Source organism: Peribacillus glennii (assembly GCF_003429105.1).
Lineage (GTDB): Bacteria > Bacillota > Bacilli > Bacillales > DSM-1321 > Peribacillus > Peribacillus glennii.
In genome coordinates, this window is the sequence record NZ_QVTD01000009.1 from 1 (window position 1) to 55,641 (window position 55,641).

A 55,641-nucleotide genomic window follows, 5' to 3' on the forward strand; every position below is an offset into this window, starting at 1 on the left:
TTGAATACACGCAAAAGCCTTACCTGTTATCCAGTTTTGAAGGAACAACGTTCCTTTATAAGTTTGGTGATGATGGCGAAGAGGCCACACCCGTTCCCATTCCGAACACGGAAGTTAAGCTCTTCAGCGCCGATGGTAGTTGGGGGTTCTCCCCCTGTGAGAGTAGGACGTCGCCAAGCAAACAGAAGACCAGCCGGTTCAGGCTGGTCTTTTTTTTGAATCGGTCTATAAAAAACTTCATGTCAGACATACACTGAACGATTACAAATAACATACATTGTTATAGGCAGTCAGCCCATTCTCTTGAACTATTCAAAAAATTGTATACAACAGGTACCTTTTGGAGAGAATGCAGGTATGGAGGTGGAGATGTTGAATTCAACAGCAGCCAAAAAATCAGTAGGGGAAGCGTGCATAGTCTGTGAAGAGATAAAGTTGGCCGGAATACATCTTTATACAGCATTTATTTGTGAGGAATGCGAGAAAGATATCATTCATACTGATACGAATAGTCCCAAATATAAGTACTATTTAAAACAGCTGAAAAAAGTGAATAATCCTGAGATATATTCGTGAAAATTGTAAAAAAGGGAACCATTGCTTTCTAAAGTTATAACCATTGAGGTTGTACCGAGAGCATGGTTCCTTTTTAAATTGCTTTGCAAGGAATATAATATAGGTCAGGAATTGTATAGAGGTACTATTTAATTGAAGGGCGAATCAAAATGAACCATTCTAGAACACCCATATTAGATGCATTGTTAAAACATAAATCAAATAAACCTTTCCCATATCATGTGCCGGGACATAAGGGCGGGCTGGTCTTTACCGGACAGGGAAGAATGGAGTTCAAGTCAATTCTTTCTTTGGACGTAACAGAATTGGCTGGGCTGGATGATTTGCATGCGCCGGAGGGACCCATCCAAGAAGCACAGATGCTGCTTGCCGATTTATATCAATCCCGTGAAAGTTATTTTCTTGTGAATGGCACGACTGTTGGGAATATCGCCATGATAATGGCGGTTTGTCAGGAAGGGGATACCGTTTTGGTACAGCGGAATTGCCATAAATCAATTTTACATGGCTTAATGCTTGCTAATGCCAAGCCGGTATTCCTTACTCCCAGCTTTGAGGAGGAGTGGGGAGTGGCAGGGGGAGCAGACAGCTCAACGGTCGAGCATGCGTTATCCTTGTATCCAGAGGCTCGTGCAGTTATTCTGACATACCCTAATTACTATGGAATGGGAAAAGGTATTTCTCCAATCATCAACCTTGCCCATGAAAAAGGGATTCCTGTACTCGTTGATGAGGCACATGGTGCACACTTTAAGCTAGGCAGCCCTTTTTTGAATTCTTCTTTGGATGAAGGGGCCGATATTGTAGTCCACTCGGCACACAAGACCCTCCCGGCTATGACTATGGGTTCCTATCTGCATGTGAACAGCCAATTAGTGGACTCTGAAAAAGTGCGGTTTTATTTACAAATGCTCCAGTCAAGCAGCCCCTCCTATCCGATCATGGCTTCGCTGGATCTGGCCAGGGCCTATTTAGCTTCGTTTTCAGATGATGATAAAATTTCGCTTATGGAAGAGATCGGACATTTTCGGGAACAGCTCAGAGGTTTGCCAGGATTAAAGGTCCTGCAATCAGGAGGCCTGGATCCGTTAAAGGTAACGATCAGGGCCGATCACGGGGTATCCGGTTTTGAATTACAGAAAATCCTTGAGAATAAAGGAATATTTACAGAGCTTGCCGACACAAAAAATGTTTTGCTTGTAATGCCATTATTAAAAGCCGGAATGTATTTCCCTTTTTCTGAGACAGTAGAAAAGATAAGAAAAGCCATGCAGGATATACTTCCCAAAGCGACTGCGGAGAATGGAAAGGGAATTTTCGGTTATGGCCCAAGCCACCCAGTTTCCATTCTTGAGCTAAGTTATTCGGAAATGAAAGAGAAGCGGAAAAAACCCGTGCCTCTCAAAGCAAGTTCCGGGCTTATTTCCGCTGAAATGGTCACACCATATCCACCGGGAGTGCCTTTGTTGATGGCTGGAGAGTTAATAACACAGAAAAAGGTGAAGCATCTGGAAGAATTATATGCGAAGGGATCGCGTTTTCATGGGGGAAGCCTCTTGGATTCCGGAAAAATCTTGGCGTTTGAATAATACATTCTGATGTCTCCCTGTATGGTATACTTAAACCGCAAACAGGAGAACGTGGAGGTTTATAACATGAGTCGCGGATTATTTATTACAACGGAAGGGCCTGACGGGGCAGGAAAAACGACAATCATGAAAATGCTGGGAGAGTCCCTTGAGGGTCTTGGGCATAAAGTATTGTTGACCAGGGAACCAGGCGGAATCCCTATTTCTGAACAGATTAGGGAAGTGATTTTAAATACAGAAAACACGGTAATGGATAGCAGGACGGAAGCATTGCTATATGCGGCAGCAAGAAGGCAGCATTTAGTGGAAAAGGTAATTCCCGCTCTTGAAGAAGGGACCACTGTCCTTTGTGACAGGTTCATCGATAGTTCGTTGGCTTACCAGGGATATGCGAGGGGGTTGGGGATCGATGAAGTTTATGGCATTAACCGATTTGCGATTGGTGATGTAATGCCTGACCTTACCTTTTATTTCGATATCGAACCTTTAGAAGGGTTGAAAAGAATCAATGCCGGTGAAAACCGGGAAGTAAACCGGCTCGATTTAGAAGGCTTGCGATTTCATGAAAAAGTAAGAGAAGGGTATCTACAAATTATTGATCGATGGAAAGAAAGATTTTATATCATAGATGCCTCCCAGGAGATTGAAAAGGTATTCAGGGATACGGAAACAAGGCTTCTTGAAAAATTGGGTGCCGTGTAATCCTCGTGAAATCGGTGGATCCCAATGATTTATGTTTCCTGGAACTTTCAGGTTATTTTGCTGATAAATGCCTATTTTGACTCTTTCAAGGGTATTGATAATGGTATATTATAAAAAAAACGCGCTATGCACTAATTTAAAATATGTGGTTTCGGAGGGTGACCTGAGATGAAAATGATTATTGCGGTAGTTCAGGATAAAGATAGCCATCGACTTCTTAACCAATTGGTAGACCATAACTTCAGGGCAACCAAGCTCGCGACAACCGGAGGTTTTTTAAAATCAGGCAATACGACCTTCATGATAGGGACCGAGGATATTCGTGTCGATAAATGCCTTGAGATCATTAAGGAAAACTGCCAGTCCCGTCAGCAGCTAGTTGCTCCTGTATCTCCCATGGGGGGAAATGCCGATTCTTATGTCCCTTACCCGGTGGAAATAGAAGTGGGCGGAGCTACAGTCTTTGTATTGCCGATCGAAAGCTTTGTCCAATTTTAATCAGAAAGCATGGTGCACATAAATGAAAATCAATCAAGACCATCATGTGAAGATGGATAAAGTAAGGCAGGATGCAAGGCTGGTTCAGGCAGACAGCGGCAAGTTCAGGCAGCTTGTACAAAAACAGGACCAGAAAATGCAGTTTGATACCTTAACTAAATTGTTGGGCGACATCCAGGGCGCAGGGGAAAGACTCAGCAAATCCCGCACGTTTAAGGATTTAGCGAAATATAAAACATTGGTAAAACGTTTTGTCCGGGAAGCTGTCGATTTTGGGATGGATTTAAAGCAATCACAAAGCTGGAATGCCTATGGGCAAAGCAGGCCATTAAAAATTGTGGAAACAATCGACGAAAAACTGGTAGAGCTAACGGAACAAATTCTACAGGATGAAAAAAGCTCAATCGATATATTGGACAAAATCGGAGAAGTAAAAGGGCTTCTAATCAATTTATACACATAAGGCAGTGGAATGTGATGTCGAATACATGGCAGGAACTAACAGAAATACAGCCTGAAGCAATGTTGATGCTGAAAAACAGTATTACAAAGGACCGGGTGGCGCATGCTTATCTTCTGGAAGGGGAAAAAGGGACTGGTAAAAAGGCAATGGGAATCGCTTTTGCGAAAAGCCTGTTATGCCAACAGCCGTCGGAAGGATATCTCCCATGTGAACAATGCAGCAATTGCAGGCGGATTAAAAGTGGAAATCACCCGGATGTCCATTTGGTAGAGCCGGAAGGACTTTCTATAAAAAAAGAGCAGATTAAAAATCTACAAGAAGAGTTTACTAAGAAAAGTGTCGAAGCGAACAGGAAGATTTATACCATTGTAGCTGCTGATAGAATGTCGGTTCAGGCGGCAAACAGCTTGCTTAAATTTTTGGAAGAACCACAATCTGAAACGGTCGCCATCCTGATGACTGAACAAATTCAGCGCATGTTACCCACGATATTATCCAGATGCCAAATCATAAAATTAAGGCCTTTATCCCCCCAGAATGTGAAAAAAAAGTTAATGGAGCATGATATAGATAGCCAAACCGCTTCAATTGTCTCTTTTATTACCCAAAACTTGGAAGAGGGATTACGCATAAGTGCCGAGGAATGGTTTGCACAAGCTCAAAAAATAGTGTTAAAATTATATGAAGTGCTACAATCAAATCCAATGAGGGCTCTTGTTTATCTTCAGGAGGAATGGTTTTTGCACTTTAAGGAGAAAGAGCAGCTAGACAGAGGTCTGGACGTATTATTTCTTATCTATAAGGATTTATTATACATTCAGTTGGACAAGCGGAATCTGGTTATTTTTCAAAATAAACTGGGAGAGTTTGAATCGCATGCTCTTCAGATTTCCCAGAAGCGCCTGGCTGACAAAATGGGCCATATTTTAGAAGCGAAGAGGAAGCTGATGTCCAATACAAATCCACAGCTGTTGATGGAACAGCTTGTGCTGAATTTGCAGGAGGGATCATCATTTGTATGATGTTGTAGGAGTCCGCTTTAAAAAAGCGGGTAAAATATACTACTTTGACCCGGGAGAGCTTTTGATTCCAAAAGATGAATTCGTGATAGTCGAAACGGTTCGCGGAGTGGAATTCGGCAAGGTCGTAACAGCCCGGAAACAGGTAGATGATAAGGATGTTGTACTGCCGCTGAAGAAAGTCCTTCGTATTGCAGATACAAAGGACAGGATGATTGTGGAAGAAAACAAATCGGCTGCGCAGGAAGCGTATGACACTTGCTGCCAAAAAGTTGAAGAGCATAAGTTGGATATGAAGCTTGTTGATGTTGAATATACGTTTGATAGAAATAAAGTCGTTTTTTATTTTACTGCTGACGGTCGTGTTGATTTCCGGGACTTAGTCAAGGATCTTGCCGCAATCTTCCGGACACGGATTGAATTGCGGCAGATCGGTGTTCGTGATGAAGCGAAAATGCTGGGAGGAATCGGCCCTTGCGGCAGGATGCTTTGCTGCTCGACTTTTCTGGGCGATTTTGAGCCGGTCTCGATTAAAATGGCCAAAGACCAGAATCTTTCGTTAAATCCAACGAAAATTTCAGGATTATGCGGACGCTTGATGTGCTGCTTGAAATATGAAAATGATGAGTACGAAACTGCAAAGGAATTGCTTCCTGACCTGGGTGAAATGATTGATACACCTGGAGGAAAAGGCAAGGTAGTTGGGCTTAATATTCTAGAACGAGTACTTCAGGTTGAATTAATCGAACAAGAAAGAGTATTAGAGTATACTTTAGATGAAATTCTAAAAGAGGGAGCCGTTTCTATTCAAGCCACAGATTGATAAGGTGGTGGGAGAGCGTTGGATAAGAAAGAAATTTTTGATTCGGTCACTAGCATGGAAACCCAAATCGGCCAGCTTTATACCCAGCTTGGAGAATTGAAACAGCATTTAGCGGAAATTCTGGAAGAGAACCACTCGTTAAAGCTTGAAAATGAGCATTTACGCCGAAGATTGGATCATGTAGAGAATAAAGGCTCTTCAGAAAAAAGTTCTTCCAGGAAGTCAAAAGCCCTGCAGGCTGGCAAAGGCGAGAAGGTGCATGATGTCGGGGAAGGCTACGACAATCTGGCCCGTCTTTATCAGGAAGGTTTTCATATTTGCAACCTTCATTTTGGCAGTCTAAGAAAAGACGGAGATTGCCTGTTCTGTTTATCATTTTTAAATAAAAAATAATTCCAGGGGATGACTCATAAGGGGTCTGGCACTCTCGCCGCAGAGGGGACAGGCAGCCTACTGCCAGAGTCACCCCTTTTTTCTTGTCGTAGATCAGAAGGAGGGTCAAGAGTGACTGAATTAAAAGGAGATGAACGCCTGGACTATTTGCTGGCCGAAAAGCTCCGCATCATCCAAAGCCCATCTGTTTTTTCATTTTCATTAGATGCGGTCCTGCTGTCTAAATTTGTGCATGTTCCAATCCAAAAGGGAAATATCGTTGATTTATGCGCCGGCAACGGGGTAATTCCATTATTATTGAGTACAAGGACAAAAGGGAAGATAACAGGAATCGAAATCCAGGAGCGGCTTTTTGATATGGCGAAGCGGACTGTTGAATATAACCAGCTGGATGGGCAAATTAAGATGGTTCATGGGGATATCAAGGAAGCACCTGGGGAAATTGGTTATAGTAAGTTTGACGTTGTCACATGCAATCCTCCTTATTTTCCAACTCCATCACAGGAAGAAATCAATCAAAATGAACATTACGCAATTGCCAGGCATGAAATTCTGTGCACGATAGAAGATGTGGTCCGTGTAAGCAGCCAGCTTCTGCGGCAGGGCGGAAAAGCAGCTTTCGTACATAGGCCGGGCCGGTTGATGGATATTTTAAGCTTGATGAGACAGTACAGGCTGGAACCGAAGCGGCTGCAATTTGTTTATCCGAAAGCGGGCAAGGAAGCCAATACGATCCTAATAGAGGGCATCAAGGATGGAAGCCCCGACTTAAAGGTGTTGCCTCCGCTTGTCGTTTATAATGATAATCATGAGTATAATCCCAACATCAGAAGGATTCTATATGGGGAAGAGTGAACATTTTTTTTATGTATTGAGATGCAAGGATGGCAGCCTATATGCCGGCTATACCAATAATCTGGAGAAGCGCATCCATCTGCATAATGAAGGAAAAGGAGCTAAATATACACGGGGACGCGGCCCTGTTGAACTCATATATCATGAAACTTTTTCAAACAAGACCGAGGCAATGCAGGCGGAATATAGATTTAAACAGATGGAAAAAAAAGCGAAATTGAAATATATAAAAGGGGCGTGTACATGACATGTGGCAGCAGAAGAGTTTTGAGAATGAGGGAAACAAACCGTTGTTATATTTAGTACCGACGCCCATCGGGAATCTCGAGGACATTAGTTTTCGTGCAGTAAGGATTCTAAAGGAGGCCGATGTTATAGCGGCCGAAGATACGAGGAATACAAGGAAGCTTTGCAACTATTTTGAAATTGAGACCCAGGTGATCAGTTATCATGAGCATAATAAGGAAGCAAGCGGAAGGCATATAATTGAACGTCTTCTATCAGGCCAGACGGTCGCACTTGTAAGTGACGCCGGAATGCCGACCATTTCGGATCCCGGTTATGAGCTTGTAAAGGAAGCGTTGGCGGAAAAAATAGCGGTAGTCCCGCTGCCTGGTGCAAATGCCGCTCTCACTGCATTGATTTCATCAGGTCTTCCTCCCCAGCCCTTTTATTTCTATGGCTTCCTTCCCCGAAGTACAAAGGAAAAGAAGCACGAGTTGGAAACCCTTAAAAAAGTAACTGCTACCTGGATATTATATGAATCCCCTCACAGGTTAAAAGATACATTAAAGACCTTGCTTGAAATATTGGGGGACAGGCAGATTGTCCTTTGCCGGGAACTGACCAAAAAGTTTGAAGAGTTCATTCGAGGGAATTTGCGTGACATACTGGCCTGGGCCTCTGAATCGGATATTCGGGGAGAGTTCTGCGTGATTATAGAAGGGGCGTCACAATCCGAAGAACAGGAACAGGAAATGTGGTGGAACGGCATGGAAGTGACGGAACATGTCAACCATTACATAAAAGAGCACAGTGTAAATTCTAAGGATGCAATCAAACAAGTAGCGAAAGACCGCGGCATGCAAAAGCGGGACGTTTATCAGGCTTATCATGTTGATGATGAAAGTTAGCGGTCTGTTAGAAAATTCGCTGGTTGTTGGGCCTGTTTAAAGGTGAAGACAGAGGAGTAGTTGAGTCGTACAGGATGTGGATTTCACAGGCGCTGCTGCAGGAAGGAAAGTTTTACAACTGTCCTTTTCTGCGAAAGAAAGGCTTCCGTAAAACGGAAGCCTTATGTCATATATAAGTTGATCTGTTTTTTGGTTTATCTCTGCATTTGCACAAGCTTTCAGCTGATGAAAAACATGTTAAAAACGTAGTTTCACCATGATCGAGCCCATAAAATATGTGTCAATAGCTATAAACTAGGGCTTCTATCAAAATTATTTTGCTGCAAGGAAATTGTCCTGAATTTCCTTAAGAAGCTGTTCAGCGCCTTCACGGCTAAGGACCAGTTTCCCGCCGGCCAGAGCGACATTATCGTCAGAAACTTCGCCTGTAACCTGACAAGTCATGTTTGGCTTGTATTTCTTCAGGATGATACGCTCATCATCTACGTAAATTTCCAAGGCATCCTTCTCGGCAATTCCTAATGTGCGGCGCAGTTCAATCGGAATAACCACACGCCCTAATTCATCGACTTTACGGACAATACCAGTAGATTTCATTTTGTGTTTCCCCTCTCAATTCAAATCTAGTACCACGTCTCTTTATTTTTTTCGTCATTATTCGACAAATTTCTCTATAGCTAAATAATACCAGCCATTTCCAAATCCGTCAATAATTTTATTACCTAAATTTTTCAATTCATTTTGTACCATCACTCAATGCCTTATAAACAAGGGGGAAGATGACTTGTTCATTTTTGCGGGACTGAAATTACTGAAGAACTTTTGGCGGGAAGAAGTGACAAGGTAAAAAGATACTATTGATTTTTTCGACATTAGTCGACAATATCCTAAAAATATATGTCTATTGAAAAGAGCAACCATATGCTCTTTTTATTGTGTGTTACATCTATTATAAACTAATTGGGAATCAGTCTCAATTAATTAGTTTACAGATAAATGGCAAAAGAACAGTTATCTATTTCCTTATGGGATATTCCTTCCTGTTGCACATTTTTTGATTTTTAGGTATATTTTGTTGGTAGAAGAGGTTATGATGACATAGTAGATAGCTTGAAATCAACTCGGCATGCCTATAGAACCGGCTAATTTTTTTGCAAATTCCACTTGCAGTATTTTACATTAGCTCTCGTCCAGTGGGCGGGGGCTTTTTCATTTTTATGGATCCACATTTTATCGATATTCAGGTGAAGAGAAAACTGGAGGGAATATGATGAAGGATAAACTAAAGACATTTTATCTCACGACCCCGATTTATTATCCAAGCGGAAATTTACATATTGGACATGCTTATACAACAGTCGCCGGTGATGCGATGGCCCGTTATAAACGGATGAGGGGCTTTGATGTCATGTACCTGACAGGAACGGACGAGCATGGCCAAAAGATCCAGCGGAAGGCGGAAGAAAAGGGCATTACCCCTCAAGAATACGTCGACGGTATCGTTTCGGGCATCAAGGATCTGTGGAAAAAACTTGACATATCTTATGATGACTTTATCAGGACGACAGAAGCCCGGCATAAAGATGTCGTAGAAAAATTATTTCAAAAGCTTCTGGACCAGGGGGATATCTATTTAGGCCAATATGAAGGATGGTATTCCGTCCCGGATGAAACCTATTATACAGAAACCCAGTTGGTAGATCCGATCATGGAAAACGGAAAGATTGTAGGGGGCAAAAGCCCGGACAGCGGTCATCCTGTCGAGCTTGTGAAGGAAGAATCCTATTTCTTCAGAATGAGCAAATATGCTAACAGACTTCTTAAATATTATGAAGAAAACCCAGAGTTCATCCTGCCGGAATCCCGGAAAAATGAAATGATTAACAACTTCATTAAGCCAGGTCTGGAAGACCTTGCTGTTTCAAGGACTACTTTTGACTGGGGAATCAAAGTGCCCGGGGATCCGAAGCATGTGATTTACGTATGGATAGATGCACTTTCTAATTATATTACCGCACTAGGGTATGGAAAAGAGGACGATTCCAAGTATCTAAATTACTGGCCTGCAGATGTCCATATCGTTGGAAAAGAAATTGTCCGCTTCCATACAATTTACTGGCCAATCATGCTGATGGCATTGGATTTGCCGCTTCCCAAAAAGGTTTTTGCCCATGGATGGCTGCTCATGAAGGATGGGAAAATGTCAAAGTCAAAGGGGAATGTAGTTGATCCGGTTACGCTTATCGACCGCTACGGCCTCGATGAACTGCGTTATTACCTGCTTCGCGAGGTTCCTTTCGGCTCGGATGGCGTTTTCACTCCGGAGGGCTTTGTGGAAAGGATAAACTTCGATCTTGCTAATGATCTTGGAAATCTGCTGAATCGTACAGTAGCGATGATTGATAAATATTTTGACGGGGTGATCCCAGACTATAATGGTTCCGAACGCGAATATGAGAAATCGCTTCAGGAAGTGAATCAAACAACTGTGGCCAAGTATGAAGAAGCTATGGAAAAGATGGAGTTCTCGATTGCATTGACGAGCGTTTGGCAGCTGGTGAGCAGGACCAATAAATTTATTGATGAAACCCAGCCATGGGCACTAGCGAAAGATGAAGCGAAGCGCGATGAGCTTGCAAGCAGCATGGTTCATCTGGCAGAGTCATTAAGAAGAATCGCGATATTGCTGCAGCCTTTCCTGACAAAAACACCTGGAAAGATTTTTGAGCAGTTAAACATCACGGATGATACTTTGAAAGCTTGGGACAGCCTTGAGCAATTCGGGCACATTCCTTCCGGCACAAAGGTCGTAAAAGGGAACCCGATTTTCCCAAGATTAGAAATGGAAGAAGAAATTCAATATATTAAAGGACAAATGCAAGGTGGTTCACCAAACCAGGAACATACGATGGAAGAAGCAAGACAGGATGAAACCCCGGAAGTAGACGAAATCACCATCGATGACTTTATGAAAGTGGAATTGCGTGTGGCTCAAGTTCTTGAAGTGGAACCGGTCAAAAAAGCAGATAAACTTCTAAAGCTGCAGCTTGACCTTGGCTATGAAAGAAGGCAAGTGGTTTCCGGAATTGCGCAATATTATAAACCAGAAGAGCTCGTGGGCAAAAAAGTCATTTGTGTAACGAATTTAAAACCAGTCAAGCTCCGCGGAGAATTATCCCAGGGGATGATCCTTGCCGGAAGCTCTGACGGCAAATTGGCGGTCGCTACTGTTGATTCATCATTGCCAAATGGTTCAAAGGTGAAATAAAGAATATGTGAGGAAGGGGGCTAATGCTGGTTGTATAGCCCTCTTTTTCATCTGCTTCATATTCTACAATTAACCCCTCATTGTGATAAATATGTTTCACATGGAACATGTTTCTATTCGAAAATTGTGTTAAGGAAGTTCTTTTTTAGGTTCGGTGTGAAGAGTTTTTTTTAGGAAAATTAAGCAAGATAATGAGGGAGCTCGAGGCAAATTGTTTTTCAAACTTATTTTGTCTTTGTAGAATAAAGGGAAATTTCCCCGAACAGCTTGATATATTCTCTGTAATATATTTGTTACATAATTGTGAAACATGAAAACTTCTATTTTGTAATACATTATTGCTAGAAAGGACGAAAACCATGTTATTTGATACACATGTTCATTTAAACGCGGAACAATTCGAGGATGATGTAGAAGAGGTGATTGAAAGGGCAAAGTCAGCAGGGGTTTCAAATGTCGTAGTGGTGGGCTTTGATCGGCTGACGATTCTCCGGGCCATGGAGCTAGTGGAACAATATGACTTCATGTACGCTAGCGTAGGATGGCATCCGGTAGACGCGATAGACATGACGGAGCAAGATTTAAACTGGATTGAGGAGCTGGCAAGCCATCCGAAGGTAGTCGCAATCGGCGAAATGGGACTTGACTATCATTGGGATAAGTCTCCGAAAGAGATACAGAAGGATGTATTCCGAAAGCAAATCCGGCTGGCAAAGAAAGTAAAGCTGCCGATCATTATTCATAATCGGGAAGCAACTGCGGATATAGTAGAAATCCTTGAAGAGGAAAACGCCGCTGAAGTCGGAGGGATCATGCATTGCTTTAGCGGGAGTGCCGAAACGGCAAAAAAATGCGTGGAAATGAATTTCTACATTTCTCTTGGGGGACCGGTTACTTTTAAAAATGCCAAGAAACCGAAGGAAGTTGCGGCAGAGATCCCTCTCGACCGCCTATTAATCGAAACGGATTGTCCTTATCTTGCCCCTCATCCACACAGGGGAAAGAGAAATGAACCAGCGTATGTGAAACTCGTCGCAGAACAAATTGCAGAAATCAAAAACATAAGTTTGGAAGAAGTAGGAGAGGTAACAACCCGGAATGCAAGAAAATTATTCGGCATCAACTGACAGTAAATGCTGTCGGTTTGCCGCAAAGCTTGTCCGAAGAAATCCTTTTTCTAAAAAGTTCTACAAATCTTCATCGTTTAATAGAATAACGTTGTCGAGAAGTCCCCCTTTTCAATCTGAGAGATTGTATGCATAATAAGAGATACTTTCCGGGGGCGAAAAGTGGATTGATTCACAGCTAAGTTGCAAGGTCTATATAATCACCGAGAGGAAGGAGGAGTTTTTTCATTGTCAATAACTTTGAAAAACCTGAATCCCATGTCTTTTGGGAAAAAGAGACTTACCATTGCCCTAAGCAGCACAGCAGCAGCTGCGGCAGCAATGGGATTGTTGTTCTATCAAGGGACGAAACAAACGGTAGAGCTTGAATTAGATGGACAAAAGCAGGTAGTCAGGACGCATGCTACTACCATCGATGATATTTTTAAAGATTTAAAGATTCGCGTCAAATCTGAAGATTATCTGTATCCCTCGGGTAACAGCAAGGTGAAAGATAATCTTAAAGTGGTTTGGGAACCCTCGCGTGAAATCGGAATTGTGGAAAATGGGAAAGAAAAGAAAGTTATTTCTACAGCTGATAATGTCGGGGAACTTCTGAAGGAACAGAAGCTAACAGTTACCGCACATGATAAGGTAAGCCCTTCCCTTGATACAGTGCTTCATGACAAAACGAAAATCTCGATCGAGAAAGCTTTTCCGCTATCGCTGGTGGTAGGTGGATCGAAGAGGCAGGTCTGGTCAACTTCGACTACGGTCGCTGACTTTTTAAGACAACAAGGTGTGAAACTAAATAAATTAGACCGCGTTGAACCAGGATTGGGTGAAGACGTTAAAGCAGGGAAAGCCATAAACGTCATACGAGTTGAAAAGGTCACCGATGTAGTGGAAGAACCAGTGAACTACAAAGTAAAAACCAAAAAGGATTCCAGTTTAGCAAAAGGGAAAGAGAAACTCATCCGTGCCGGTAAAAACGGGCTGGTCTCAAGGCAATATTCAGTTGTCAAAGAAAACGGCAAGGAAATAAAGCGACAGCTTCTTTCAGAAACAATGGTCAAACGCAAGGCGGATAAGGTGGTTGCTGTCGGGACGAACAGCTTAGTCACCCACGTTTCTGCTGCAGACCAAGGTGGTAGGGAATTATTCGTATCCTCGACTGCTTATACAGCAGGATGTAACGGGTGCTCAGGAATAACGGCAACAGGCATCAACTTAAAGTCGAATCCGGGCGCAAAAGTCATTGCAGTTGACCCAAGGGTAATCCCGCTTGGTTCACGAGTGTTTGTGGAAGGGTATGGCTATGCGATTGCGGGTGATACAGGCGGCGCAATCAAAGGTCACAAAATTGACGTGTTTTTCCCTTCTAAATCCCAGGCTTACCGCTGGGGAAGAAAGCAGGTTAAAATAAGGGTCATGAATTAGTACAATGAAGCGCAGGGGATGGTTTTATATCCTCTGCCTTTTTGCGTTATAATGGAAAGAGCAGATTGGGATGGAACATCGTCTAAAAATCCTTCACGCCTTGTGGAAAATTCAAGGCCACCACATCCTGATGAAGCTGATGAAGCGGAGGAAATTATGAAGAAGATAAAAGAGATCATTGTCGTCGAAGGCAAGGACGATACTGTTGCGATAAAAAGGGCGGTCAATGCGGATACTATTGAAACGAATGGGTCTGCAGTGGATCAAGCAGTGATTGATCAAGTGAGGCTTGCCCAGAAAATGCGGGGGGTCATCATTTTTACCGACCCGGATTTTCCAGGCCAAAAAATAAGAAATAAAATTGCTGAACAAGTCAGCGGGTGCAAGCATGCTTTTATTGCAAAACAAGATGCCCTGCCCAAATCAGGAAAGGGTATCGGCGTTGAGCACGCCTCACCGGAAACGATACGGGCTGCCCTGAAAGATGCAAAGACCATGGATGAGGAAGCAAAAGAAGTAATTACCCAGCAGGATCTCATGGATGCCGGCCTGATTGGCGGTCCGGGGTCAAGGGATAGAAGGGAAAAGCTTGGGATCATTCTGAAGATAGGCTTTACGAATGGGAAGCAGCTGCATAAAAGGCTGATGATGTTCCAAATCTCAAAGGAAGAATTTATTAAAGCGCTAGAACAGCTTAAACAGGAGGAAGGACATGCATAAGGATATTGCAACTCCCGTCAGGACTAAAGGAATACTAGAGAAATATGGCTTTTCCTTCAAAAAGAGCTTAGGACAAAACTTCCTGATCGATACGAACATTTTAAATCGAATTGTCGACCATGCAGAACTCACAGAAAATAGCGGTACCATCGAGATTGGACCGGGAATTGGGGCGTTGACGGAACAGCTGGCAAAACGAAGCAAAAAAGTAACAGCGTTTGAAATTGACCAGCGGCTGCTTCCCATTTTGCGCGATACACTTTCACTCTATGATAATGTAAAAATCATTCACCAGGATATTTTAAAAGCGGATGTAAAGCAAGTCATCAGTGAGGAGTTTGACGGTTTGGAGGATTTGATGGTCGTGGCAAACCTCCCTTATTATGTCACGACACCGATCATTATGAAGCTGCTTACGGACCACCTTCCCATCCGCGGGATCGTCGTCATGCTTCAGAAGGAAGTGGCTGACCGGATCTCAGCCAGACCGGGTACGAAGGATTATGGATCATTATCAATCGCCATCCAGTATTACACCGAAGCGGAAACGGTGATGATTGTGCCGAAAACGGTTTTTGTCCCTCAGCCTAATGTCGATTCTGCAGTGATCAGGCTGACAATCCGGGAAAAGCCGATTGTGGAAGTCAAGGATGAGGATTTCTTTTTTACTGTAACAAGGGCCAGTTTTGCTCAGCGAAGGAAAACCATCCTGAATAATTTAACAAGCCAGCTCCCGGAAGGAAAGGCCAGGAAGGATCTCATCCTGCAGGCACTGGAACGAACGGCGATTGACCCGGTCAGAAGAGGGGAAACACTGTCGATCGAAGAGTTTGGCAGGCTAAGCGATGCCCTTTATGACCATTTTCAAGATGATAGGCGATCATAATTTAAGCTGTAAAGATAGGCGTGCGACAGACTTCCAGCAGGGGAGCTGCTTTGGCCGGTTCATTGCACGAAGGAGAGCATAGCTTTTCGAGGATGTGGTCAAGTGATGTTTGCGGACAGGACGTGGCAGGTGTTAGTCGATGTCCTTTAATACAGGGCGCTTGCACTTTTCTTAAATACAGGAAATAGGAACATGTATACGTGGTTCTCTTGGGGCACTCACCAATTCAATGATGGCTGCATAGCCTATCAGGAATCATTATTTTCTGGAGCAGGCGAAATGAATGCATCTTGTATAGAGGGTGACTCCATGAGTTTACAAGTGAACGATGTTGTTGCACGAAAATCTTACGGTTGTGATGTTTTATTCCGGATTATCGATGTCGGTATCAACCGGGGGGAACGAGAAGCAGTATTGTATGGAGAGGATTTCCGCTTGATCGCAGATGCCCCATTCGAAGATCTGGTCCTTATCAATGAGGAAGAAAGAAGCCACCGCCAAAGGACGGATGAAGCTCTTCAAAAACAATCGTATCTTCTGTTTTCCCAGGAGAAGGAATTATTACGGCAAAAAAGTGAATATTTATCAAGCAATGGTTACAGATACAGCGGAGAGTATTTTCAAATTCCGGGCAGGGTGCTGCATGTGGACGGGGATCCTTCTTACTTAAGGAAATGCCTTGACCTTTATGCAAAAATCGGGATTCCCGTAAAAGGCATTTATTGCAATGAGAAAGAAATGCCTGACCGGATAAGTTCACTTCTGGACCTTTACCGGCCTGATATTTTAGTAATCACAGGACATGACGCATATACGAAATCAAAAGGGAAAAAAACGGATCTGGATGCATACAGGCATTCCAGGGAGTTTGGCCAAACAGTCGTGGAGGCAAGGAAAAAAATCCCGAACCTCGACCAATTGATTATTTTTGCCGGGGCCTGCCAGTCACACTTTGAATCACTTATCCAGGCAGGGGCGAATTTTGCCAGCTCCCCTCAAAGGGTTAACATTCATGCATTGGATCCTGTCTATATTGTCGCGAAAATCAGCTTTACACCGTTCCGGGAGTATATACATGTCTGGGACGTCCTGAGAAATACATTGACCGGAGAAAAAGGATTGGGCGGTGTTGACACAAAAGGGGTTCTCCGTACCGGCTTGCCTTATAATATGCCGAATGACGAGTAAAGGCTGCACGTACATCAATGCAGCCTCTGTTTTTTATAGAATTAATGCAAGATATGACAGGAAAATACATATTTTTTCATGAACCGACCATACTAAGGTTACCTTCAGGTGAGTGGTGCGGCTCTAAAGAGCAGGTTCCCATTTGGAAATCCGCATCTTGATTGAAAAATGGCATTGAGTCATTTCCCAATAAATATTACATGTTCGGCATAATTTGCGTTAAAAAACCATTGACAAACAAATTTAAGAGTTGATATAATTTAGTATTTTGTTTGACTTTAGTTTGAAGTTTGTGATATACTACACTCAGTGAGGTGGACCGAAATGCCAAAAACTTTAGCTGATATTAAAAAAGCGCTTGATTCCAATTTAGGAAATCGGTTGCTTTTAAAAGCGAACGGCGGAAGAAGAAAAACGGTTGAACGTTTTGGGACGTTAGCAGAAACTTATCCGTCTGTATTTGTGATTGAGCTCGACCAGGATGAGAATGCATTTGAGAGAGTCTCATACAGCTATGCTGATGTATTAACGGAAACCGTACAATTAACATTCTTGAATAAACAGCAGGAGATGTAAGTCTTTGTGGGCAGCAAACTTTGTTTGCTGCCTTTTAAATTGGACAAAAAAGGAAAGCGACGACTGCACTGCCTGAAAACGGCGGGATTGTATACATCCGAAAAAATCTTCTCATGAAAAGCCTAAACTGGCAAAACCTATTCTTGTCACAGCATCCCGAAAAGGAGTTGTTCGCATTTGGGCAGAAGAAGGGGCGTTATGTCAGAACGATTTAAAGAAGAACTGGCAAAAGAACTTGGCTTTTACGATGTAGTCCAAAAAGAAGGCTGGGGCGGCATACGGGCACGGGATGCCGGAAATTTGGTGAAGCTTGCGATTGAAAAGGCTCAAGGCCAGATGATGGGCAAAGGGTGACGGCCGTGTTTCTGCGAACTTTCTTTCAAATAGAACTACTGCTTATGCTGGACACAAAGGATTAAATCAGGCTGGGTTCCTTCTGGTCTCCTTGACATGGGGATCATAAGAGGGATTCCGGCCGCTTTTTCTTTCAGGGAATTAGCCCATTCCTGAAAATTGAGCTTGCTTACATTGAAAATAACCATACAAAACATTTAGAATGGATTCATGTATGATAAAATAGGACAAGAACTTTGTAGAACGTTAAAGTAGGTGGAAATATTGAAGCTTATGGAGAAAGCACCGGCTAAAATCAATTTAGCCCTTGATGTGCTCTTTAAGCGGCCTGACGGGTATCATGAAGTGGAAATGGTCATGACCACCGTGGATCTGGCAGACAGAATAGAATTGACGGAAATCAGAGACGGAGAGATCCGCATAATATCCCATAACCGCTTTGTTCCGGATGATAGCCGAAACCTGGCTTACCAAGCCGCGTCTTTATTAAAAGACCGTTATAACATAAATAAAGGTGTATCCATCGCCATCGAAAAAAATATCCCGGTTGCGGCGGGTCTTGCCGGAGGAAGCAGTGACGCAGCGGCGACGTTAAGGGGCCTCAACCGGCTTTGGGATCTTGGTTTATCGCTGGACGAGCTTGCGGTGCTCGGTGCGGAAATCGGATCGGATGTATCATTTTGTGTATACGGCGGTACAGCATTAGCGAAAGGGAGGGGCGAAAAAATAACACACCTGTCCACACCGCCCAAGTGCTGGGTTATTCTTGCCAAGCCGACAATAGGTGTCTCGACTGCAGATGTTTATAAACGGCTTAAACTTCAGAATGCCGGCCATCCGGATGTGAAAGAGATGCTGTCCGCGATTGAAGGCCATGATTACAGCCGGTTATGCAGTAATTTGGGGAATATTCTGGAGCAGGTCACCTTGCCCTTATATCCGGAAGTTGCCAATATCAAAGAACAAATGAAGACGTTTGGCGCCGATGCCGTATTGATGAGCGGTAGCGGCCCCACCGTATTTGGATTGGTAGAGCACGATTCTAGAATGCAGCGGATTTATAACGGGCTTAGGGGTTTTTGCCACCAGGTGTATGCGGTTAGAATGCTTGGGGACCGAAATATCCTTGAATAATACGTACATTAATGATATATTATCTTTAAATATTCGGAAATTGATGGCAGGAGGTGCACCATGAAGTTTCGCCGCAGCGAGAGGCTAGTAGATATGACAAACTTTTTATTGGAACATCCGGGCCAACTCGTGTCACTCACCTTTTTTTCTGAAAGATACAGCTCGGCCAAATCTTCCATAAGTGAAGACTTATCCATTATAAAAGAAACATTTGAGACCCGTGGAATCGGATCGCTTCATACGGTACCGGGTGCAGCTGGGGGTGTCAGGTATGTGGTCGGCATCCCGCGGGAAGAAGCCTTCAGCTTTATTGATGAAATGTGCGGGATCATTGCGAGCCCAGAAAGGCTTCTACCTGGAGGATATCTCTATATGACGGATATACTCGGCCAACCGCAGATTGTTAATAAAGTGGGCAGGATCATTGCGGCAGCTTTTTCAGAAAAAAAAGTTGATGTAATCATGACAATGGCCACCAAAGGGATTCCGCTTGCCTATGCGGTTGCGAACTATTTAAATGTCCCTGTCGTGATTGTCCGGCGCGACAATAAGGTGACGGAAGGGTCGACTGTCTCCATTAACTATGTATCGGGATCTTCAAAGCGGATTCAGACCATGGTGTTATCCAAACGGAGCCTTGCAGAAGGTTCGAATGTACTTATTGTGGATGACTTTATGAAAGCTGGCGGAACGATAAACGGAATGGTAAGCCTGTTGGAGGAATTTAATGCCTCCGTTGCCGGTATTTCCGTCCTGGTAGAATCAGAAAGGTCAGAAGAACGTTTGGTAGACAATTATCTTTCCTTGATCACCCTATCAGGTGTTGATGAGAAGGACAAAAAAATTAATGTAAGCCGTGGAAACTATTTTTTTAAAACAAGCTTGAAGTGACCGCGGTAAAATAATAAGGAGGGCTAATATTTATGAAAGTTGTACATACAAACAACGCTCCGGCAGCGATAGGTCCGTATTCCCAAGGAATCATCGTAAACAATTTGTTTTATAGTTCCGGCCAAATCCCGTTAACAGCTGAAGGTGCCCTGGTTGACGGAAATGTTGAAGCTCAGACACATCAAGTGTTTAAAAACCTGAAGGCAGTCCTGGAAGAAGCTGGCGCATCCTTGGAAACTGTAGTGAAAACAACTGTTTTTATAAAAAATATGGACGACTTTTCCGCAATAAATGAAGTCTATGGACAATATTTTTCAGAACATAAACCCGCCAGATCCACGGTAGAGGTTGCACGTCTTCCAAAAGATGCGTTGGTTGAAATTGAAGTTGTAGCGCTTGTGAAATAATCACGAGTGCTTTTTTTTAGCTAACGGTTCCGATGCCTAAAACAATGTGTTGTTCATAGAAAAATCAAATTAGAAAAATTCGTCCCAATTTTTTAAAATTTTTTACATTTGTTAGAAGGAATACACAAGGTGATTGTTGAATATGTAGTTTAAGGTTTTATTACGCTAGGAAAGGTGGTGAATGAAATGGAAGTGACTGACGTAAGATTACGCCGCGTAACTACGGATGGCCGCATGAGAGCGATTGCCTCCATTACATTGGATAATGAATTTGTTGTTCACGATATTCGTGTAATTGATGGCAATAACGGTTTATTCGTCGCTATGCCGAGCAAACGTACTCCGGATGGAGAATTCCGTGATATTGCTCATCCTATCAATTCTTCTACACGCGGGAAAATCCAGGAAGCCGTATTGGCTGAATACCATCGTTTAGGAGAATTAGAAGTAGTAGAACTAGAAGAAGCTGGAGCTTCCTAATCATTACAAGATTTGGCATCAAGAGCCTACTTCCTGAGTAAGGCTCTTTTTATTGATACTGATTCTTCTTTTTATTGGTATGATTCTTTCCCCTTTTTACCCTCCAACTAAACTTTTTCCACCTCTTTTTTATCTACAATCGTAAGGAATCCTTTGTGCATGCCCTGAGAAATATTTGTACTTTCTTCCGTTCCCTTGAAAATCGGCCAGTTTTGCTATAATATCTTTAATGGATAAAAAGGTGAAAATGGAGGCCTGTGATGAGTAATCGCTACGCAATAATTTTGGCCGCAGGACAAGGTACCAGAATGAAATCCAAGCTCTATAAGGTTCTACACCCTGTTTGCGGTAAGCCTATGGTGCAGCATGTTATTGACCAGGTGAGTGAACTTTCGATAGAACAAATTGTTACGATCATCGGGCATGGTGCGGAGCTTGTTAAGCACCAGCTTGGGGATGCCTGCCAATATGCTCTGCAGGAGCAGCAATTAGGTACGGCACACGCTGTCATGCAGGCAGAAAGCGCATTAGCCGGAAAAGAAGGAACAACCTTGGTTATTTGCGGTGACACCCCTCTCATAAGGGCTGAAACCATGGCTGCGTTAATCAAGAAACATGACGATATGAATGCGAAAGCAACCGTCTTGACTGCTACAGCCGAAAATCCAACCGGTTATGGAAGAGTGGTCCGAAACAAAGATGGTTTTGTGGAGAAGATTGTAGAGCATAAAGATGCTACGGATGAAGAACGGCAAATCAATGAAATCAATACCGGCACTTATTGCTTCGACAATAAAGCGCTATTTCAAGCTTTAAAACATGTTTCGAATGAAAACGTACAGGGAGAGTACTACCTCCCTGATGTTATAGAAATCTTGAAAAGCCAGGGAGAAATCGTTTCAGCTTACCAAACGGATGACTTTGAAGAAACACTGGGTGTCAATGACAGGGTAGCCCTTGCCCAGGCAGAAAGAATTTTGAAGAAGCGTTTAAATGAGTACCATATGAGAAACGGAGTGTCCATCATTGATCCGGACAATACGTATATAGAAACAGATGTAACCATTGGTCAGGATACGGTTATTTATCCGGGGACGATGATTAAGGGTAACAGCAGGATCGGTGAAGATTGCATCATTGGCCCTAATACTGAAATCAAAGAATGCGAGATTGGCAACAATACGGTGATACGACAATCTGTTGCCCATGACAGCAAAATCGGCTCTAAAGTAAGTATTGGCCCGTTTGCTCATATCCGTCCTAAATCGGACATTCATGATGAAGGGAAGATCGGAAACTTCGTTGAGATCAAGAAAGCCGTTTTCGGCAAAGGAAGCAAAGCCTCCCACTTAAGTTACATTGGGGATGCCGAAGTTGGGGAAGATGTGAATATTGGCTGTGGATCGATAACAGTGAATTATGACGGAAAGAACAAATATTTGACAAAAATTGAAGATGGTGTATTCGTCGGCTGCAATTCCAACTTAGTTGCTCCGGTAACCATCGGCAAAAACGCTTATGTGGCTGCAGGATCCACGATTACCGAAGATGTTCCCGGCGATGCACTTTCGATTGCACGCGCCCGTCAGATAAATAAGGAAAATTACGTCCAGAATTTAAATATCAATAAATAAGATCAGGTGGAGGTCCGTAATGTCCAATCAATATTTAGATCCAAATTTGAAAGTCTTTTCACTAAATTCCAACCGTAATTTAGCCGAAGAAATTGCTAAATCAATTGGTGTTGAACTAGGAAAGTGTTCTGTTACCCGTTTTAGCGACGGCGAAATCCAGATTAATATTGAAGAAAGTATCCGCGGCTGCGATGTGTTTATCATTCAATCCACAAGTGCACCTGTAAACGAGCATATCATGGAACTCTTGATCATGATCGATGCCCTTAAGCGTGCTTCTGCCAAAACGATTAATATTGTTATGCCGTATTATGGGTATGCACGCCAGGATCGCAAAGCACGTGCTCGTGAACCGATCACTGCGAAGCTTGTGGCAAATTTATTGGAAACAGCCGGCGCAACACGCGTTATTACTTTGGATCTCCATGCTCCGCAAATTCAAGGATTTTTTGATATCCTGATTGATCACTTGATGGGTGTACCAATTCTTGCAGATTACTTTAAAATGAAAAACTTGAAAGATATTATCATTGTTTCCCCAGACCATGGCGGTGTTACCCGTGCCCGCAAGATGGCGGACCGTCTGAAGGCACCGATTGCGATCATTGATAAACGCCGCCCGCGCCCTAATGTCGCCGAAGTGATGAATATTGTCGGTAATATTGAAGGCAAAACGGCAATCCTGATTGATGACATTATCGACACTGCCGGGACGATCACTTTGGCCGCGAATGCCCTGGTCGAGAATGGGGCTGCGGAAGTTTATGCTTGCTGTACGCACCCGGTACTCTCGGGACCGGCGATTGAGCGGATCCAAAACTCCAGGATAAAAGAGCTGGTTGTCACAAACACAATTGCGGTTGGCGAAGAAAAGAAAATCGACAAGATTGTTGAATTGTCAGTGGCACCACTCATCGGAGAAGCAATTATCCGCGTTCATGAAGAGCAATCAGTGAGCACATTGTTTGATTGATGGTAGCAAGTGTCAATAAGTTTTAGTTTTATGGATAATTGGTGAGATTTTATCACTCCCCTTTAAATCATAGAAAAAAGCTCGTTTTCTCTCTTTTGGAGTGAGGAAAGCTTGCTTTCTCACATCGTTTCAGGGGAAGGATCAAATGTGCAGCCAAAAATGAGCTGATGATCATTTTCCTAATAAAAAGGTTTGCTAGGTCTAGCAAGCCTTTTTCCTGTTCTGCACGCCTTTTTCGCGCCCCCTCCAAAAAAAACGTTTAACCTTTCCAAATTTAGGGCATTTTTAAATAATAGCGTGCCGAAATTTTGTAAAGGGAAGGTGTAAGAGATGAGCAATGTTCTAGCTGCAAAAGAGCGTACAGGCCATCGCCGGTCTAATTTGACCCAGCTTAGGGAAAACGGGGAAATCCCTGCCGTTGTATATGGGAACAAGAATGGCAGTACAGCGATATCCGTAAACAGCGCGGATTTTCAAAAAACCATAAAAGAAGTGGGCAGAAACGGGATTATTTCTTTGGACGTCTTTGGGAATACCCAGAATGTCATGCTCACAGACTATCAAAAAGACCCATTAAAAAATGAAGTTCTCCATGCTGATTTTCTGGTTGTCGATATGTCGGCAGAATTAAATGCCCAAGTCCGGGTACATCTTGTCGGTGAATCAAAAGGTGTCAAAGACGGAGGTGTGCTCCAGCAATCCCTGCATGAGGTATCCGTGACCGCCAAGCCTCAGGAGATTCCGGAGGCGATCGATGTTGATATAACAGAACTGCAGGTCGGTTCCGTCATTACAGTCGGCGAGATCAAAGGCAATTATCAAATTAGCATCAATCATGAAGATGAAGAAGTGATTGCATCTGTCCTGCCGCCTAAGCAGGAAGAAGAAATCAGTACTGGGGAACAGCAGGACGGAGGAGTCCCTGAAAATGAAGAGGGACGCGAAACACCTGCCTCCCCGGAATCAGAATGAGGCGAATGATGAAATAATCATGGTATAATAGGCGTAACCTATACAGGTTACGTCTTTTATAGTTCATATAGAAGAGATTGCTGTAGGTCTTGAGCCGCTTGTTTTAAAATGGAAAGAAAGTTACGATTTTTTTGAGTAAAGACGGTGAGTGTTGATGAAGATTTTTGTTGGGTTGGGAAATCCAGGTAAACAATACGAGAAAACAAGGCATAATATAGGATTTGAAGTAATCGATCGATTATCGGCGCTGTGGCAAATCCCATTGGACCAGGCAAAGCATAAAGGGATCTATGGAACTGGAATGGTAAGCGGCGAGAAAGTTTTATTGCTTAAGCCTCTGACATATATGAATCTGTCAGGGGAATCCATATCAGCGGTAATGGACTTCTTTAAAGTGGAACTGGCAGACATCGTGATTCTTTATGATGACCTCGATTTGCCTGTCGGGAAGATTCGATTGCGCCAAAAGGGGAGTGCCGGAGGGCATAATGGAATTAAGTCCACGATAGCTCATCTCGGCAGCCAGGAATTTAACCGGATCCGGATCGGAATAGGACGCCCTGTTGGAAGGATACCGGTGGTTGATTACGTTCTTGGGCGCTTTTCGCAGGAAGAATGGGGCGAGATGGGCAAAGTGATAGATAGATGTGCAGAAGCGTGTGAAGATTGGACACGGACGCCCTTTTTACAGATTATGAATGAATATAATCAATAAACCCACCGACCGCAAATTTTTACCGCGGGCTATGCATAAGACCTTCCCATTTCGGTTTATACTAAGCATAATAAACGAAATAGGGGGTTTTGGAATGGCTCTCCATTACTATTGCAGGCACTGTTCGACGAAGCTTGGAACCATAAGGGAACAAAAGCTTGATACGGAGCAGTTGGGTTTTCATCAGCTAACTAATGAAGAACGCCAGGATATGATTTCATATGATTCTGCGGGAGATATACATGTGAAAGCGATATGTGAAGATTGCCAGGAATCATTCTTAAGGAACCCGGATCTTCACCAGCATGACTTTATAATCCAATAAGCGGGAGGGGCTTTGGGAAAACCAAAGCATTTTTCCGTTTGTTTTATTTTTTTACTATCAGATAGCGGACCTTAATAAAGGGGAGGAGGGACAAATATGAATGGATTGAAGGACCTGTTCCAACAAAACGATGATGTTAAATCATTAATTTCAGGTATAGATGAAGGACTTAGGGAACAATTGGTGGCGGGATTATCAGGTTCTTCAAGATCGCTGATGATTGCATCGGTTTATAGAGAGACCAACCGGCCAATTTTAGTAGTTACACATAATCTTCTGCAAGCCCAAAAATTTTACGAAGACCTATCCGGGTTTTTGCCTGAAGGGGAATTATATTTATACCCTGCCAATGAGCTCATTGCAGCAGAATTGAGTGTTGCAAGCCCGGAACTCCGCGCGCAGCGGATTGAGGCCTTGAACTTTTGGGCCGGTTCGGCAAAAGGTGTCGTCATTGTGCCAATTCCCGGACTTCGAAAATTATTGCCTCCTAAAGATGTTTGGAAAAAGTTCCAGTTAAGCCTAAAAGCCGGGGACGATCTTGATTTGGACGAAACATTGAATACATTTGTATCTATGGGTTATCAAAGGGGCGACATGGTATCTTCACCAGGTGAATTCAGCTTGAGGGGAGGAATCATTGATATCTACCCGATAACCGAAAGCAACCCGGTCCGGATCGAGCTATTTGATACAGAAATTGAGTCGATCAGGTCATTTCGGGTGGAAGATCAGCGTTCCATGGATAAACGGTCGTCCGTTCTGATCGGTCCTATGACAGAGGCCCTTTTGGAATCTTCTCATATTGAAAGGATCGTTGAAAAGCTGGAGAACGGTCTTGGCAAGAGTTTAAAGAAACTCAAGGATGAAAAAGCAAAGGAACAAATGGTCCAAACAATCGGGCATGAACTGGAGCTGTTGAAGAACGGGTCCATCCCGGACCAAATTTTCAAATATATCAGCCTTGGATATGAACAGCCAGCTAGTTTAATAGATTACCTTCCCGCAGGCGGGGTGGTGATCCTGGATGAAATCAGCAGGATACAAGAAATCAATGAATCACTGGAAAAGGAAGAGGCCCAGTGGTATACCGATCTGTTAAGCGAGGGGCGGATTATACATGATATCAAGCTGTCCCACAGGATGCCTGAATTAATCATGGGTTCCAAGCGGCCGTTTGTGTATCTGTCATTGTTCTTGCGCCATGTTCCGCATACCAATCCGCAAAACATTCTGAACTTCACATGTAAACAAATGCAGAATTTCCATGGGCAAATGCATGTGTTTAAATCTGAAATCGAACGTTGGAGGAGAGGGAAATTTGCTGTTGTGCTCCTAGGTCCGGATGAGGAAAGAGTGAAAAAACTGAACCGGGTGCTCGATGATTATGAAATTGAAGCAGCGGAGCTTTCAGAGGGAAGCAGCATTCTCCCTGGAAAAATCCAGATTCTCAAAGGGAATTTAATCAGCGGTTTTGAACTGCCTATGCAGAAGATTGCCGTTATCACGGAACAGGAATTATTCAATAAAAAAACCAAGAAGTCCATCCGCAGGCAAAAGCTTTCCAATGCGGAGAGGATAAAAAGTTATTCCGAGCTTAAGGTAGGGGACTATGTCGTCCACGTCAATCACGGAATCGGTAAATATCTCGGAATTGAAACCCTCAGCATAAACGGAATCCATAAAGATTATCTTCATATCCGCTATCAAGGTGATGATAAGCTTTATGTCCCTGTAGACCAAATTGAACTTGTCCAAAAGTATGTCGGGTCTGAAGGGAAAGAACCGAAGCTGTATAAATTGGGCGGCAGCGAATGGAAGCGCGTAAAAAGCAAGGTACAGTCGTCTGTTGAAAATATCGCCGATGACTTGATTAAACTTTATGCAGAACGTGAAGCGGCAAAAGGCTATGCATTTTCACCGGATGGAGACATGCAGCGGGAATTTGAAACTGCTTTTGTTTATAATGAAACGGAGGATCAAATCCGTTCCATTAATGAAATTAAAAAAGATATGGAGCGGGAGCGGCCAATGGATCGTCTTTTATGCGGCGATGTCGGGTATGGGAAGACCGAAGTGGCAATCAGGGCGGCATTCAAGGCAATCATGGATGGCAAACAGGTAGCCTTTCTTGTTCCGACAACCATTTTGGCACAGCAGCATTTTGAAACTTTGAGAGAAAGGTTTCAAGATTTCCCGATTAACATTGGACTCTTAAGCAGGTTCCGTACGAAAAAACAACAAACAGAAACAACCAAAGGCTTAAAAGCAGGTTCAGTGGATATTGTGGTGGGGACACACAGGCTTCTGTCAAAAGATATCACGTACCATGATCTCGGGCTGTTGATCATCGACGAGGAACAACGTTTTGGCGTCACGCACAAGGAGAAAATCAAACGTCTGAAAACGAATGTGGATGTATTAACATTGACGGCAACCCCCATTCCCAGAACCCTTCATATGTCCATGCTTGGCGTGAGGGACTTGTCAGTCATTGAAACTCCCCCTGAAAACCGCTTTCCCGTGCAAACTTATGTCATGGAATATGCCGGCGGCCTGGTAAGGGAAGCGATTGAAAGAGAATTGGCCCGGGATGGCCAGGTTTATTTCCTTTATAACCGGGTAGAAGATATAGCAAGAAAAGCAGAAGAAATTTCCATGTTGGTCCCGGATGCCCGTGTCACCTATGCCCACGGAAAAATGACCGAGCAGGAATTGGAATCTGTCATGTTTGGTTTTTTAGATGGGGAATACGATGTACTGGTCAGTACCACCATCATTGAAACCGGCGTGGATATTCCAAATGTCAATACGCTGATCGTGCATGATGCCGATAGGATGGGACTTTCGCAGCTTTATCAGCTCCGTGGGCGGGTAGGGCGCTCCAATCGGGTTGCCTATGCTTATTTCACATACCGGAAAGATAAAGTCCTGACCGAAGTCGCTGAAAAAAGGCTGCAGGCAATTAAGGAATTTACCGAATTGGGCTCAGGTTTCAAAATTGCGATGCGGGATTTATCCATCAGGGGGGCAGGAAATTTACTCGGAGCAGAACAGCACGGGTTTATCGATTCTGTTGGCTTTGATTTATACTCGCAAATGCTAAAGGAAGCAGTCGAAGCACGGAAGACCGATAAACCAATGGACGAAAATCCCCGACTTGAAATTGATCTCGATGTAGATGCCTACATTCCTGATTCATATATTTCTGACGGACACCAAAAGATTGAGATGTACAAAAGGTTCAGGGGTATTTCATCTCTTGAGGAATTGGAAGAGCTCCAGGAAGAAATGCTCGATCGTTTTGGAGAATATCCAGACCAGGTTGCTTATTTGTTTTTAATCGCCGAGGCAAAGATTTTTGCTTTAAAGGCAGGAATCGAGACCATTAAGCAGGTGAAACAGGATATTTCCATTCTCATCTCGGAAAAAGCTAGCAGCAATGCCGACGGCCAGAAGGTATTTACATTAGGTTCAAAATATGGGCGGATGGTTGGCCTTGGCATGGAAGGGAACAGGATAAAGCTGGTTTTGCATACCAAGGGAGTATCAGCCGACAAATGGCTTCAAGTTTTGTTTGAACTTGTCAAGGGGTTGCAGGATGTAAAACGCGAGAATCAACCAACTGCCTAAATCAAAAACTTCACTCTATGTTAAGGTGCCAGGCATGCCCTTTGCCTGCACCATTCCATAGGATAAGAAATATTAAGGTAAAAATGTATAGAACTTTCCATTAGAAAAATAATAAGTTCAAGAATGGTAATGGTTTTATAAAAAGGGTGGAATCTTAATCATCACCAAAAAATCAATTAGATGAAAGTGAGGCAACACAAGATGAAAGCAACTGGTATTGTTCGCCGAATTGATGATTTAGGAAGAGTTGTTATTCCAAAAGAGATCCGCAGGACCCTTCGCATCCGTGAAGGAGACCCATTAGAGATTTTTGTGGACAGGGACGGGGAAGTGATCCTTAAAAAATATTCTCCGATCAGTGAATTGAGCGACTTTGCAAAAGAATATGCAGAAGCTTTATACGATAGCCTTGGCAACCCAATCTTAATCTGTGACCGCGACACATTCATCGCAGTGGCTGGCGGTTCAAAAAAAGATTATCTTAATAAAAGCGTCAGTGATTTAGTAGAAAAAGCTATGGAAGACCGTAACTCCTCGCTAGAAACGAAGAAAGGCAATATTGCACTGGTTAACGGAAATGAAGAAGAAGTACAATCATATACAATCGGCCCAATCGTTGCAAACGGTGATCCGATTGGGGCTGTCATCATTTTCTCAAAAGAAGGCACAGTCGGTGAAGTGGAACAAAAAGCGGTAGAAACGGCGGCTGGATTTCTGGCTAGACAAATGGAATCATAAAAAGGCGGGCCTCTTGGGATTCCCCGCTTACATACGTACTAAAATTTGGGGCAGCGGTTAGCTGCCCTTTATTATTTATTTTTCTGTGGGATCATACCTTTATTGGTTTAACGCATCACCGTACCCGGGGTCAGTCCCCCACTGGATTAACGCATTGCCGCAACGGGGGACTGACCCCCACTTGACCCCCACTTCGTTATGTTATAATACAACCACATTGTTAGATTAGAAGGGAATTGGAAATGGCTGTGAATTCGTCAAAAAAGCTGTTTAGGGGTGCTGTTTTACTGGCTGCAGCTTCTGTTTTTGTCAAGGTCCTAAGCGCGGTGTACAGAATACCTTATCAGAATATTGCGGGTGATGTCGGGTTTTATATTTATCAACAGGTGTATCCTTTTTACGGCATAGCTGTGGCTTTATCTTCCATCGGCTTTCCGATGGCAATCTCCAAAATGGTGGCAGAACGGCATTTTTCTAAATTAACGTTAAAAGAAATAATGGTTACTTCTTTGTGCGTATTAAGCATGATCAGCGTGCTGATCTTTTTGGCCCTTTATTTTGGTGCGGACTTAATTGCGGAGCAGATGGGCGATGACGGTCTTGCCCAGCTGGTGCGGATTACGGCTTTCTCCTTCCTGCTGATGCCCGTTATCTCCGTAATCAGGGGCTATTATCAAGGATTTTATGATATGGTCCCGACAGCCGCATCCCAAATCTTTGAACAACTGGTGCGTGTAGTTGCTATCTTGCTTTTTGCTTTCATCCTTATTGAGCATGGGTTTTCATTATATCAAGGTGGAGCAGGAGCAGTTTTGGGTTCGGTTATAGGCGGGCTGACCGGAGTCCTGGTGCTTGTGTCATTTATGTGGTTCAGGAAAGATTGGAGCCAAATGATGAAATCCGGCTTCCGGGCAGGCAGTATTTCCATCGTTACGAAAACCATCTTCATACATGGTTTGACGTTTTGTATCACAAGTTTGATCCTGGTTTTGTTCCAGCTTGTCGATTCCATGAATTTGTTCATGCTTCTTAGGAAAAGCGGCTTGACTGAATTCAGGGCCAAGGAATGGAAAGGCATATTCGACCGGGGCCAACCGCTAATCCAGCTCGGGACAGTAGTATCCAATTCAATCTCTTTAACCCTTGTCCCTTTGGTATCAGGATACATAAAAAAAAGGAAAAACAACGAAGTGGACCATATGATCAAAATGGTGTTATTGATAAGTTTGGCTATTGGGACTGCAGCTTCCATCGGTCTCATTTGCATTATGGAACCTGTTAATTATATGCTTTTTACAGACACTGAAGGATCATCGACGCTTGCTGTTCTGTCTGTTTCCATCCTCTTCACATGTTTGATTATGGCACAGGCTTCTATTTTGCAAAGCATGGGATATACCCTGCAAACGGTACTGATAGTCCTGGTGGGAATCACAGCTAAATGGTTTTTAAATCTGGTGCTTGTTCCGCATTTTCAAATCATGGGAGCAGCCATTGCCACGGTTATTGGATTTTGCCTGATGTCACTCCTGTTTTTCTTAGTTTTAATAACACGTGTTAGCCGTCCACTATTCGAAAAAAGGAAACTCTCCATTCTCATGGTTGCTGCAATGATAATGGCTGCTGCCCTTTTAATATTTAACGGACTGGTTTACGGAATCACAGGAGAATCCGGTTCAAACAGAATTCTTGCTACCATCCAGGCATTGGCCAGTGTTTCCTTGGGAGGATTGTTATTTATCGCAGTTATCGTACACCGGGGAATGTTTACAAATAATGAACTTAATATGGTACCTTTTGGGGACAGACTGGCATTTTTATTGCCAAAAACAAAATCATGAAGGGACAATCAAAGAATGGGATATGAAATAACCATCGTTGGCCTCGGAGCCGGTGATTTAAATCAGCTTCCTTTTGGCATCTATAAGAGGCTTAAAAATAGTGCTAAATGCCTGGTCCGTACTTTGGATCACCCGGTGGTCAGTGAATTGGCTGCCGAGGGTGTAATGTTTGAGAGCTTCGATCAAATATACGAAAAACACGATACCTTTGAAAAGGTATATGAAGAGATATCAGAAATCGTCCTTGATAAGGCAGGACTGGAAGAAATCATTTATGCCGTGCCTGGACACCCCATGATAGCGGAGAAAACTGTGCAATTGTTATTGGAGAAAGGGCCGCAACGCAATACCCGGATAAAAATCGAAGGAGGCCAAAGCTTCCTTGATGCCTTATTCCTTGCTATCAAAATCGATCCAATCAACGGATTTCAACTATTGGATGGCACGGCTCTTTCAAGGGACGACCTGAAAACAGATCAGCATATGATCATCGGGCAGGTGTACGATCAATTTACGGCCTCGGACGTAAAGCTGGCATTGATGGAGAAGCTCCCCGATGATCATGAAGTTATGATAGTAAAAGCTGCCGGGAGTAAGGACGAATCGATAAAGAAAGTGGCCCTTTACGAATTGGACCGGCATATGGATGAACTGAGCAATTTAACAAGTGTGTATGTCCCTCCAGTTAAAAATGAAGCAGATAGGTATAAGGAATTCTCCAAGTTGCGGGAAATCATTGCAGAGTTGAGGGGACCAAATGGCTGCCCATGGGATAAAAAACAAACCCATGCCAGTTTGAAGCCCTATTTAATTGAGGAAGCATATGAATTGATCGATGCAATCGATGAGCAGGATGACGAAGCGATGATCGGGGAGCTTGGCGATGTTTTATTGCAGGTTATGCTGCATTCCCAAATAGCCGAAGATGAAGGAATGTTTAGCGTTGATGATGTCATAGAAGGGATATCGGCAAAAATGGTACGTCGGCACCCGCATGTATTTGGTGATGTACATGTTTCAGGAACCGAGGATGTCTTAAAAAACTGGCAGGAAATAAAAGCCACGGAGAAATCGGGCAATGAATCAAAAGAAAAATCATTGCTTGATGAAGTAGGAAAATCTCTGCCAAGCCTAGTCCGCGGCCATGAGCTGCAAAAGCGTGCCGCCAGAGTGGGATTTGATTGGACGGATGTCACAGGAGCCTTGGAAAAAGTTAAAGAGGAAGTAGCGGAACTTGAAATTGAATTGAAGATGGAACACAATATAGAAAAGATTAAAAATGAGCTTGGCGATCTTTTCTTTGCACTTGTCAATGTAGCAAGATTTAATGGAATACAGGCAGAAGAAGCAATGCATGCCACAAACCGAAAGTTTTATAATCGGTTTACATATATTGAGAACCGGGTCAAACAAAGCGGTAAAAGCTTTAAAGATTTTTCCCTCGAACAATTGGACCAATTCTGGGAAGAGGCAAAAACAAAGGGATATTAAGGTGGGGGCAATAACATGTCAATGAGATTAGATAAATTTTTAAAGGTTTCCAGATTGATTAAGCGCCGTACGCTTGCAAAAGAGGTAGCGGATAAAGGCAGGGTTTCCATCAATGGCCAACAGGCTAAGGCAAGTTCGACAGTAAAAGCAGGTGATGAATTGACCGTGCAGTTCGGCCAGAAAAGAGTAACGGTCGTCATCAACCGGATTCAGGATACAACAAAAAAAGAGGAAGCTGCCGATATGTACACCGTAATCAAGGAAGAGAAGACAGCTGAAGAGAACCCATTTTAACAGGCTTGTTCTAATTCCCATACTGGCACATATACTTGTACAAAATGTGTTAATGTGAGGGATGAAGATGAGCCAATATTTTGACCCGGCACAAAACAGTACAAAGGCAGTTCCGGAACATGATGTTGTAATGAGAGGGCGCCGTATATTAGAGATAACTGGTGTCAAGCAAGTAGAAAGCTTCGATAACGAGGAATTCCTTTTAGAAACGGTCATGGGGTTTTTATCGATCAAGGGCCAGAACCTGCAAATGAAAAATCTGGATGTGGATAAAGGAATCGTGTCCATTAAAGGGAAAATCTTTGATCTTGTATACCTGGACGATCACTCAGGGGAAAAGGCTAAAGGATTCTTTGGCAAGTTGTTCAAATGACTTTATCCGTACAATTTTATACTCTTTTGGCGATGATCGGGATGGGCAGTTACTTTGGGGCTGCCCTTGATACGTACAACCGCTTTTTAAAGAGGTCAAAGAGGAAGAGCTGGATTGTTTTCATTAATGATTTCCTATTTTGGGTCGTCCAAGGTTTAATCATTTTTTATGTATTGTTTTTAGTCAATGAAGGAGAATTGCGATTATACTCTTTTATTGCTTTATTCTGCGGTTTTTCTGCCTACCAGGCCCTGATGAAAGGGCTGTTCCTGAGATGTTTGGAAGCAGTGATCAAATTTATCCTGGCGACGGGGAATTTTATTGCAAAATCATTTCAAATTCTCATTTACCATCCGATAAAATGGTTGGCAGGAGGAGTCATTTTCCTGTTAATCGGCCTACTTAAAGTGATTTTTTTCATGTTCAGACAGGTTTTGAAGGTAATATATTCAGTTATTAAAATAATGGTAAAACCGTTCCGGTGGTTATTTATGGCAACTTGGAATTTCCTGCCGAAATCTGTTACAAAAACCGTCGGGAAGTTTTATAATGGGATTACAGGATTTTTTTACAAGATAAAGAACCTTATTAAGAGATATGTAGCGAAATGGAGAAACAAACCGGAGTGAGGAGTGATAAAATGGGAAGCCTCAGGAAAAGGAATGTGGCAAAAATCGAATCGCCATATGTACATCAGCAAGAAAAGAAAGTACAAGCAGGGGTGAATAAGAGGCGCGGCCTTGTGCGCCGGCTTACTTTATATGCCGTTTGTGCTGCCATCCTTTCTGTCCTGGCTGTCTCTGCGCTGATATCACAAGCGGCTGCACTCGAGGAAAAGGAACAAAAGAAAGAGCATTTGCAACAAAAGCTTGCGGAGCTTAAAAGGCACGAAGATCTTTTAAACGAAGAAATTGTAAAGCTTAACGATGATGAATACATTGCCAAATTGGCCAGAAGAGACTATTTTTTATCCGACAAAGGTGAAATTATTTTTAACCTGCCTAAAAAAAAGGAAGACAGTGACTGATATTGACACTGTTTTTTTCCTTTCGTTATAATATAATGTAAAGTGAGTTTTAACATTTCTAAGGAGGAACATTTTTTTTATGTCAATTGAAGTAGGCAGCAAGTTACAGGGTAAAGTAACAGGCATTACTAATTTTGGGGCGTTCGTCGAGTTGCCGGAAGGGTCTACTGGGCTTGTTCATATCAGTGAAGTCGCTGACAATTATGTGAAAGATATCAACGACCATTTGAAAGTCGGCGATCAGGTAGAAGTCAAAGTCATCAATATCGATAACGGCAAAATTGGCTTATCTATCAAAAAGGCAAAAGACAGGCCGGAAGGACAGTCTTCTTATTCACAACGCCCACGCCATGGAAGAGGGAACGATAATCGTTCCAGAGACTCACGTTCAAGGGATAATTTCCGTCCTAAGGAAAACTTTGATCAAAAAATGGCACGTTTCTTAAAAGATAGTGAAGAACGTTTATCCTCTCTCAAGCGCAATACCGAAACCAAACGGGGTGGCAGAGGAGGAAGACGCGGGTAAACCTGCTGCTGAAAAAAGGTTAAGCAATTTTTTCTATAAAAATTTCATTTGATATATATTATAAAGGCAGACTCCTGTTCAAGGGAGTCTGCCTTCTTTATTTTCCATGATGCAATGGGCGGGCCATGGGGGATATAGGACCAAACAAAAATTACGAGTCAATGAGTGCGTTGTTTGCAAGTTTATGAATCATGTATGAGTGTATAAAAAAACACCTCTATGATCGAGGTGTTCCGCCTTTTGATGACCCGTACGGGATTCGAACCCGTGTTACCGCCGTGAAAGGGCGGTGTCTTAACCGCTTGACCAACGGGCCGGGGCCTTGCACAGGATGTGACTGGAAAGTGTTTCTTAGGGAATTCCTTGTGCTACCACAAGACGTGACAGTTTTAAGTCGACAATCCACATTAGAGGAGATTCAGCTTTTCTTTATAGCGGCGGAGGGAATCGAACCCCCGACCTCACGGGTATGAACCGTACGCTCTAGCCAGCTGAGCTACGCCGCCGTTATGTTTTAAACACAAATCATATCTTACATAGCGCATGCTTAATTGTCAACGAGAATTTCATTTCTTTGCAGAAAGAAAAGTAAAAAAACTTTCCTTCCTGCATACGTGCAACTACGCCTCTGTCGTCTCCTTTGCAAGACTCGACAATCGGCGAGTTTTCTCAATCGGAAATCATCCAGTAAAAATTTATTCCGTCTTTTATCCCCAAAAAATAGATAAAAAATATGCTTTTCTTATCCAAAATAAAAAAACAGTATAGTGTTCCTTCTATTTTTCTGTCAAAAATCTGTTCTGATATGCCTGTTTAGACAGAATTTCGTCGAACATTTCTTAATTTGCTTTTTAAAATTCTGACAAATTAATGCCTCCTGGATATATATAATGAAACACAACCAAATCGAATGGGAGTGTTTTCTCGATGGAAAAGATTGAACGAAATATCATTGAACCCATAACCGACGTTCATTTAGATGAAGCGAAAACAGGTGTACTCAATTGGCTGCAGCATCTACAAAAGAAGACAGAGGATATCTTCGTCAGGAAGGGAATTGTTCTGGCTATTATCGGTTTTTTATTGGGACGGGCCCTCATCCTTTCCCAGCTTGCCCCATTTGGTTTGCCATTTTTCGCGGCAGTTTATATGATCCGTCGAGATAGGGCGCCAATCTCGCTGATTGGGTTGGTTGCGGGAGCGTTCTCAGTGCATTACTCAAATGGGATTTCATTATTCGCTTCAGTCTTTCTATTATTACTTATCTATAAAATCAAAGAACCGGGGCTGGATACCCAGTTTAAAACGATGTCCCTTTATGTATTCACCTCGCTGGTAGTCGTAGGTGTTGCAGAACAATACATCAGGAACCGGACCTTTCAAATATATGATGGAATGATGATAGGCATAGAGGCAGGGCTTGCGATGATATTGACACTGATCTTCATCCAATGCATTCCGCTTCTATCGATAAGGAAAAAAACACAAGGATTAAAGACGGAAGAAATCATCAGTGTCATCATTTTGCTTGCCTCGGTTATGACCGGCACGATCGGGTGGGCTATATATGATTTATCTGTTGAACATATTTTATCAAGATATCTTGTCCTAGTTTTCGGCTTGGCCGGGGGAGCAGCGATCGGATCTACGGTGGGTGTGGTTACAGGTTTGATTTTCAGCCTGGCCAGTATTGCAAGTTTGTACCAAATGAGCCTGCTCGCCTTTTCAGGGCTCCTTGGAGGGCTATTAAAAGAAGGAAAGAAGGCAGGCGTTTCAATTGGACTTCTGATCGCTACCCTGTTAATAGGTTTATATGGTGAAGGATCGAATAATATTTTGCTTACCATGTATGAATCTTTAGCCTCTGTCGCGCTATTTCTATTAACCCCGGCAACAATCATTGGGAATATTGCCAAACATATACCCGGGACAATGGAGCATTCCTATGAACAGCAGCAATATATGAAGAGGATAAGGGATGTAACAGCACAAAGGGTTGCCCAATTTTCCAATGTATTCGAAGCCTTATCGGCCAGTTTTTCACAAATAGATGAACGGGTGGATGTTGAAGAGGAAGATAAGGAATTGGATTATTTCCTGAGTAATGTTACCGAAAAAACATGCCAGATTTGCTTTAAAAAGGAGCAATGCTGGTCAAAAAACTTTGATACAACTTATGAAGGCATGCAGGAAATAATGCGCCAATTATATGAAAATGATGGACAGCTTCCGCAACAGACAGCGAAAGAGTGGGGGAAATACTGCAGCAGGAGCCCGCAGGTTATTTCTGCTATTTCGCAGGAATTGATGTACTATCAGGCCAATCAAAGACTTAAGAAGCAGGTTAAGGAAAGCAGAAAATTGGTGGCTGACCAGCTCCTAGGCGTGTCGGCTGTCATGGATGACTTCGCTAAGGAAATTCAAAGGGAAAGGCAGAACCATCACATTCAAGAAGAACAAATAAGGGAGGCAATTCAGGATTTCGGTTTGTCAATCGGTCATGTAGAGATATACAGCCTGGAGCAGGGAAATGTGGATATAGAGATGAGTGTACCCTATTGCAATGGAAGGGGTGAATGCGAAAAGCTGATTGCTCCCATGCTTTCCGATATATTGGGAGAAACCATTGTCGTGCATTCAGAAGAATGCGCTGCCTACCCAAATGGGCAGTGTCATACGGTCTTCAGGTCTGCAAAAAAATTTACGGTTGAAACAGGGGTAGCCCATGCCGCAAAAGGAGGAGGCTTGGTTTCCGGTGATAGTTATACAACGGTGGAAATTGGCTGCGGAAAATACGCCATTGCAATCAGTGATGGAATGGGCAATGGGGAAAGGGCGCATTTCGAAAGCACGGAAACGCTGAAGCTGTTGCAAAAGTTCCTATTATCCGGAATTGAAGAAAAAATTGCAATAAAATCAGTAAATTCTGTCCTATCCTTAAGGACAACGGATGAAATATTCTCAACCCTTGACCTTGCGATGATCGACCTCCAGGATGCGAAGGCGAAATTTTTAAAGATTTGTTCGATTCCGAGCTTTATTAAAAGAGGGGATAAATTGATCAAAATTGAGTCGGGAAATCTGCCGATGGGAATCATCCAGGAATTTGATGTAGATGTCGTGAGCGAGGAATTAAAGGCAGGCGATTTGTTGATCATGATGAGCGATGGCATTTTTGAAGCGCCGGGACATGTAGAGAACTTTGATTTCTGGATGAAACGCAAGCTGAAGGAATTGAAGACTGATGACCCGCAGGAAGTTGCGGATATCATTCTCGAAGAGGTGATCAGGGCGAAGGGGACAATCGATGATGATATGACGATAGTCACAGCCAGGATTAAACACAATACCCCAAAATGGGCGGCCATTCCTGTCAATTCTTTTAGAAAAAGGGCATGATGGCCAAGAACGGAAAGAACGTTCCAGAGTTAGCTGAAAACGAGACTCATAACTAGTATAAAATCTCCCCTATTGGTCAAGGATGGTAACACCATATAGAAGAAGGGGAGATTGTCATGAAACCAGGAACTCTGCGTCAAATTTTGCTTATTACGGATGGATGCTCAAATCAAGGAGAGGACCCGGCTGCCATGGCAGCTCTTGCCCGGGAACAGGGAATAACCGTTAATGTAATCGGAGTCATGGAAAACGACGTGATTGACGACAAAGGCATGCAGGAAATTGAATCCATTGCAAATTGTGGTGGCGGTGTCAGCCAAATTGTCTACTCCCAGCAGCTTTCACAAACAGTGCAAATGGTGACGAGAAAGGCGATGACGCAAACGATACAAGGTGTTGTGAATAAGGAACTGCAGCAGATACTAGGCAATTCTGTAACAATGGAGGACCTGCCGCCCGAAAAACGCGGAGAAGTGATGGAGGTAGTGGATGAGCTGGGTGAAACAAGCAACCTGGAAGTGTTGATTCTTGTCGATACAAGCGCGAGCATGAAATTGAAGCTCCCTACCGTGAAGGATGCCCTTCTTGACCTGTCATTAAGCATGAACGCGCGCCTCGGCAATAACCAGTTTTCCGTCTTTGTATTTCCCGGGAAAAAAAATGATGTCGAAAAATTGTTGGATTGGACACCAAAGCTCGAAGTATTGACTAGAGTATTTCCGAAACTTACGACTGGCGGAATTACACCCACAGGTCCGGCGATAACTGAAGCGTTGGACTATTTTAATAAAAAACGTTCACTAAGGGGACTGTTATCTCATGATGATGAACAATACTTTGAGGAATCAATTTAAGTTCCTGCCGGGGCATGTAATCAAGGGGAAATGGAATAAGAATACATATAAAGTCATTAAAGAACTGGGCTGCGGTGCGAACGGCATTGTCTATCTGGCAGAGAACGACCGGCAACAGCTTGTGGCATTGAAACTAAGTGATAATGGCATCTCTATCATTTCTGAGATGAACATTCTTAAAGCCTTTTCCAAGGTCCAGGGATCCGTCCTAGGGCCTTCTTTTATGGAAGCGGATGATTTTGTGGTGAATGGAAAAAACATGCCTTTCTATGTAATGGAATATATTAAAGGAGAAGGATATTTACCATTCATTCAAAAAAAAGGCCAGGCCTGGACCGGCGTTTTAGTTCTCCAGTTACTTTCAAGCCTGTCTGCACTTCACAAACAGGGCTGGATTTTTGGGGATTTAAAACCCGATAATCTAATTGTTACCCTGCCAACTTATAAAATCCGCTGCATTGATGTGGGTGGAACCACTTTAATAGGCAGGTCGGTAAAGGAGTTTACTGAATTTTTCGACAGGGGTTATTGGGGGATGGGCTCAAGAAAAGCTGACCCGCAATATGATTTGTTCGCGGTCGCCATGATCATGCTGAATTCGTCCTATCCAAAACGTTTTTCAAGAAAAGAGGGGGGGTTTTCACAGCTTAAGGAAATGATGGAGCAAAAGAAAGAGTTCACTCCTTACAAAGCAATACTGGAAAAAGCGCTAACAGGGAAATATCTCACCGCAGAAGAGATGAGAAATGACATGGCGCATGTCCTTGGCAGACACTCCCAAAAAAAATCCGCTCCTGCTGCTCAGCCAACAGGGAAACCGGCGGCTACAAGACAAGCAAGAAGGGCGCAATCCAAGCAAATAACCAGAAGAAAACCAAAATATGCATTTCTTGAAACCTTCCTTTTGATACTTATCGTATCTCTGCTGTATACGTTGTACATTTATGGACAGTTATTATGATATAGTGAAAATTGTTCAGTATTTAATTACAAATTAAGCTGAAACCTTTTGGGTTTTCGTTCGTATTACAAGTATTGCCGTTTTTTTTAGTCATCAAGGCAGAAAAAGGAAGATACTATGTTTAAGAGAAAAATTCTTGATTATATCTACAAGCATAAACTGATACCTGAGAAATCAAGTCTAGTTGCCGGGGTCAGCGGGGGACCAGACTCTCTCGTTCTCCTTCATTTTCTCAATTCTGTAAAGGATGAGCTTGAATTTAAATTGGTTGTGGCGCATGTTGACCATATGTTCAGGGGTGAGGAGTCTTATCAAGATTACTTGTTTGTAGAGAGTGTTTGCAGAGAGTGGGATATCCCTTTTGAAGGAAAAAGAATCAATGTGCCGGAATATATGGATATTTCTGGAGAAAGCACACAAAATGCCGCGAGGGACCTTCGGTATTCCTTTTTCAAAGACGTTATGAATAAGTACAAATCATCCTTGTTGGTTTTAGGCCACCATGGAGATGACCAGATCGAAACGATGTTGATGAGGATTACCCGCGGAGCTTCAGGGATGGCCAGGGCGGGGATACCGGCAAAAAGGCGATTTCATGATGGCTGGGTGATACGTCCGTTCCTGGTGGCAAGTAAAAATGAACTCATCAATTATGCCAAGGAAAATGGCCTTGAACCGCGGCTCGATCCCAGCAATGAAAAAGATGTTTATTTACGGAACCGGTTCAGGCATTCAGTCCTTCCTTTCCTAAAAAGCGAAAACCCAAGATCGCATGAGCATTACCAGCGATTCAGTGAAGAGCTATTTGAGGATGAAGCTTTTTTGCAGGAGCTTGCAGCCAAACATATTGAAGATATCTGGATAGAGAAGCAGGACGGGTATGCATCCATTAAATTGGAACGCTTGCAGTTAATGCCAAAACCTTTACAACGAAGGGCGATTCAACTAATATTAGATTATCTTTATACCGAGAGACCTTCATCGCTTTCAGCTTTACATATTGACCAGCTTTTTGCTTTGTTTTTTTGTCCTCAACCATCCGCTGAATTGCATCTTCCGGCCGGGCTCTATGCGGAAAAATCATATCAAACAGGCATTTTTCGATTTTTTCAGCCGGAACGTCCGGAATATTCCTTGCATTTACAAATTCCTGGTGACAATATTCTGCCGAATGGATATAAAATTAAAGCGCAATATATAAATGGAGAAATCCCTGATTCATATGGGAATGATTCTTTTATCATACCAGCCCTGACATCTGATCTCCCGTTGATTGTCCGGACACGGAAGGACGGGGACAGGATTTCTATAAAGGGGTTGGGCGGGTCAAAAAAGCTAAAGGACATTTTTATCGATGAAAAAATCCCGAAGTCCAGGCGTAATGACTGGCCGGTAGTGATGAATCAAAGGGGAGAGATCTTGTGGCTGCCCGGGTTGAAAAAATCAGACCAGGCGGTGGACAAAAGCCGGGATGGACAGTCTTTCATTTTTTTAAAATATAAAAAGCTTAAATCTTCTAGGGGGCAATAGGTAACAATGACCATGCAGAATGACATTGAAAAGGTATTAATAACGGAGGAAGAGATTCAGGGCAAAATCCGCGAGCTTGCAAAAACACTTGAAGAAGAGTATAAAGACAGTTTTCCTCTTGCAATAGGTGTGCTGAAAGGTGCCATGCCCTTTATGGCAGATCTGTTAAAAAGGATCGATGCACATTTGGAAATGGACTTCATGGACGTTTCCAGCTATGGCAACTCCACAGTTTCTTCGGGCGAGGTAAAGATCATTAAGGACCTTGATACCTCCGTGGAAGGCCGTGATATCTTAATTATTGAAGATATTATAGATAGTGGTTTAACACTTAGTTATTTAGTGGAATTATTCCGTTATAGAAAAGCAAAATCAATTAAAATTGTTACGCTGCTCGATAAACCATCCGGCAGAAAAGCAGACATCAAACCTGACTATACTGCCTTCATTGTCCCTGATGAATTTGTGGTCGGCTACGGACTCGACTATGCGGAAAGATACCGTAATCTTCCTTATATCGGTGTATTGAAGCCTAAGATTTATGAAAATAATGAATGAACCGAATGCCAATTGTTATCTGATTTAACCAAAGATGTTTATTTATTGTAATTGATTAATTTTTTATGATAAGATTTACTATAGTTTGTTTTACCGTGGGAGGAGGTAAGGAATGAATCGGATCTTCCGTAATACGATATTTTATTTACTCATTTTTTTGGTTATCATTGGGATTGTAAGCATTTTCAATAATAACAATGAGCCAACTGTGAATATAACCCAAGATCAATTTTTTGAACACTTGGACAAAGGGGAAGTAAAATCGTTCACCATGCAGCCCGAACGAAATGTTTTTGAGGTAAGAGGGCAGCTGGACAATTATGATAAAAACAAATTCTTCCTAACATATATTACAGGAAGCGAGACGGCTCAGGAACGTATCGACGCTGCAATTAATGACAATAAGGTGGAAAAAACAGAAGTGCTTCCAGCCAAGGAAACCAATGGCTGGGTAACATTCTTCACCTCAATTATCCCGTTTGTCATTATCTTCATTCTTTTCTTCTTCTTGCTTAACCAAGCTCAGGGCGGCGGCGGCCGTGTCATGAATTTTGGGAAAAGCAAGGCTAAGCTTTACAATGATGATAAGAAGAAGGTCCGTTTTAAGGATGTGGCCGGTGCAGATGAAGAAAAGCAGGAACTTGTCGAAGTGGTTGAATTTTTGAAAGATCCGCGAAAATTTGCCGAGCTTGGAGCCCGTATTCCAAAAGGTGTTCTTCTCGTGGGACCTCCTGGTACAGGTAAAACCTTGCTTGCGAGGGCGGTAGCCGGAGAAGCCGGTGTTCCTTTCTTCTCAATCAGCGGTTCCGACTTTGTTGAAATGTTTGTCGGGGTCGGTGCATCCCGTGTTCGTGATTTATTCGAAAACGCGAAGAAAAACGCTCCGTGTATTATCTTTATTGATGAAATTGATGCGGTTGGGCGCCAGCGTGGAGCCGGTTTAGGCGGAGGCCACGATGAGCGCGAACAAACGCTTAACCAATTGCTCGTTGAAATGGACGGTTTCGGCGGAAATGAAGGAATTATCATTATTGCCGCGACAAACCGTGCCGATATTCTCGATCCTGCATTGCTTCGCCCGGGCCGCTTTGACCGCCAGATTACAGTGGGGCGTCCTGATGTTAAAGGACGTGAAGCGGTTCTTAAGGTCCATGCACGCAATAAGCCGCTAAGCGACAGTGTAGACTTGAAGGCCATTGCACAGCGAACCCCTGGATTCTCCGGTGCAGACCTGGAAAACCTATTGAATGAGGCTGCACTTGTTGCTGCACGCCAGAACAAAAAGAAAATTGATATGTCTGACCTGGATGAAGCTTCAGACCGTGTCATTGCCGGTCCTGCTAAGAAAAGCAGGGTCATATCCAAAAAAGAACGCAATATTGTTGCCTTCCATGAAGCCGGCCATACGATTATCGGACTCGTGCTTGATGAGGCGGAGATTGTCCATAAAGTTACGATTGTTCCCCGTGGCCAGGCGGGCGGTTATGCTGTCATGCTTCCCAAAGAAGACCGTTTCTTTATGACAAAGCCGGAACTTCTGGATAAAATTGCAGGGCTTCTAGGTGGCCGCGTCGCGGAGGAAGTGGTGTTCGGTGAAGTGAGTACCGGCGCCCATAATGACTTCCAGCGTGCAACCGCCATTGCCCGAAGCATGGTAACCGAATACGGCATGAGCGATAAGCTCGGGCCGTTGCAATTCGGCCAGACCCAGGGCCAAGTCTTCTTGGGCCGTGATTTCAATAATGACCAGAATTATTCTGATGCAATCGCTTATGAAATAGACCTTGAAATCCAGCGCATTATCAAGGAATCCTATGAACGTGCGACTAAGATCATTAAAGAACACAGAGCACAGCTTAATACGATTGCCAACACATTGCTCGACGTTGAAACGCTTGATGCTGAACAAATCAAGAGCCTGTTTGAAACCGGCAAGCTGCCTGATCGGGATTATAAAGCGATCAATGGCAGACTCGACAATGATGATGATGTCAAGGTGAAGATTGGATCCAAGAAAGAAGAAAAAGAAGCGCTTTTAAACCCATTGGAAGAGCGAAATGAGGATCCGATGGAAGTAAGGGATGACATAGAGACACCGCCAATTAATGAAGGCCGTCCATATGATAAACCTAGATCCTTGCCAAGAGATGATAATCCAAACAACAATAAATAAACTTTTATGGGTATTCCGCAAAAAGGGGATACCCTTTTTATTTCAGTTTTCCATGTATTTCAAGTAGAAATGGTGTGGGTTATAGCAAGGGGAAAATGTCTATAAGAAGGATGTTTTTGTTTATCTACTGAGAGTGGATTATGGCGGGGCAAAAAACAAGTATGTTATGATGGGGAGAATAATTCGGCGGAGTGATGAGATGATGTTATTTGTATTGGATGTAGGGAATACGAATACAGTTTTGGGTGTCTATGATGAAGATCATTTAAAATATCATTGGCGGATTGAAACGAACCGACATAAAACGGAAGACGAATACGGCATGGTCATAAAATCGCTATTGGAGCACGAGGGTTTGTCCTTTCATGAATTCGATGGAATTATCATTTCATCAGTTGTTCCTCCAATCATGTTTTCACTTGAGCGTATGTGCCAAAAGTACTTTCATATAAAGCCGATGGTAGTTGGGCCTGGCATGAAAACAGGGCTAAATATCAAGTATGAAAATCCAAGGGAAGTCGGAGCTGACAGGATTGTAAATGCAGTGGCCGGCATACATGAGTACGGCGGCCCTTTGATTATTGTCGATTTTGGAACCGCTACAACGTATTGTTACATTAATGAAGAGAGACAATATATGGGCGGGGCAATTGCCCCGGGAATCAATATCTCAACGGAAGCTCTATATTCAAAGGCGGCGAAGCTTCCTCGCATTGAGATCGTCCGTCCAGAAGATATCATCGGTAAAAATACCGTGGCCGCAATGCAGGCGGGTATCTTATTTGGGTATGTCGGTCAGGTTGAGGGCATAGTCGGAAGGATGAAAGCACAAAGTACAAAGGAGCCTAAAGTAATAGCTACCGGCGGACTGGCAGGTTTAATCGCCCAAGAATCGAAAGTAATTGAAATAGTTGATCCGTTCTTAACACTAAAAGGGCTTCAGCTGATTTATAAAAGAAATACAGACCCGCATAAAAAAGGAAATACACCTGGGAAAGGGGCAAATTTCAATGAAGGATTATTTGGTTAAAGCTCTAGGATACGACGGCCAGGTTAGGGCATACGCGGTTTCGACAACGGAAACGGTTGGGGAAGCGCAAAGAAGACATCACACTTGGCCCACAGCATCGGCAGCTCTTGGCCGATCCATGACGGCAGGCGTAATGATGGGTGCCATGCTTAAAGGCGAGGATAAGATTACGATCAAAGTTGAAGGCGGAGGGCCAATCGGCGTAATCCTCGTTGATGGCAACGCTAAAGGAGAGGTACGGGGGTATGTAACAAATCCGCAAACCCACTTTGACTTGAATGAGCATGGAAAGCTGGATGTCCGAAGAGCGGTGGGTACAGAAGGAACATTAACAGTCGTAAAGGACATAGGACTCCGTGATAATTTCAGTGGGCAGGTCCCGATTGTCTCCGGGGAACTGGGTGAAGATTTCACTTATTATTTAGTCACTTCAGAACAGGTTCCTTCATCCGTTGGTGTCGGTGTTTTGGTTAATCCTGATAACTCCATTCTTGCTGCAGGCGGCTTTATCATACAACTGTTGCCTGGAACCGAAGATGAGACAATCACGGCAATCGAAGAGAGACTTGGCAAAATCGCTCCAATCTCGAAAATGATTCAACAAGGCTTAACCCCGGAACAAATTCTTGAGCAGGTACTTGGTGAAGGCAACGTAAAAATCCTTGAAACAATGCCTGTGCAATTTAAATGCCAATGTTCCAGGGAACGGATTGCAAACGCCCTTATCAGCCTCGGAAAACAAGAAATCAGGGACATTATTGAAACAGAAGGGCAAGCAGAAGCCCAATGCCACTTTTGTAATGAAACGTATGATTTTTCTAAAGACGAGCTCGAAGAACTAGAAAGTTCCGCAAAATAATGGGGCGTAATTATCTTGTCAGGAGAACCTTTTAGCAATAAAAGGTTTTTTCTCATTTTTAAATGGCAATTGACTTAGAGATATGATTGTAAAAACGAGTTTTGACGATGTTGATTTTTCAAAATCGCAGCCACTGGGCCCAATAAAGCACATCCCCCAAAAAGTAGATGAAATAATTCAAAAATATTGACATTGTTCAAGGGAAGCGGTACTTTAATATTATAAAACCAACAAAAATACTCGGTATTAGGAGTGGAGAAAAATGGCACGAATTGTAAACTCAGTAGTCGATTTAATCGGCCAAACACCGATTGTGAAATTAAACCGCATCGGTGATGAAAACAGCGCAGATGTATATCTAAAATTGGAATATATGAATCCGGGAAGCAGCGTTAAAGACCGTATTGCGCTTGCGATGATTGAAGCGGCTGAAGAAAGTGGAGAATTAAAGCCAGGCGATACAATCATTGAACCAACAAGCGGGAATACAGGAATTGGCCTAGCGATGGTTGCTGCTGCTAAAGGCTATCCTGCTATTCTAGTTATGCCTGAAACAATGAGCATGGAGCGCCGCAACCTTCTTCGCGCTTATGGAGCCGACCTTGTGCTGACTCCAGGACCTGAAGGCATGAAGGGTGCCATTGCAAAAGCTGAGGAACTGGCGAAAGAAAATGGCTATTTCATGCCTCAGCAATTCAAAAACAAAGCGAATCCAAAGGTCCACCGTGAGACTACCGGAAAGGAAATCATAGAGCAAATGGGAGACCAGCTGGATGCTTTCATTTCCGGAATCGGTACAGGAGGCACGATAACTGGTGCCGGTGAGGTGCTGCGTGAAAAATATCCGGAGATTAAGATCTATGCAGTGGAGCCTTCTGATTCACCGGTTTTATCCGGCGGCAAACCAGGTCCACATAAAATCCAGGGAATCGGTGCCGGCTTTGTACCTGATATTTTAAACACTGATTTATACGATGAGGTTATTCAAGTGGGGACAGAGCAAGCATTTGAATATGCCCGCCGCGCTGCCAAAGAAGAAGGGATCCTTGGCGGAATTTCTTCAGGGGCTGCCATTTACGCAGCTTTAGAAGTAGCGAAAAAGCTTGGCAAAGGCAAAAAAGTCCTTGCTGTCATTCCAAGTAATGGTGAGCGCTACCTGAGCACACCACTTTACAATTTCGAGTAAGATAAGAGTCCATAAGCAGAGTCCTATCCTGGGACTTTGCTTTTTTATTTTCATTTTATCAGGTTATTAGTAAACTCTAACTATTAATGGTTTTCCCTCATCATGAAAGGACAGGGGCTGAAATGGTTGGAACAACAAAGAAGAGTTTATGGAATAAATATCCCGTATGAGCCGGATGATATTTTTCAAACATATAAATTATTGTCCTCTTCTCTCTCTAAACATATTTTGCTTGAAAGCGGACGGGGAGGACGGTATTCAATAATTGGATTGCATCCAGTAGCTGAATTAACAGGAAAAAATAATGTGTTAACCATCATTACCGAGGATGGTACAACAAATCGACTTCATGGAAACCCGCTTCATTCATTAAAAAACTGGCTTGGAAAACGAAAGTTAAAGCAAGAAGTTGGTTATCCCGATTTTCAAAGCGGGGTGATGGGTTTTATCAGCTATGATTATATTCGTTATATTGAGGATCTCCCCGTGATTGCAGCAGATGATCTGGATACGCCTGATCTTTATTTTCTCGCATTTGACGAGCTGGTTGTTTTTGACCATCAGAAAAAACTGCTTTGGTTTATGCGTGCATACGGTACAAACGAGAAAGCACATGCAAGTGAAAAGGTCGCTGCAATGAAAAACCAATGGCTGGCTGCCAAGGAACAGCTTGATCGTGAAAAGCCAAAAATTGAGGCAAAACCTTTGAGAGAGAGCGTGTCTTTAACAGAAGAGAAGTTTCGAGGGGCTGTAGACAAAATAAGAAATTATATCGCCCAGGGTGATATTTTTCAAGTGAATCTATCAGTGAGACAATCGAAACCACTTTATGCCCGTCCCCTTGATGTGTATGAACAATTAAGGGGATTGAATCCTTCACCTTATATGGCATATATCCACACTCCGGATTTCCAGATTGTCAGCGGTTCTCCCGAGCTTCTTGTCAAGAAGAAGCAAGATATAGTAAGTACCAGGCCTATTGCTGGCACCCGCTCCCGTGGAAAGACGGCTGAAGAGGATGAAAGCCTGGCACGAGAGCTTATTGAAAATGAAAAGGAAAGGGCCGAGCATGTAATGCTGGTGGATCTGGAACGAAACGACCTGGGAAGGGTATGTGAGTACGGAACCGTTCAAGTGAATGAGTTCATGGTGATTGAAAGGTATTCCCACGTGATGCACATTGTCTCAAATGTAAAGGGGAAATTGGCACAGGGCATGGACGCTTTTCATGTGATTGATGCTGTTTTCCCGGGAGGGACGATAACCGGGGCCCCCAAAGTACGCACGATGGAAATCATTGAAGAATTGGAGCCTGTCCGTCGTGGGATTTATACCGGATCTATCGGGTGGATTAGCGATTCGGGGGAATTGGAGCTCAATATAGTCATTCGAACGATGCTCGTAAGGGATGGTATGGCGCATATCCAGGCCGGGGCAGGGGTAGTGATCGATTCCAATCCGAGGTTCGAGTACAAGGAATCACTTAAAAAAGCAACAGCTATCCTAAGAGCGAAAGAAATGGCCGAATCAAATCTGGAAAAGGCGGAAACCCAATGATCCTCATGATTGATAATTATGACTCGTTTACTTACAATCTTGTTCAATATCTGGGGGAAATGGGTGAAACATTGCTTGTAAGGCGGAATGACCAAATCACGATAGAAGAAATTGAGAAGCTTTCGCCGGATTTTTTAATGATCTCACCTGGTCCTTGCAGTCCGGATGAGGCGGGAATCAGTTTAAAGGCAATTGAATATTTCTCAGGGAAAATTCCCATCTTTGGCGTGTGTTTAGGGCATCAGGCAATCGGCCAGGTGTTTGGCGGAAAAGTGATAAGGGCCAAGCGGCTGATGCATGGGAAAACGTCCATGGTATATCATAAATGCGAGACCATTTATAACAATGTCCCAAATCCGTTCAGGGCAACGCGATACCATTCCTTAATGGTAGAGCGAGAGTCACTTCCCGAGTGCCTGGAGGTGACCTCATGGACGGAAGAGGGGGAAATCATGGGCATCAGGCATAAACACCTTCCTGTTGAAGGAGTCCAATTTCACCCGGAATCGATTATGACCGAAAGCGGCAAACAGCTATTGAGGAATTTCTTGTCTGCCTATCGGACAAAGCAGGCGAATTAATTTAAGGCAGGTATAATATTCATTGCCTGATCTTTTACTGGAGAGAACTGGCTATGTACATGTATATGAACGGAAAAATATTAAAGGAGAATGAGGCATTTCTATCACCATTTGACCATGGGTTTTTATATGGGCTGGGCCTGTTCGAAACGTTCCGGATCTATGATGGCCATGCTTTTTTGCTGGATGATCATATAGCCCGCATCAATCAAGGGATGAAAGAGATGAATATCCTCCATACTTTCTCGCGCCATGCGGTGCAACAAATGCTTACAGAGCTGTTAGTGAAAAACGGGTTATCTCATGCCCGCATTAGATTAAATGTTTCTGCCGGAGAAGCGCCAGTCGGACTCCAAACGTTGCCATATGAACGGCCTAATATTTTACTATTTATGCAGGAGGTTACAATACCGGCCGGCCTGCAAGAAAAGACAGGGTTCCTATTAAAAACCCGGAGGAATACTCCGGAAACATCTCAACGGCTAAAATCCCATCATTACCTAAATAATATTGCCGCAAAGAGGGAACTCAAAATTCCAACAGAAGCAGAAGGCATTTTTTTAACAGAGGGCGGTTTTCTTGCAGAAGGGATCGTTTCAAATTTATTTTGGGTAAAACAGGGTGTGCTGTTCACACCCTCTATCGAAACCGGCATATTAAATGGAATCACCCGCCAATTTTTAATTAAGCTTGCAGGCGGATCCGGCATCAAAGTTCAGGAAGGCTTGTTTAACAAAGAGGATCTTGCCGACGCCGATGAAGTTTTTTGTACCAACTCAGTACAGGAGATTTTTTCGATAAGCCAAATAGAGGGCATTGGTGTTTATCCAGGCAGGAATGGGAAAATGGCTAATATCCTGTACGATGCTTACCAAAACTATCGCACTTTGCTTTATAGCAGGTGTGAAATCTAAGAATACAGGGAGATAATGATGAATTCTTCTATCATTCAATGTGGTCCGTATACACTCAACTATGGGAATAAGACATTGATTATGGGAATCTTGAATGTCACGCCTGATTCATTTTCTGATGGCGGCAAATATGACCGGATCGATACGGCACTAAAGCACGCTGAACAGATGGTGAAGGACGGCGCGGACATTATCGACATAGGCGGCGAATCAACCAGGCCCAATCATACAGCGATTTCACTGGATGAAGAATTGGAACGGGTACTTCCGGTTGTTGAAGCGATATCAAATAACATCAACGTTCCTATTTCGATAGATACATATAAAGCCGAGGTCGCCAGACAATCAGTGGACGCAGGGGCCCATATTATAAATGATGTCTGGGGGGCAAAAGCCGATGAAAAAATGGCAAAGGCAGCAGGTGAATCAGGCGTTCCCATCATTCTGACGCATAACCGTGACAACCAAAGCTATTCCCATTTTGTTCGCGATGTTTCCATAGATTTATTTGAAAGTGTGGCCCTCGTGCGGAAGGAGGGGGTAAAGGAGGAAAACATCATCCTTGACCCGGGAATCGGTTTCGCCAAGAACCTGGCATTAAATTTGGAAATGATGAAAAATCTTGATAAGCTTGTATCATTGGGTTTTCCCGTTTTGCTTGGTACTTCCAGAAAATCGATGATTGGGGATGTTCTGGATTTACCCGCTGCTGAAAGATTGGAAGGGACCGGAGCTACAGTCTGCTATGGCATACAAAAAGGTTGCCAAATTGTTCGGGTACATGATGTAAAAGAGATTGCGCGAATGGCGAAAATGATGGATGCCCTTGTAGGAAAAGGTGAATATAGTGGATAAAATTTATGTAAACGGCATGCAGTTCTATGGTTATCATGGGGTTTTTCCTGAGGAAAACAGGCTGGGCCAGCGGTTTGCCGTTGATCTCGCAGTTGAGCTGGATTTATCGACGGCCGGCAAGAGCGATAATCTTGACGATTCCATTAATTACGGAGAGCTATATTCGATTTGTAGAGATGTAGTTGAAGGTAAAACATTCAAACTGGTGGAGTCGATTGCAGAGCATATCGCTTCAGAGGTATTGGTTAAATATGAGACTATCCATTTTTGCACGGTGAAAGTATACAAGCCGGATCCACCGATTCCAGGCCATTACCAATCGGTCGCTGTAGAGATCAGAAGGGGACGGTAACTTGGAAAATATCGCATATGTTTCGATAGGATCAAATATAGGGGACCGTGTCAATTTTTTTAAAAAGGCAATCGAGCTTTTACATCGGGATAAAGGAATACAGGTAATAGATATTTCATCATTATATGAAACAGATCCAGTTGGATATACGGAGCAAGGCATCTTTTTAAATGCTGTTTTAAAGATTGCCACGGCTTATGGCCCGGAAAAACTATTGGACAAATGCCTGGAGATTGAACAGGAACTTGGAAGAAAAAGGGAAATTCGTTGGGGTCCCCGAACATTAGACCTTGACATTTTGCTATATAATCAAGAAAATATTGAAACAGAGAATCTTTCTGTTCCACATCCTCGGATGCTAGAACGAGCTTTTGTAATCATCCCTTTATTGGAATTAGACCCTGACATCAAGCTTCCGAAGATGGATACGACTTTGAACGATGTTCTTAAAGAGATAAAGGATAAAGAAGGGGTTCGATTATGGAAGCGGAAAAATGGGGAAGACGCATTCGCGCTTTTCGAAAGTTGAAGGGATACACGCAAGAAGGATTCGCGAAAGAAATAGGGGTTTCCGTTTCGCTTCTGGGTGAAGTTGAAAGAGGAAATCGCAAGCCGACAGATGACTTTTTGGTTGAGGTGGCCGAAATGCTTCATGTATCAGTTGATGAACTCAGGCCGCCGGAACATAAATAATATATACATTTTATTAAAGGTGGATCAAACCATGTTTAAAATTGGCGATATTGAAATGAAGAACCGGGTTGTCCTTGCACCGATGGCCGGGGTTTGCAACTCTGCTTTTCGCCTGACTGTGAAAGAGTTTGGTGCGGGATTGGTTTGCGCCGAAATGGTCAGTGATAAAGGAATACTACTTAAGAATGCCAAGACGATGAATATGCTTTATATAGATGAAAGAGAGAAGCCGCTAAGCCTTCAGATTTTTGGCGGTAAGAAGGAATCCCTGGTAGAGGCTGCCAAGTTCGTCGACAAAAATACTACAGCTGATATTATTGATATCAATATGGGTTGCCCGGTCCCTAAAATTACAAGTTGTGATGCAGGCGCCAAATGGCTGCTTGATCCTAATAAAATTTATGAAATGGTTTCTGCTGTTGTTGACGCGGTAGATAAACCGGTTACCGTAAAAATGCGTATGGGCTGGGATGAAGATCATATTTTTGCTGTCAAGAATGCACAGGCTGTGGAGCGCGCAGGAGGCAGTGCTGTTTCCTTGCATGGAAGGACCCGTGTCCAGATGTACGAGGGAAAAGCGAACTGGGATATCATCCGTGAAGTGAAAAATTCTGTAAATATCCCGGTTATTGGGAACGGGGATGTGGAAACACCTCAGGATGCAGAGAAAATGTTAAAAGAAACAGGCGTTGATGGTGTGATGATCGGCCGCGCTGCCCTGGGAAATCCATGGATGATTTATCGGACGGTGAAATACCTAGAAACTGGCGAGCTGTTCGATGAGCCGGCCGCACGGGAAAAAATCGACGTCTGTGTCTTGCATATGGATCGCTTGATTGCCTTAAAGAATGAGAATGTAGCAGTTCGTGAAATGCGTAAGCATGCTGCATGGTACCTGAAAGGCATCCGCGGAAATGCGAAAGCGAGAAAAGGCATTAACGAATGCAATACAAGAGAAGATGTAGTGAACTTGCTTTATGGTCTTGTAGATGAGGTAGAAGCAAGGGAACAAAACGTTCAGGCTGTCTAGAGTATTTGACATTGACGGGCTGTTTACCTATAATACGCTTAACTGAACTGCCAGCATTCCTGGCAGTTTTTATTTGGCCGTAGAATTTGATTTTTGCTATAAAGCACTGTTCGATTCAATTAGTTTGTGTAAAAATATATAAGGAATGCAAAATTCGACAATCGAGCTATTATATACATGAACTGAATACAAAAATGGAGATGATATCATGAGTCATGAAGAATTAAATGACCAGCTCAAAGTAAGGCGCGAGAAAATGCAAGTAATGATTGATAATGGACAAGATCCATTTGGGTATAGATTTGAACGTACACACCTGGCAGAGGAGCTCTCAGAAGCATACGGCGGGTTAACGAAAGAAGAATTGGATGAACAGAATGTCGAGGTTACTTTAGCTGGGCGTGTCATGACGAAGCGGGGCAAGGGAAAAGCAGGCTTTGCCCATGTCCAGGATATCAGCGGCCAGATTCAAATTTATGTGCGTCTTGATGCTGTTGGCGAGGACAAGTATAAAGTATTTGATCAAACCGATCTTGGGGATCTTGTTGGTGTTAGCGGAACAATCTTCAAAACAAAAGTTGGAGAACTTTCGGTTAAGGCGAATGATTTTATCTTTTTAACCAAGGCGCTTCGTCCGCTTCCGGATAAATTCCATGGCTTAAAAGATGTAGAAGAAAGATACCGCAAGCGTTACGTTGATTTAATCACAAATCAAGAAAGCAAGAACACGTTTATTATGCGGAGCCGCATCATCCAGGCAATGCGCCGTTACCTGGATGACCATGGTTATTTAGAAGTAGAAACGCCAATGATGCATTCAATCGCCGGTGGAGCGGCCGCGCGTCCGTTCATCACACATCATAATGCGCTGGATATGGAATTATTCATGAGGATCGCGATCGAGCTTCACCTGAAGCGGTTGATCGTAGGCGGGCTGGAAAAAGTTTATGAAATTGGCCGCGTGTTTCGCAATGAAGGTGTCTCCACCAGGCATAATCCTGAATTCACAATGATCGAACTTTATGAAGCTTATGCTGATTACCGAGATATTATGAGCCTGACCGAAAACCTCATTGCTCATATTTCCCAGGAAGTGTTGGGGACGACCACCGTCCAGTATGGTGAATACGAGGTGGATCTCAAGCCGGAATGGAAACGTCTGCACATGGTCGATGCCGTTAAAGAATATACCGGCGTAGACTTCTGGAAACCAATGAGCAAGCAAGAGGCTCATGCATTGGCAAAAGAACACGGTATCGAAGTAAAAGATAATATGGAATTCGGCCATATCGTAAATGAATTCTTTGAGCAGGTAGTTGAAGAGAAGTTGATCCAGCCAACATTCATTTTTGGACATCCGGTTGAAATCTCTCCGCTTGCCAAGAAGAATGAGGAAGATCCCCGCTTTACTGACCGTTTTGAATTGTTCATTGTTGGACGGGAACATGCCAATGCCTTTACTGAGCTAAATGACCCGATCGATCAGCGTGAACGTTTTGAAGCACAGCTTAGGGAAAAGGAACAAGGCAATGACGAAGCGCATGAAATGGATGAGGACTTCATTGAGGCCCTGGAATATGGGATGCCACCGACAGGCGGGCTGGGCATCGGAGTGGACCGTTTGGTCATGCTGTTGACCAATTCTCCATCCATCCGCGATGTTTTACTGTTCCCTTTAATGCGACATCGTTAAAAACAATTTATAAAAAAGCCGATTTTCATACAACTTTAGGTCTTAATGCATGTCCTAAAGAAATGATGATCGGCTTTTTTTTATCATGTGGAAAAGACTTTATGCTTATCTATTAGAATGCAATTCTAAAAGCGAACCCATTCCATTTATTATTCTAGAAAAACTTTAAAAAGACTATTGCACAGTTTTCTTAATGATGTTATATTTATATCTGTCGTTTCAACCGAGTTTCATTAGGATTAAAACAAAAAAGCTTTTGTAAAAAAGTTCTTGACGACTCGTTGATGAAATGGTATATTAATAAAGTCGCTTCTGAGAGAAACGGCATTTAAATTGCTCTTTGAAAACTGAACAAAACAAAGCGCCAACGTTTTTT

56 protein-coding genes, 2 tRNA genes and 1 rRNA gene are annotated in these 55,641 nt (G+C 43.1%); 56 read left to right on the forward strand and 3 right to left on the reverse strand.

All coding sequences use genetic code 11. The features are described from left to right. Positions 1 to 62: 62 nt before the first annotated feature. From rrf to rsmI, 12 genes are all read left to right on the forward strand, one after another. Positions 63 to 179, forward strand: a 5S ribosomal RNA gene (gene rrf, locus D0466_RS13840). A 178-nt stretch (positions 180 to 357) separates the two neighbouring features. Continuing rightward, positions 358 to 576: a sigma factor G inhibitor Gin gene (locus D0466_RS13845; protein ID WP_199484560.1), complete on the forward strand. Its 219-nt coding sequence runs from the start codon at positions 358 to 360 to the stop codon at positions 574 to 576. 149 nt (positions 577 to 725) lie between these two features. Next, positions 726 to 2,165, forward strand: a complete 1,440-nt coding sequence (locus D0466_RS13850) for an aminotransferase class I/II-fold pyridoxal phosphate-dependent enzyme (protein WP_117323159.1) — start codon at positions 726 to 728, stop codon at positions 2,163 to 2,165. Between the two features lie 66 nt (positions 2,166 to 2,231). Beyond that, positions 2,232 to 2,867 (forward strand): dTMP kinase, encoded by a 636-nt coding sequence (tmk, locus tag D0466_RS13855; protein WP_117323160.1) that lies wholly within the window; start codon positions 2,232 to 2,234, stop codon positions 2,865 to 2,867. A 168-nt stretch (positions 2,868 to 3,035) separates the two neighbouring features. Then, a complete protein-coding gene (locus tag D0466_RS13860) occupies positions 3,036 to 3,365 on the forward strand; it encodes a cyclic-di-AMP receptor (protein ID WP_117323161.1) in 330 nt (109 codons plus the stop codon). Between the two features lie 22 nt (positions 3,366 to 3,387). Continuing rightward, positions 3,388 to 3,828 carry a YaaR family protein gene (locus D0466_RS13865; RefSeq protein WP_117323162.1) on the forward strand — a complete coding sequence of 147 codons (441 nt, stop codon included), beginning with the start codon at positions 3,388 to 3,390 and terminating at the stop codon, positions 3,826 to 3,828. A 14-nt stretch (positions 3,829 to 3,842) separates the two neighbouring features. After that, positions 3,843 to 4,850, forward strand: coding sequence for a DNA polymerase III subunit delta' (gene holB, locus D0466_RS13870; protein ID WP_117323163.1), 1,008 nt, complete (start codon positions 3,843 to 3,845; stop codon positions 4,848 to 4,850). Beyond that, positions 4,843 to 5,670 carry a PSP1 domain-containing protein gene (locus tag D0466_RS13875; RefSeq protein WP_117323164.1) on the forward strand — a complete coding sequence of 276 codons (828 nt, stop codon included), beginning with the start codon at positions 4,843 to 4,845 and terminating at the stop codon, positions 5,668 to 5,670. The genes holB and D0466_RS13875 overlap by 8 nt, the downstream gene beginning before the upstream one ends. 18 nt (positions 5,671 to 5,688) lie before the next feature. After that, entirely contained in the window at positions 5,689 to 6,063 is a 375-nt protein-coding gene (yabA, locus tag D0466_RS13880; RefSeq protein ID WP_117323165.1) for a DNA replication initiation control protein YabA, read from the forward strand. A 111-nt stretch (positions 6,064 to 6,174) separates the two neighbouring features. Beyond that, entirely contained in the window at positions 6,175 to 6,918 is a 744-nt protein-coding gene (locus D0466_RS13885) for a tRNA1(Val) (adenine(37)-N6)-methyltransferase (RefSeq protein ID WP_117323166.1), read from the forward strand. Then, the gene (locus D0466_RS13890; protein ID WP_117323167.1) at positions 6,905 to 7,165 is read left to right on the forward strand and encodes a GIY-YIG nuclease family protein; all 261 of its coding nucleotides are present in this window, start codon (positions 6,905 to 6,907) and stop codon (positions 7,163 to 7,165) included. Before D0466_RS13885 ends, D0466_RS13890 begins: the two co-directional genes overlap by 14 nt. A gap of 1 nt (position 7,166) precedes the next feature. Further along, on the forward strand, positions 7,167 to 8,051 hold the full coding sequence (gene rsmI / locus D0466_RS13895) for a 16S rRNA (cytidine(1402)-2'-O)-methyltransferase (RefSeq protein ID WP_117323168.1): 885 nt from the start codon (positions 7,167 to 7,169) through the stop codon (positions 8,049 to 8,051). Between the two features lie 312 nt (positions 8,052 to 8,363). On the opposite strand, the gene D0466_RS13900 is transcribed toward rsmI, so the two are convergent. Further along, a complete protein-coding gene (locus D0466_RS13900; RefSeq protein WP_117323169.1) occupies positions 8,364 to 8,648 on the reverse strand; it encodes an AbrB/MazE/SpoVT family DNA-binding domain-containing protein in 285 nt (94 codons plus the stop codon). 673 nt (positions 8,649 to 9,321) lie between these two features. Here D0466_RS13900 and metG point away from each other — a divergent pair. The 26 genes from metG to D0466_RS14030 all read left to right on the forward strand — a co-directional run bounded on the left by metG (position 9,322) and on the right by D0466_RS14030 (position 35,040). Next, positions 9,322 to 11,319, forward strand: a complete 1,998-nt coding sequence (gene metG / locus D0466_RS13905; RefSeq protein WP_117323170.1) for a methionine--tRNA ligase — start codon at positions 9,322 to 9,324, stop codon at positions 11,317 to 11,319. Positions 11,320 to 11,678: 359 nt separating this feature from the next. After that, positions 11,679 to 12,446 (forward strand): TatD family hydrolase, encoded by a 768-nt coding sequence (locus D0466_RS13910; protein ID WP_117323171.1) that lies wholly within the window; start codon positions 11,679 to 11,681, stop codon positions 12,444 to 12,446. A gap of 228 nt (positions 12,447 to 12,674) precedes the next feature. After that, positions 12,675 to 13,865 carry a G5 and 3D domain-containing protein gene (locus D0466_RS13915; protein WP_233522656.1) on the forward strand — a complete coding sequence of 397 codons (1,191 nt, stop codon included), beginning with the start codon at positions 12,675 to 12,677 and terminating at the stop codon, positions 13,863 to 13,865. A 156-nt stretch (positions 13,866 to 14,021) separates the two neighbouring features. Beyond that, a complete protein-coding gene (gene rnmV, locus D0466_RS13920; RefSeq protein WP_117323207.1) occupies positions 14,022 to 14,585 on the forward strand; it encodes a ribonuclease M5 in 564 nt (187 codons plus the stop codon). After that, on the forward strand, positions 14,578 to 15,471 hold the full coding sequence (rsmA, locus tag D0466_RS13925) for a 16S rRNA (adenine(1518)-N(6)/adenine(1519)-N(6))-dimethyltransferase RsmA (protein WP_117323172.1): 894 nt from the start codon (positions 14,578 to 14,580) through the stop codon (positions 15,469 to 15,471). The genes rnmV and rsmA overlap by 8 nt, the downstream gene beginning before the upstream one ends. 309 nt (positions 15,472 to 15,780) lie before the next feature. After that, positions 15,781 to 16,659: a sporulation peptidase YabG gene (gene yabG, locus D0466_RS13930; RefSeq protein WP_117323208.1), complete on the forward strand. Its 879-nt coding sequence runs from the start codon at positions 15,781 to 15,783 to the stop codon at positions 16,657 to 16,659. 324 nt (positions 16,660 to 16,983) lie between these two features. Then, complete coding sequence (gene veg / locus D0466_RS13935; RefSeq protein WP_101634987.1) at positions 16,984 to 17,235, forward strand: biofilm formation stimulator Veg; 252 nt, start codon at positions 16,984 to 16,986, stop codon at positions 17,233 to 17,235. A 177-nt stretch (positions 17,236 to 17,412) separates the two neighbouring features. Next, positions 17,413 to 17,589, forward strand: a complete 177-nt coding sequence (locus tag D0466_RS13940) for a protein sspF (RefSeq protein WP_142919932.1) — start codon at positions 17,413 to 17,415, stop codon at positions 17,587 to 17,589. A 264-nt stretch (positions 17,590 to 17,853) separates the two neighbouring features. After that, entirely contained in the window at positions 17,854 to 18,723 is an 870-nt protein-coding gene (gene ispE / locus D0466_RS13945; protein WP_117323174.1) for a 4-(cytidine 5'-diphospho)-2-C-methyl-D-erythritol kinase, read from the forward strand. A 60-nt stretch (positions 18,724 to 18,783) separates the two neighbouring features. After that, positions 18,784 to 19,614: a pur operon repressor gene (gene purR, locus D0466_RS13950; RefSeq protein ID WP_117323175.1), complete on the forward strand. Its 831-nt coding sequence runs from the start codon at positions 18,784 to 18,786 to the stop codon at positions 19,612 to 19,614. Positions 19,615 to 19,646: 32 nt separating this feature from the next. Continuing rightward, entirely contained in the window at positions 19,647 to 20,021 is a 375-nt protein-coding gene (locus D0466_RS13955; RefSeq protein WP_117323176.1) for a RidA family protein, read from the forward strand. Positions 20,022 to 20,207: 186 nt separating this feature from the next. Further along, on the forward strand, positions 20,208 to 20,501 hold the full coding sequence (gene spoVG / locus D0466_RS13960) for a septation regulator SpoVG (protein WP_117308348.1): 294 nt from the start codon (positions 20,208 to 20,210) through the stop codon (positions 20,499 to 20,501). A gap of 260 nt (positions 20,502 to 20,761) precedes the next feature. Next, positions 20,762 to 22,135, forward strand: a complete 1,374-nt coding sequence (gene glmU, locus D0466_RS13965) for a bifunctional UDP-N-acetylglucosamine diphosphorylase/glucosamine-1-phosphate N-acetyltransferase GlmU (protein WP_117323177.1) — start codon at positions 20,762 to 20,764, stop codon at positions 22,133 to 22,135. Between the two features lie 19 nt (positions 22,136 to 22,154). Then, the gene (locus D0466_RS13970; protein ID WP_117323178.1) at positions 22,155 to 23,108 is read left to right on the forward strand and encodes a ribose-phosphate diphosphokinase; all 954 of its coding nucleotides are present in this window, start codon (positions 22,155 to 22,157) and stop codon (positions 23,106 to 23,108) included. A 330-nt stretch (positions 23,109 to 23,438) separates the two neighbouring features. After that, positions 23,439 to 24,080 (forward strand): 50S ribosomal protein L25/general stress protein Ctc, encoded by a 642-nt coding sequence (locus D0466_RS13975; protein ID WP_117323179.1) that lies wholly within the window; start codon positions 23,439 to 23,441, stop codon positions 24,078 to 24,080. Positions 24,081 to 24,234: 154 nt separating this feature from the next. After that, positions 24,235 to 24,795 (forward strand): aminoacyl-tRNA hydrolase, encoded by a 561-nt coding sequence (gene pth, locus D0466_RS13980; RefSeq protein ID WP_117323180.1) that lies wholly within the window; start codon positions 24,235 to 24,237, stop codon positions 24,793 to 24,795. A gap of 94 nt (positions 24,796 to 24,889) precedes the next feature. Further along, positions 24,890 to 25,120 (forward strand): anti-sigma-F factor Fin family protein, encoded by a 231-nt coding sequence (locus D0466_RS13985; RefSeq protein ID WP_117323181.1) that lies wholly within the window; start codon positions 24,890 to 24,892, stop codon positions 25,118 to 25,120. Between the two features lie 96 nt (positions 25,121 to 25,216). Further along, a complete protein-coding gene (gene mfd / locus D0466_RS13990) occupies positions 25,217 to 28,750 on the forward strand; it encodes a transcription-repair coupling factor (protein ID WP_117323182.1) in 3,534 nt (1,177 codons plus the stop codon). Positions 28,751 to 28,951: 201 nt separating this feature from the next. After that, on the forward strand, positions 28,952 to 29,488 hold the full coding sequence (gene spoVT, locus D0466_RS13995; RefSeq protein WP_117323183.1) for a stage V sporulation protein T: 537 nt from the start codon (positions 28,952 to 28,954) through the stop codon (positions 29,486 to 29,488). A 242-nt stretch (positions 29,489 to 29,730) separates the two neighbouring features. Beyond that, positions 29,731 to 31,329 (forward strand): putative polysaccharide biosynthesis protein, encoded by a 1,599-nt coding sequence (locus D0466_RS14000; RefSeq protein WP_117323184.1) that lies wholly within the window; start codon positions 29,731 to 29,733, stop codon positions 31,327 to 31,329. Between the two features lie 15 nt (positions 31,330 to 31,344). Beyond that, positions 31,345 to 32,820 (forward strand): bifunctional methyltransferase/pyrophosphohydrolase YabN, encoded by a 1,476-nt coding sequence (gene yabN / locus D0466_RS14005; RefSeq protein WP_117323185.1) that lies wholly within the window; start codon positions 31,345 to 31,347, stop codon positions 32,818 to 32,820. Between the two features lie 21 nt (positions 32,821 to 32,841). Next, positions 32,842 to 33,114 (forward strand): RNA-binding S4 domain-containing protein, encoded by a 273-nt coding sequence (locus D0466_RS14010; protein WP_117323209.1) that lies wholly within the window; start codon positions 32,842 to 32,844, stop codon positions 33,112 to 33,114. A gap of 67 nt (positions 33,115 to 33,181) precedes the next feature. After that, a complete protein-coding gene (yabP, locus tag D0466_RS14015; protein WP_117323186.1) occupies positions 33,182 to 33,487 on the forward strand; it encodes a sporulation protein YabP in 306 nt (101 codons plus the stop codon). Next, a complete protein-coding gene (yabQ, locus tag D0466_RS14020; RefSeq protein ID WP_117323187.1) occupies positions 33,484 to 34,116 on the forward strand; it encodes a spore cortex biosynthesis protein YabQ in 633 nt (210 codons plus the stop codon). The genes yabP and yabQ overlap by 4 nt, the downstream gene beginning before the upstream one ends. Positions 34,117 to 34,127: 11 nt before the next feature. After that, positions 34,128 to 34,514 carry an FtsB family cell division protein gene (locus D0466_RS14025; RefSeq protein WP_117323188.1) on the forward strand — a complete coding sequence of 129 codons (387 nt, stop codon included), beginning with the start codon at positions 34,128 to 34,130 and terminating at the stop codon, positions 34,512 to 34,514. A 79-nt stretch (positions 34,515 to 34,593) separates the two neighbouring features. Then, positions 34,594 to 35,040 carry a S1 domain-containing RNA-binding protein gene (locus D0466_RS14030; protein WP_117323189.1) on the forward strand — a complete coding sequence of 149 codons (447 nt, stop codon included), beginning with the start codon at positions 34,594 to 34,596 and terminating at the stop codon, positions 35,038 to 35,040. Between the two features lie 244 nt (positions 35,041 to 35,284). Here D0466_RS14030 and D0466_RS14035 read toward each other — a convergent pair. Both D0466_RS14035 and D0466_RS14040 read right to left on the reverse strand, forming a co-directional pair. Continuing rightward, a tRNA-Glu gene (locus tag D0466_RS14035) sits at positions 35,285 to 35,356 on the reverse strand. 116 nt (positions 35,357 to 35,472) lie between these two features. Continuing rightward, positions 35,473 to 35,546 (reverse strand) — tRNA-Met (locus D0466_RS14040). A 421-nt stretch (positions 35,547 to 35,967) separates the two neighbouring features. Here D0466_RS14040 and spoIIE point away from each other — a divergent pair. From spoIIE to lysS, 18 genes are all read left to right on the forward strand, one after another. Further along, on the forward strand, positions 35,968 to 38,439 hold the full coding sequence (spoIIE, locus tag D0466_RS14045; protein WP_117323190.1) for a stage II sporulation protein E: 2,472 nt from the start codon (positions 35,968 to 35,970) through the stop codon (positions 38,437 to 38,439). A 116-nt stretch (positions 38,440 to 38,555) separates the two neighbouring features. Further along, the gene (locus D0466_RS14050) at positions 38,556 to 39,293 is read left to right on the forward strand and encodes a vWA domain-containing protein (protein ID WP_117323191.1); all 738 of its coding nucleotides are present in this window, start codon (positions 38,556 to 38,558) and stop codon (positions 39,291 to 39,293) included. Continuing rightward, positions 39,259 to 40,254, forward strand: a complete 996-nt coding sequence (locus D0466_RS14055; RefSeq protein ID WP_407675638.1) for a protein kinase domain-containing protein — start codon at positions 39,259 to 39,261, stop codon at positions 40,252 to 40,254. Before D0466_RS14050 ends, D0466_RS14055 begins: the two co-directional genes overlap by 35 nt. Before the next feature lie 117 nt (positions 40,255 to 40,371). After that, positions 40,372 to 41,784: a tRNA lysidine(34) synthetase TilS gene (gene tilS, locus D0466_RS14060; RefSeq protein WP_117323192.1), complete on the forward strand. Its 1,413-nt coding sequence runs from the start codon at positions 40,372 to 40,374 to the stop codon at positions 41,782 to 41,784. A gap of 12 nt (positions 41,785 to 41,796) precedes the next feature. Beyond that, positions 41,797 to 42,342 (forward strand): hypoxanthine phosphoribosyltransferase, encoded by a 546-nt coding sequence (gene hpt, locus D0466_RS14065; protein WP_117323211.1) that lies wholly within the window; start codon positions 41,797 to 41,799, stop codon positions 42,340 to 42,342. A gap of 112 nt (positions 42,343 to 42,454) precedes the next feature. Then, positions 42,455 to 44,515, forward strand: coding sequence for an ATP-dependent zinc metalloprotease FtsH (gene ftsH, locus D0466_RS14070; protein WP_117323193.1), 2,061 nt, complete (start codon positions 42,455 to 42,457; stop codon positions 44,513 to 44,515). A 202-nt stretch (positions 44,516 to 44,717) separates the two neighbouring features. After that, a complete protein-coding gene (locus D0466_RS14075; RefSeq protein WP_199484562.1) occupies positions 44,718 to 45,545 on the forward strand; it encodes a type III pantothenate kinase in 828 nt (275 codons plus the stop codon). Then, complete coding sequence (gene hslO, locus D0466_RS14080; RefSeq protein WP_117323194.1) at positions 45,526 to 46,404, forward strand: Hsp33 family molecular chaperone HslO; 879 nt, start codon at positions 45,526 to 45,528, stop codon at positions 46,402 to 46,404. Before D0466_RS14075 ends, hslO begins: the two co-directional genes overlap by 20 nt. Before the next feature lie 262 nt (positions 46,405 to 46,666). Further along, complete coding sequence (cysK, locus tag D0466_RS14085; protein WP_117323195.1) at positions 46,667 to 47,590, forward strand: cysteine synthase A; 924 nt, start codon at positions 46,667 to 46,669, stop codon at positions 47,588 to 47,590. 102 nt (positions 47,591 to 47,692) lie between these two features. Beyond that, on the forward strand, positions 47,693 to 49,147 hold the full coding sequence (locus D0466_RS14090; protein WP_117323196.1) for an anthranilate synthase component I family protein: 1,455 nt from the start codon (positions 47,693 to 47,695) through the stop codon (positions 49,145 to 49,147). Further along, positions 49,144 to 49,728 carry an aminodeoxychorismate/anthranilate synthase component II gene (pabA, locus tag D0466_RS14095; protein ID WP_117323197.1) on the forward strand — a complete coding sequence of 195 codons (585 nt, stop codon included), beginning with the start codon at positions 49,144 to 49,146 and terminating at the stop codon, positions 49,726 to 49,728. The genes D0466_RS14090 and pabA overlap by 4 nt, the downstream gene beginning before the upstream one ends. A 53-nt stretch (positions 49,729 to 49,781) precedes the next feature. Then, positions 49,782 to 50,642: an aminodeoxychorismate lyase gene (pabC, locus tag D0466_RS14100; RefSeq protein ID WP_117323198.1), complete on the forward strand. Its 861-nt coding sequence runs from the start codon at positions 49,782 to 49,784 to the stop codon at positions 50,640 to 50,642. Positions 50,643 to 50,660: 18 nt separating this feature from the next. Then, a complete protein-coding gene (gene folP / locus D0466_RS14105; protein ID WP_117323199.1) occupies positions 50,661 to 51,497 on the forward strand; it encodes a dihydropteroate synthase in 837 nt (278 codons plus the stop codon). Continuing rightward, entirely contained in the window at positions 51,490 to 51,849 is a 360-nt protein-coding gene (folB, locus tag D0466_RS14110) for a dihydroneopterin aldolase (RefSeq protein ID WP_117323200.1), read from the forward strand. Before folP ends, folB begins: the two co-directional genes overlap by 8 nt. A 1-nt stretch (position 51,850) precedes the next feature. Then, complete coding sequence (gene folK / locus D0466_RS14115; protein ID WP_117323201.1) at positions 51,851 to 52,378, forward strand: 2-amino-4-hydroxy-6-hydroxymethyldihydropteridine diphosphokinase; 528 nt, start codon at positions 51,851 to 51,853, stop codon at positions 52,376 to 52,378. Further along, positions 52,330 to 52,542, forward strand: coding sequence for a helix-turn-helix domain-containing protein (locus D0466_RS14120; protein ID WP_117323202.1), 213 nt, complete (start codon positions 52,330 to 52,332; stop codon positions 52,540 to 52,542). Before folK ends, D0466_RS14120 begins: the two co-directional genes overlap by 49 nt. Before the next feature lie 31 nt (positions 52,543 to 52,573). Further along, positions 52,574 to 53,572 (forward strand): tRNA dihydrouridine synthase DusB, encoded by a 999-nt coding sequence (gene dusB / locus D0466_RS14125; protein WP_117323203.1) that lies wholly within the window; start codon positions 52,574 to 52,576, stop codon positions 53,570 to 53,572. Between the two features lie 208 nt (positions 53,573 to 53,780). Continuing rightward, a complete protein-coding gene (lysS, locus tag D0466_RS14130; RefSeq protein ID WP_117323204.1) occupies positions 53,781 to 55,265 on the forward strand; it encodes a lysine--tRNA ligase in 1,485 nt (494 codons plus the stop codon). Positions 55,266 to 55,641 lie beyond the last annotated feature (376 nt).

What these genes read in the sequence shown, in the direction of transcription:
- D0466_RS13845 (WP_199484560.1), top strand. Translation starts at nt 358, where the DNA reads ATGGAGGTGGAGATGTTGAATTCAACAGCAGCCAAAAAATCAGTAGGG.
- D0466_RS13850 (WP_117323159.1), top strand. Translation starts at nt 726, where the DNA reads ATGAACCATTCTAGAACACCCATATTAGATGCATTGTTAAAACATAAA.
- tmk (WP_117323160.1), top strand. Translation starts at nt 2,232, where the DNA reads ATGAGTCGCGGATTATTTATTACAACGGAAGGGCCTGACGGGGCAGGA.
- D0466_RS13860 (WP_117323161.1), top strand. Translation starts at nt 3,036, where the DNA reads ATGAAAATGATTATTGCGGTAGTTCAGGATAAAGATAGCCATCGACTT.
- D0466_RS13865 (WP_117323162.1), top strand. Translation starts at nt 3,388, where the DNA reads ATGAAAATCAATCAAGACCATCATGTGAAGATGGATAAAGTAAGGCAG.
- holB (WP_117323163.1), top strand. Translation starts at nt 3,843, where the DNA reads ATGTCGAATACATGGCAGGAACTAACAGAAATACAGCCTGAAGCAATG.
- D0466_RS13890 (WP_117323167.1), top strand. Translation starts at nt 6,905, where the DNA reads ATGGGGAAGAGTGAACATTTTTTTTATGTATTGAGATGCAAGGATGGC.
- rsmI (WP_117323168.1), top strand. Translation starts at nt 7,167, where the DNA reads ATGTGGCAGCAGAAGAGTTTTGAGAATGAGGGAAACAAACCGTTGTTA.
- D0466_RS13900 (WP_117323169.1), bottom strand. Translation starts at nt 8,648, where the DNA reads ATGAAATCTACTGGTATTGTCCGTAAAGTCGATGAATTAGGGCGTGTG.
- metG (WP_117323170.1), top strand. Translation starts at nt 9,322, where the DNA reads ATGAAGGATAAACTAAAGACATTTTATCTCACGACCCCGATTTATTAT.
- D0466_RS13910 (WP_117323171.1), top strand. Translation starts at nt 11,679, where the DNA reads ATGTTATTTGATACACATGTTCATTTAAACGCGGAACAATTCGAGGAT.
- rnmV (WP_117323207.1), top strand. Translation starts at nt 14,022, where the DNA reads ATGAAGAAGATAAAAGAGATCATTGTCGTCGAAGGCAAGGACGATACT.
- rsmA (WP_117323172.1), top strand. Translation starts at nt 14,578, where the DNA reads ATGCATAAGGATATTGCAACTCCCGTCAGGACTAAAGGAATACTAGAG.
- yabG (WP_117323208.1), top strand. Translation starts at nt 15,781, where the DNA reads ATGAGTTTACAAGTGAACGATGTTGTTGCACGAAAATCTTACGGTTGT.
- veg (WP_101634987.1), top strand. Translation starts at nt 16,984, where the DNA reads ATGCCAAAAACTTTAGCTGATATTAAAAAAGCGCTTGATTCCAATTTA.
- purR (WP_117323175.1), top strand. Translation starts at nt 18,784, where the DNA reads ATGAAGTTTCGCCGCAGCGAGAGGCTAGTAGATATGACAAACTTTTTA.
- D0466_RS13955 (WP_117323176.1), top strand. Translation starts at nt 19,647, where the DNA reads ATGAAAGTTGTACATACAAACAACGCTCCGGCAGCGATAGGTCCGTAT.
- spoVG (WP_117308348.1), top strand. Translation starts at nt 20,208, where the DNA reads ATGGAAGTGACTGACGTAAGATTACGCCGCGTAACTACGGATGGCCGC.
- glmU (WP_117323177.1), top strand. Translation starts at nt 20,762, where the DNA reads ATGAGTAATCGCTACGCAATAATTTTGGCCGCAGGACAAGGTACCAGA.
- D0466_RS13970 (WP_117323178.1), top strand. Translation starts at nt 22,155, where the DNA reads ATGTCCAATCAATATTTAGATCCAAATTTGAAAGTCTTTTCACTAAAT.
- D0466_RS13975 (WP_117323179.1), top strand. Translation starts at nt 23,439, where the DNA reads ATGAGCAATGTTCTAGCTGCAAAAGAGCGTACAGGCCATCGCCGGTCT.
- pth (WP_117323180.1), top strand. Translation starts at nt 24,235, where the DNA reads ATGAAGATTTTTGTTGGGTTGGGAAATCCAGGTAAACAATACGAGAAA.
- D0466_RS13985 (WP_117323181.1), top strand. Translation starts at nt 24,890, where the DNA reads ATGGCTCTCCATTACTATTGCAGGCACTGTTCGACGAAGCTTGGAACC.
- mfd (WP_117323182.1), top strand. Translation starts at nt 25,217, where the DNA reads ATGAATGGATTGAAGGACCTGTTCCAACAAAACGATGATGTTAAATCA.
- spoVT (WP_117323183.1), top strand. Translation starts at nt 28,952, where the DNA reads ATGAAAGCAACTGGTATTGTTCGCCGAATTGATGATTTAGGAAGAGTT.
- D0466_RS14000 (WP_117323184.1), top strand. Translation starts at nt 29,731, where the DNA reads ATGGCTGTGAATTCGTCAAAAAAGCTGTTTAGGGGTGCTGTTTTACTG.
- yabN (WP_117323185.1), top strand. Translation starts at nt 31,345, where the DNA reads ATGGGATATGAAATAACCATCGTTGGCCTCGGAGCCGGTGATTTAAAT.
- D0466_RS14010 (WP_117323209.1), top strand. Translation starts at nt 32,842, where the DNA reads ATGAGATTAGATAAATTTTTAAAGGTTTCCAGATTGATTAAGCGCCGT.
- yabP (WP_117323186.1), top strand. Translation starts at nt 33,182, where the DNA reads ATGAGCCAATATTTTGACCCGGCACAAAACAGTACAAAGGCAGTTCCG.
- yabQ (WP_117323187.1), top strand. Translation starts at nt 33,484, where the DNA reads ATGACTTTATCCGTACAATTTTATACTCTTTTGGCGATGATCGGGATG.
- D0466_RS14025 (WP_117323188.1), top strand. Translation starts at nt 34,128, where the DNA reads ATGGGAAGCCTCAGGAAAAGGAATGTGGCAAAAATCGAATCGCCATAT.
- D0466_RS14030 (WP_117323189.1), top strand. Translation starts at nt 34,594, where the DNA reads ATGTCAATTGAAGTAGGCAGCAAGTTACAGGGTAAAGTAACAGGCATT.
- spoIIE (WP_117323190.1), top strand. Translation starts at nt 35,968, where the DNA reads ATGGAAAAGATTGAACGAAATATCATTGAACCCATAACCGACGTTCAT.
- D0466_RS14050 (WP_117323191.1), top strand. Translation starts at nt 38,556, where the DNA reads ATGAAACCAGGAACTCTGCGTCAAATTTTGCTTATTACGGATGGATGC.
- D0466_RS14055 (WP_407675638.1), top strand. Translation starts at nt 39,259, where the DNA reads ATGATGATGAACAATACTTTGAGGAATCAATTTAAGTTCCTGCCGGGG.
- tilS (WP_117323192.1), top strand. Translation starts at nt 40,372, where the DNA reads ATGTTTAAGAGAAAAATTCTTGATTATATCTACAAGCATAAACTGATA.
- hpt (WP_117323211.1), top strand. Translation starts at nt 41,797, where the DNA reads ATGCAGAATGACATTGAAAAGGTATTAATAACGGAGGAAGAGATTCAG.
- ftsH (WP_117323193.1), top strand. Translation starts at nt 42,455, where the DNA reads ATGAATCGGATCTTCCGTAATACGATATTTTATTTACTCATTTTTTTG.
- D0466_RS14075 (WP_199484562.1), top strand. Translation starts at nt 44,718, where the DNA reads ATGTTATTTGTATTGGATGTAGGGAATACGAATACAGTTTTGGGTGTC.
- hslO (WP_117323194.1), top strand. Translation starts at nt 45,526, where the DNA reads ATGAAGGATTATTTGGTTAAAGCTCTAGGATACGACGGCCAGGTTAGG.
- cysK (WP_117323195.1), top strand. Translation starts at nt 46,667, where the DNA reads ATGGCACGAATTGTAAACTCAGTAGTCGATTTAATCGGCCAAACACCG.
- D0466_RS14090 (WP_117323196.1), top strand. Translation starts at nt 47,693, where the DNA reads ATGAAAGGACAGGGGCTGAAATGGTTGGAACAACAAAGAAGAGTTTAT.
- pabA (WP_117323197.1), top strand. Translation starts at nt 49,144, where the DNA reads ATGATCCTCATGATTGATAATTATGACTCGTTTACTTACAATCTTGTT.
- pabC (WP_117323198.1), top strand. Translation starts at nt 49,782, where the DNA reads ATGTACATGTATATGAACGGAAAAATATTAAAGGAGAATGAGGCATTT.
- folP (WP_117323199.1), top strand. Translation starts at nt 50,661, where the DNA reads ATGAATTCTTCTATCATTCAATGTGGTCCGTATACACTCAACTATGGG.
- D0466_RS14120 (WP_117323202.1), top strand. Translation starts at nt 52,330, where the DNA reads ATGGAAGCGGAAAAATGGGGAAGACGCATTCGCGCTTTTCGAAAGTTG.
- dusB (WP_117323203.1), top strand. Translation starts at nt 52,574, where the DNA reads ATGTTTAAAATTGGCGATATTGAAATGAAGAACCGGGTTGTCCTTGCA.
- lysS (WP_117323204.1), top strand. Translation starts at nt 53,781, where the DNA reads ATGAGTCATGAAGAATTAAATGACCAGCTCAAAGTAAGGCGCGAGAAA.